The sequence below is a fragment of the Streptomyces sp. NPDC002588 genome (genome assembly GCF_040295925.1).
Taxonomy (GTDB): domain Bacteria; phylum Actinomycetota; class Actinomycetes; order Streptomycetales; family Streptomycetaceae; genus Streptomyces.
In genome coordinates, this window is the sequence record NZ_JBEOWF010000041.1 from 56804 (window position 1) to 106071 (window position 49268).

At 70.8% G+C, this 49268-nt stretch carries 43 protein-coding genes and 2 pseudogenes (1 of these 45 cut by a window edge); 32 read left to right on the forward strand and 13 right to left on the reverse strand.

Translation table 11 applies throughout. The annotated features are described in order from the left end of the window. Positions 1-627, forward strand: partial view of a 1-aminocyclopropane-1-carboxylate deaminase gene (locus ABT057_RS36625; RefSeq protein WP_352348200.1) — the 3' portion only. The gene continues 399 nt to the left of window position 1, outside the view; only the last 627 of its 1026 coding nucleotides appear in the window; its start codon lies off the left edge, out of view; it ends in the stop codon at positions 625-627. Between the two features lie 50 nt (positions 628-677). On the opposite strand, the gene ABT057_RS36630 is transcribed toward ABT057_RS36625, so the two are convergent. Beyond that, a complete protein-coding gene (locus ABT057_RS36630) occupies positions 678-2123 on the reverse strand; it encodes an MFS transporter (RefSeq protein WP_352348201.1) in 1446 nt (481 codons plus the stop codon). A gap of 153 nt (positions 2124-2276) precedes the next feature. Here ABT057_RS36630 and ABT057_RS36635 point away from each other — a divergent pair, with 153 nt between their 5' ends. Then, entirely contained in the window at positions 2277-2843 is a 567-nt protein-coding gene (locus ABT057_RS36635; protein WP_352348202.1) for a TetR/AcrR family transcriptional regulator, read from the forward strand. A 55-nt stretch (positions 2844-2898) separates the two neighbouring features. On the opposite strand, the gene ABT057_RS36640 is transcribed toward ABT057_RS36635, so the two are convergent. The 3 genes from ABT057_RS36640 to ABT057_RS36650 form a co-directional block, all read right to left on the reverse strand. Then, entirely contained in the window at positions 2899-4068 is a 1170-nt protein-coding gene (locus ABT057_RS36640) for a TerD family protein (RefSeq protein WP_352348246.1), read from the reverse strand. An 81-nt stretch (positions 4069-4149) separates the two neighbouring features. Continuing rightward, positions 4150-4920 (reverse strand): DeoR/GlpR family DNA-binding transcription regulator, encoded by a 771-nt coding sequence (locus tag ABT057_RS36645; RefSeq protein ID WP_352348203.1) that lies wholly within the window; start codon positions 4918-4920, stop codon positions 4150-4152. A gap of 269 nt (positions 4921-5189) precedes the next feature. Further along, on the reverse strand, positions 5190-5999 hold the full coding sequence (locus tag ABT057_RS36650) for an NAD-dependent epimerase/dehydratase family protein (RefSeq protein ID WP_352348204.1): 810 nt from the start codon (positions 5997-5999) through the stop codon (positions 5190-5192). A gap of 236 nt (positions 6000-6235) precedes the next feature. On the opposite strand from ABT057_RS36650, the gene ABT057_RS36655 reads away from it, so the two are divergent. Next, the gene (locus ABT057_RS36655; RefSeq protein WP_352348205.1) at positions 6236-7183 is read left to right on the forward strand and encodes a 5-dehydro-4-deoxyglucarate dehydratase; all 948 of its coding nucleotides are present in this window, start codon (positions 6236-6238) and stop codon (positions 7181-7183) included. Beyond that, positions 7180-8343: a hypothetical protein gene (locus ABT057_RS36660; protein ID WP_352348206.1), complete on the forward strand. Its 1164-nt coding sequence runs from the start codon at positions 7180-7182 to the stop codon at positions 8341-8343. Before ABT057_RS36655 ends, ABT057_RS36660 begins: the two co-directional genes overlap by 4 nt. Here the strand turns inward: ABT057_RS36660 and ABT057_RS36665 are convergent. Further along, positions 8280-9524: an MFS transporter gene (locus tag ABT057_RS36665; RefSeq protein ID WP_352348207.1), complete on the reverse strand. Its 1245-nt coding sequence runs from the start codon at positions 9522-9524 to the stop codon at positions 8280-8282. The two genes, ABT057_RS36660 and ABT057_RS36665, sit on opposite strands and share 64 nt — an antisense overlap. A gap of 113 nt (positions 9525-9637) precedes the next feature. On the opposite strand from ABT057_RS36665, the gene ABT057_RS36670 reads away from it, so the two are divergent. From ABT057_RS36670 to ABT057_RS36765, 20 genes and pseudogenes are all read left to right on the forward strand, one after another. Then, positions 9638-10231 carry a TIGR03086 family metal-binding protein gene (locus tag ABT057_RS36670; protein WP_352348208.1) on the forward strand — a complete coding sequence of 198 codons (594 nt, stop codon included), beginning with the start codon at positions 9638-9640 and terminating at the stop codon, positions 10229-10231. Positions 10232-10305: 74 nt separating this feature from the next. After that, the gene (locus ABT057_RS36675) at positions 10306-11058 is read left to right on the forward strand and encodes an MBL fold metallo-hydrolase (RefSeq protein ID WP_352348209.1); all 753 of its coding nucleotides are present in this window, start codon (positions 10306-10308) and stop codon (positions 11056-11058) included. A gap of 138 nt (positions 11059-11196) precedes the next feature. Continuing rightward, positions 11197-11865, forward strand: coding sequence for a GntR family transcriptional regulator (locus tag ABT057_RS36680; RefSeq protein ID WP_352348210.1), 669 nt, complete (start codon positions 11197-11199; stop codon positions 11863-11865). Continuing rightward, positions 11862-12773 carry a dihydrodipicolinate synthase family protein gene (locus ABT057_RS36685; protein ID WP_352348211.1) on the forward strand — a complete coding sequence of 304 codons (912 nt, stop codon included), beginning with the start codon at positions 11862-11864 and terminating at the stop codon, positions 12771-12773. The genes ABT057_RS36680 and ABT057_RS36685 overlap by 4 nt, the downstream gene beginning before the upstream one ends. Continuing rightward, positions 12770-14527 (forward strand): L-arabinonate dehydratase, encoded by a 1758-nt coding sequence (gene araD, locus ABT057_RS36690; protein ID WP_352348212.1) that lies wholly within the window; start codon positions 12770-12772, stop codon positions 14525-14527. The genes ABT057_RS36685 and araD overlap by 4 nt, the downstream gene beginning before the upstream one ends. Positions 14528-14643: 116 nt before the next feature. Further along, a complete protein-coding gene (locus ABT057_RS36695) occupies positions 14644-15579 on the forward strand; it encodes a carbohydrate ABC transporter permease (protein ID WP_352348213.1) in 936 nt (311 codons plus the stop codon). Continuing rightward, positions 15576-16475, forward strand: a complete 900-nt coding sequence (locus ABT057_RS36700) for a carbohydrate ABC transporter permease (protein WP_352348214.1) — start codon at positions 15576-15578, stop codon at positions 16473-16475. The genes ABT057_RS36695 and ABT057_RS36700 overlap by 4 nt, the downstream gene beginning before the upstream one ends. Continuing rightward, the gene (locus tag ABT057_RS36705) at positions 16472-17764 is read left to right on the forward strand and encodes a pectate lyase family protein (RefSeq protein ID WP_352348215.1); all 1293 of its coding nucleotides are present in this window, start codon (positions 16472-16474) and stop codon (positions 17762-17764) included. Before ABT057_RS36700 ends, ABT057_RS36705 begins: the two co-directional genes overlap by 4 nt. Next, entirely contained in the window at positions 17761-18924 is a 1164-nt protein-coding gene (locus ABT057_RS36710; protein WP_352348216.1) for a Gfo/Idh/MocA family protein, read from the forward strand. Before ABT057_RS36705 ends, ABT057_RS36710 begins: the two co-directional genes overlap by 4 nt. After that, a complete protein-coding gene (locus ABT057_RS36715) occupies positions 18924-19775 on the forward strand; it encodes a DUF6807 domain-containing protein (RefSeq protein ID WP_352348217.1) in 852 nt (283 codons plus the stop codon). Before ABT057_RS36710 ends, ABT057_RS36715 begins: the two co-directional genes overlap by 1 nt. Next, on the forward strand, positions 19772-21271 hold the full coding sequence (locus ABT057_RS36720; RefSeq protein ID WP_352348218.1) for a glycoside hydrolase family 43 protein: 1500 nt from the start codon (positions 19772-19774) through the stop codon (positions 21269-21271). Before ABT057_RS36715 ends, ABT057_RS36720 begins: the two co-directional genes overlap by 4 nt. A 33-nt stretch (positions 21272-21304) precedes the next feature. Next, positions 21305-22345: pseudogene (locus ABT057_RS36725) on the forward strand (pectate lyase family protein); the annotation flags it as partial. A gap of 56 nt (positions 22346-22401) precedes the next feature. Continuing rightward, positions 22402-23742, forward strand: a complete 1341-nt coding sequence (locus ABT057_RS36730) for an ABC transporter substrate-binding protein (RefSeq protein ID WP_352348219.1) — start codon at positions 22402-22404, stop codon at positions 23740-23742. 102 nt (positions 23743-23844) lie between these two features. Beyond that, positions 23845-24639 (forward strand): rhamnogalacturonan acetylesterase, encoded by a 795-nt coding sequence (locus ABT057_RS36735; protein ID WP_352348220.1) that lies wholly within the window; start codon positions 23845-23847, stop codon positions 24637-24639. Positions 24640-24657: 18 nt separating this feature from the next. Next, complete coding sequence (locus tag ABT057_RS36740) at positions 24658-25971, forward strand: pectate lyase family protein (RefSeq protein WP_352348221.1); 1314 nt, start codon at positions 24658-24660, stop codon at positions 25969-25971. 79 nt (positions 25972-26050) lie between these two features. Further along, complete coding sequence (locus tag ABT057_RS36745) at positions 26051-27166, forward strand: pectinesterase family protein (protein WP_352348222.1); 1116 nt, start codon at positions 26051-26053, stop codon at positions 27164-27166. A gap of 1 nt (position 27167) precedes the next feature. Further along, positions 27168-28205 (forward strand): pectinesterase family protein, encoded by a 1038-nt coding sequence (locus tag ABT057_RS36750; RefSeq protein WP_352348223.1) that lies wholly within the window; start codon positions 27168-27170, stop codon positions 28203-28205. Continuing rightward, complete coding sequence (locus tag ABT057_RS36755; RefSeq protein WP_352348224.1) at positions 28189-29349, forward strand: dienelactone hydrolase family protein; 1161 nt, start codon at positions 28189-28191, stop codon at positions 29347-29349. Before ABT057_RS36750 ends, ABT057_RS36755 begins: the two co-directional genes overlap by 17 nt. A gap of 35 nt (positions 29350-29384) precedes the next feature. Then, complete coding sequence (locus ABT057_RS36760; protein WP_352348225.1) at positions 29385-30500, forward strand: right-handed parallel beta-helix repeat-containing protein; 1116 nt, start codon at positions 29385-29387, stop codon at positions 30498-30500. 110 nt (positions 30501-30610) lie between these two features. Further along, positions 30611-31408: an HAD family acid phosphatase gene (locus ABT057_RS36765; RefSeq protein WP_352348226.1), complete on the forward strand. Its 798-nt coding sequence runs from the start codon at positions 30611-30613 to the stop codon at positions 31406-31408. Here the strand turns inward: ABT057_RS36765 and ABT057_RS36770 are convergent. Continuing rightward, a pseudogene (locus ABT057_RS36770) lies at positions 31401-32561 on the reverse strand (family 43 glycosylhydrolase); the annotation flags it as partial. The gene ABT057_RS36765 and the pseudogene ABT057_RS36770 sit on opposite strands and share 8 nt — an antisense overlap. Positions 32562-32734: 173 nt before the next feature. Between ABT057_RS36770 and ABT057_RS36775 the strand changes: the two are divergent. Next, entirely contained in the window at positions 32735-33889 is a 1155-nt protein-coding gene (locus ABT057_RS36775; protein ID WP_352348227.1) for a right-handed parallel beta-helix repeat-containing protein, read from the forward strand. A gap of 112 nt (positions 33890-34001) precedes the next feature. Here ABT057_RS36775 and ABT057_RS36780 read toward each other — a convergent pair whose 3' ends face one another. The 4 genes from ABT057_RS36780 to ABT057_RS36795 all read right to left on the reverse strand — a co-directional run bounded on the left by ABT057_RS36780 (position 34002) and on the right by ABT057_RS36795 (position 38091). After that, positions 34002-35687, reverse strand: a complete 1686-nt coding sequence (locus tag ABT057_RS36780) for a rhamnogalacturonan lyase B N-terminal domain-containing protein (protein ID WP_352348228.1) — start codon at positions 35685-35687, stop codon at positions 34002-34004. A 32-nt stretch (positions 35688-35719) separates the two neighbouring features. After that, positions 35720-36550: a pectate lyase gene (locus tag ABT057_RS36785; protein ID WP_352348229.1), complete on the reverse strand. Its 831-nt coding sequence runs from the start codon at positions 36548-36550 to the stop codon at positions 35720-35722. 96 nt (positions 36551-36646) lie between these two features. Then, on the reverse strand, positions 36647-37531 hold the full coding sequence (locus ABT057_RS36790) for a hypothetical protein (protein ID WP_352348230.1): 885 nt from the start codon (positions 37529-37531) through the stop codon (positions 36647-36649). Then, positions 37528-38091, reverse strand: coding sequence for a SigE family RNA polymerase sigma factor (locus tag ABT057_RS36795; RefSeq protein ID WP_352348231.1), 564 nt, complete (start codon positions 38089-38091; stop codon positions 37528-37530). The genes ABT057_RS36790 and ABT057_RS36795 overlap by 4 nt, the downstream gene beginning before the upstream one ends. Before the next feature lie 281 nt (positions 38092-38372). Between ABT057_RS36795 and ABT057_RS36800 the strand changes: the two genes are divergently transcribed. Next, positions 38373-39773, forward strand: coding sequence for an NCS2 family permease (locus ABT057_RS36800; protein ID WP_352348232.1), 1401 nt, complete (start codon positions 38373-38375; stop codon positions 39771-39773). 14 nt (positions 39774-39787) lie between these two features. Here ABT057_RS36800 and ABT057_RS36805 read toward each other — a convergent pair whose 3' ends face one another. The 3 genes from ABT057_RS36805 to ABT057_RS36815 form a co-directional block, all read right to left on the reverse strand. Continuing rightward, a complete protein-coding gene (locus ABT057_RS36805) occupies positions 39788-41245 on the reverse strand; it encodes a peptidoglycan D,D-transpeptidase FtsI family protein (protein WP_352348233.1) in 1458 nt (485 codons plus the stop codon). Between the two features lie 89 nt (positions 41246-41334). Continuing rightward, a complete protein-coding gene (locus ABT057_RS36810) occupies positions 41335-41805 on the reverse strand; it encodes a GNAT family N-acetyltransferase (protein ID WP_352348234.1) in 471 nt (156 codons plus the stop codon). Between the two features lie 24 nt (positions 41806-41829). Beyond that, positions 41830-42603: an IclR family transcriptional regulator gene (locus ABT057_RS36815; RefSeq protein WP_352348235.1), complete on the reverse strand. Its 774-nt coding sequence runs from the start codon at positions 42601-42603 to the stop codon at positions 41830-41832. 172 nt (positions 42604-42775) lie between these two features. On the opposite strand from ABT057_RS36815, the gene ABT057_RS36820 reads away from it, so the two are divergent. The 6 genes from ABT057_RS36820 (at position 42776) to ABT057_RS36845 (ending at position 49142) form a co-directional block, all read left to right on the forward strand. Beyond that, on the forward strand, positions 42776-44305 hold the full coding sequence (locus tag ABT057_RS36820; RefSeq protein ID WP_352348236.1) for an aldehyde dehydrogenase (NADP(+)): 1530 nt from the start codon (positions 42776-42778) through the stop codon (positions 44303-44305). 46 nt (positions 44306-44351) lie between these two features. Further along, on the forward strand, positions 44352-44960 hold the full coding sequence (locus ABT057_RS36825; protein WP_352348237.1) for a DUF1349 domain-containing protein: 609 nt from the start codon (positions 44352-44354) through the stop codon (positions 44958-44960). 165 nt (positions 44961-45125) lie between these two features. Next, positions 45126-46616 (forward strand): metallophosphoesterase family protein, encoded by a 1491-nt coding sequence (locus tag ABT057_RS36830; RefSeq protein WP_352348238.1) that lies wholly within the window; start codon positions 45126-45128, stop codon positions 46614-46616. 55 nt (positions 46617-46671) lie between these two features. Continuing rightward, positions 46672-47199 carry a GNAT family N-acetyltransferase gene (locus ABT057_RS36835; RefSeq protein ID WP_352348239.1) on the forward strand — a complete coding sequence of 176 codons (528 nt, stop codon included), beginning with the start codon at positions 46672-46674 and terminating at the stop codon, positions 47197-47199. A 74-nt stretch (positions 47200-47273) separates the two neighbouring features. Then, positions 47274-47990, forward strand: coding sequence for a DsbA family oxidoreductase (locus tag ABT057_RS36840; RefSeq protein ID WP_352348240.1), 717 nt, complete (start codon positions 47274-47276; stop codon positions 47988-47990). A gap of 96 nt (positions 47991-48086) precedes the next feature. Beyond that, positions 48087-49142 carry an aminotransferase class V-fold PLP-dependent enzyme gene (locus ABT057_RS36845; RefSeq protein WP_352348241.1) on the forward strand — a complete coding sequence of 352 codons (1056 nt, stop codon included), beginning with the start codon at positions 48087-48089 and terminating at the stop codon, positions 49140-49142. Positions 49143-49268: the final 126 nt, after the last annotated feature.

Sequence of the window (49268 nt, forward strand, 5' to 3'; positions counted from 1 at the left end):
GGGTTCGGGATCGGGTTCAAGGAGAGCTGGGAGCAGGCGCTGAGGGAGGTCGAGGAGTCGGGTGGCAAGCCGTACGCCATCCCTGCCGGTGCCTCCGACCACCCGCTCGGCGGGCTCGGGTTCGCGGGCTGGGCGTATGAAGTCGCCGAGCAGGAGCGGGAGTCGGGGGTCTTCTTCGACACGGTGATCGTGTGTTCCGTCACCGGCTCGACGCAGGCCGGCATGGTCGCCGGGTTCGCCGTGCTGGAGCAGGCCGGCGGCCCGGCCCGCCGGGTCATCGGGATCGACGCCTCGGCCAAGCCCGCCGAGACCCGTGAGCAGATCGCCCGCATCGCCCACCGCACCGGACAGCTCATCGGCCTGGAGAGGGAGCTGACCGTCGACGACGTCGAACTGGACGAGCGTTACCACGCGGGCGTCTACGGAGTGCCGGACGAGACGACTCTCGAGGCGATGCGGCTCGCCGCCCGCACCGAGGGAATGGTCACCGACCCCGTGTACGAGGGCAAGTCCATGGCGGGTCTGGTCGACCTGGTCGCGCGCGGCGAGATCGCCCCCGACTCGACCGTTCTGTACGCCCACCTCGGCGGCCAGCCCGCCCTGAACGCCTACAGCGCGCTGTTCTGAGCCGACCGGCGCGCGCGAACGCGGTGCGGCCAGTCCGCCGAAGATCAAGATCATACGGCGGCCCGGGGTTTCCTGCCCGTGAGCGCGAAGGCTGTTGTCAGGAGTGCCGCCAGGGCGATCAGCGCGCCGGCGCCGAAGGCGTGGGACGCGCCGAGGGTGAGGATCTCGGCCGGGGTTCCCGTGGTGTCCCTGGTCGCCGTGCCGTAGACGGTGACCAGGGCGGACAGGCCCAGTGTGCCGCCGAGCCACTGGAGAGTCTGCAGGAGACCGGAGGCGGCGCCCGCCTCACGCGGGCCGACCCTCGCGAGGATCGTGGCGTTGAGCGGCATCATGGCCAGGCCGACCCCGACGCCCAGCAGGAGCAGCGGGCCCAGCAGACCGGCCGCGTAGCCGTCGCCGGGGCGCAGCCGCCACAGCCAGGCACCGGCCGCGCCGATCAGGGCCATGCCGGTCAGGACCAGCGGCTTCGCGCCGAGGCGGGCCAGCAGACGTGGCACGAGCCGGACGGTCGTGAACATCACCACGGTGAGCGGGAGGAACGCCAGCCCCGTGTGCAACGGGCTGTAGCCCAGGGTCTGCTGGCAGACGAGGGTGAGGAAGTAGAACGCGCCGAACATGCCCGCCGGGAGGAGCAGTACCCCGGCGTACGCGCCCGCCCGGTCCCGGTCGGCGAACAGCCGCAGCGGCATGATCGGTTGCCGCGCGCGGGACTCGACGAGGGCGAACGCCAGGAGGAGCAGGGCCGCCGCGATGAAGCCGAGCAGCGCCTGACGGTCGCTCCAGCCCTGGTCGGAGACCCGGATGAACGCGTAGACCAGCGAGGTCGTCCCGGCGGTGCCGGTCAGGGTGCCTGCCGCGTCGAAGCGGCCCGCGTGGCGCGTGGTCTCGGCGACGCGGCGGGGCAGCGCGAGGGCGACCGCCAGGCCGATGGGCACGTTGATCAGCAGGGCCCAGCGCCAGGACGCCCACTGGGTGAGCATGCCTCCGAGAACCAGACCGACGGAGGCGCCGATGCCGGCCATGGAGGAGTAGACGCCCAGGGCGTGGTGGCGCCGGGGCCCCTCGGGGAAGTTGGTGGTGATCAGGGCGAGGGTGCTGGGCGCGATGAGGGCGGCGCCGGCTCCCTGGAGCGCGCGGGCCGCGAGCAGCGGGCCGTCGGCGCCGGCCAGCCCGCCGAGGAGGGACGAGGCGGCGAAGAGCAGCACGCCGAGGGTGAGCGTTCGGCGGCGGCCGAGGATGTCTCCGACGCGGCCGCCGAGCAGCAGCAGTCCGCCGAAGGCGAGGGTGTAGGCGTTGAGGACCCAGGACAGACCGGTGGAGGTGAAGCCGAGGTCCTGTTGGAGGTCGGGCAGGGCGACGTTCACGACGGTGGAGTCGACGCCGACCATCAGGTACGCCGTGACGATCACCAGGAGCGCCGCGCGCGGCGGGGACGCGGACTGCGGTCGCGGCCGGGCGGCCTCGGCGGTCGCGGGGGAGGGGGGCGGGCTGGACATGGGGTACTCCCTGTCTGGTGTCCCCGCCGGAAGTGGTGGAGCATGCGGGCAGCACGAAGTGGCCCGCAGAGACGAGCGCAGTAAGCGGGGACTGTCTCCGTTTAGTGCTGGATAAAATACGGAGAGAGCCCCCGGTTCGCAAGGAGTAACTGGATGACGCAGGTCAGGCCCATGCGCGCGGACGCTCGCCGCAACTACGAGCGCTTGCTGAAGGTGGCGGCGGAGGCTTTCGCCGAGCATGGGGAGGGCGCCTCGCTGGACGACATCGCCAAGCGGGCGGGCGTCGGTTCCGGCACGCTGTACCGGCACTTCCCGACCCGGCACGCGCTGCTGGAGGCGGCGTACGTCGACCGGATCGAGGCGCTCGCGGTGCGGGCCGACGCGTTGGCGGAGGAACTGCCGCCGGGGGAGGCGCTGGTGGAGTGGCTCAACGAACTGTGCGTCGGCATGATCGAGGTACGGGGGATGAAGTCACTGCTGGGGTCCGCCGTGACGGACGGGAGCGCGGCGGCCGTGACCGCGTGCGGCACGAGGATGAAGGGCGCGGCGAGCCGGTTGGTGGAGGCCGCGCAGCGCGAGGGAACGCTGCGGGCGGACGTCGAGGCGATCGACGTACTGCGGCTCGCGCACGGGGTGGCCACGGCATCGGAGTTGGCGAAGGGGGACGACGGCGCCATCCGCCGGTATGTGGGGCTGTTGACGGAGGGATTGCGGGCGTAGGCGGAGGCCCGCGAACCCTCCGCCCTACGACACGGATCCCTGCCCGGCCGGCCTGCTACAGGGCCTGGGCGGCCGGCTTGACCATGTTGCGTACCGTCCGCGCTTTGACGAACTCGCCCATCGCCGTCATGTCCCACTCGCCGGAGAACTGGCGGATCAGCTTGGCCATCATCACGCCCGTCTGGGGTTCGGCGTTGGTGAGGTCGAAGCGGACCAGTTCCTCGCCGGTGGTGGCGTCCAGCAGGCGGCAGTAGGCCTTCGCGACCTCGGTGAACTTCTGGCCGGAGAACGAGTTGACGGTGAAGACCAGGCCGGTGACCTCCTGGGGGATCCGGCCCAGATCGACGACGATCACCTCGTCGTCGCCCCCGCCCTCGCCCGTGAGGTTGTCGCCGGAGTGCTTGATCGCGCCGTTCACGATGGACAGCTTGCCGAAGTAGCAGCTGTCGACGTGGTTGCGCTGGGGGCCGTAGGCGATGACGGACGCGTCCAGGTCGATGTCCGCGCCGCGGAACGCGGGCTCCCAGCCCAGGCCCATCTTGACCTGCGAGAGCAGCGGGCGGCCGCCCTTGACCAGGGACACGGTCTGGTTCTTCTGGAGACTGACGCGGCCCTTGTCCAGGTTGATCTTTCCCGTGCCCGGGGCCGGCGGAGCGGGCGGGGGCGGGGTCTGGGGCATCGGCGGGGCGGCGGCGGGCGTCGGCTGTACGGGCGCGGGCGCGGCCGCCGCCGGTTCCTCCACCGTCACGCCGAAGTCCGTCGCGATGCCGGCCAGGCCGTCGGCGTAGCCCTGGCCGACCGCGCGGACCTTCCACGCCCCGCCTCGCAGATAGACCTCCACGACCACGAGTGCCGTCTCGGTGCCGAGCTGCGGGGGTGTGAAGGTGGCCAGAACGCTGTTGTCGTCCGCGCTTCGCACGGTGGCCGTCGGTTCGATGCCCTGGAAGGTCTGACCCGCGGCGTCCGGGCTCGCCGTGACGACGATCTTCTCGATGCCCGGGGGGACGGCGGTCGTGTCGACGGTGATCGAGTCGGGGGACGTACCACCGCCGGAGCGGTAGGTGACGCCCGGGCCGGACGGCTGGTTGTAGAAGATGAAGTCGTCGTCGGAGCGCACCTTGCCGTCGGCGGTGAGCAGCAGGCCCGAAACGTCGAGCCGCACCGGGGCGGCGACGTCCACCGTCACGCGCGCGGTGGAGAGAGGGATGTTCGAGCCGGGGGTCATAGCTGTCATGCCGCATGAACGAACGAGCCCGCTTTACCGTTCCCTTACCTGCGCCCGAAAGGCCTACGGCACCAGAGGACGTCAGACGCGGACGACCTGCGGCCCGAGCAGTGAATAGCGGTGGGCTTCCGCCGTCGGCAGCAGGGTGCTCGTCACGATCGTCTCCATCGCGCCGACCTCGGCGAACCGGCAGAAGCTGACCGCCCCGAACTTGGTGTGCACCCCCACGAAGACCACCCGTCGTGCCGCCCGCACGGCCTGCGCCTTGACCTCGCCGACGGCCGGGTCGGGGGTGGTGAGGCCGTGTTCGCGGGAGATGCCGTTGGCGCCGAGGTAGGCGAGATCGACGACGAAGCCGGCCAGCATCTTCGTCGTCCAGTGGTCGACGGTCGCCAGCGTGCCGGCCCGGACCCGGCCGCCGAGGAGCAGCATGGACACGTTGTCGTTCCCGGCGAGCGCGTTCGCCACCGGCAGGGACGCGGTGACCACGGTCAGCGGCCGGTCGACGGGCAGCGCCTCGGCGATGAGCTGCGGGGTGAAGCCCTCGTCGACGAAGACCGTCTCGGCGTCCCCGAGCAGCCCGGCCGCGGCGGCGGCGATCCGGCGCTTCTCGGGCACATGGCTGGTGGCCCGGAAGGCGAGCGTCGTCTCGAAGCCGGCGCTCTCCACGGGGTAGGCGCCGCCGTGCGTGCGGCGCACCAGACCGTGGTCCTCCAGGGCGCGCAGATCCCGTCGTACGGTCTCCTTCGCCACGCCCAGTTCGGTGGCGAGCGCGGCCACGTCGACCGAGCCGCTGGTGCGGGCGGCGCGTACGATCTCCCGCTGCCGCTCCTCCGCCGTCCTAGGGACCATGCCCGCGCCTCCCTTCCGCAGCCCCTTCGCTGCCCGTTCGGGCCCGGGTGCGGGCCGCACGGCGTCATGGGGGAAGTTCTACAGCGGGTGTGCGGCACTGACCAGGTCTGTTGTCGGCCCGATGATGCCCGGGTCCGCCCGTTTGCCCTCGGTCGTGCCCGCCTCGGACCTGCGGCGCGGCCGGTGGAGGGGTGGGTTCGGGCGGCGTGCGTGCCCGGTTGTGGCGGCGGGCGGGCCCGTTCGGTGCCCGCCCCGCCCTGTCCGGGGGGTCAGTACGGCCAGATCGGCGGGTCGCTCACGAAGTGGCCGCCCAGGTGGGCGTGCGCGATGTTCTCCGGGTCCAGCTCGCCCTGCTCGGCGATGAGTTTCCCGGCGTACGGCTCGGAGTCGTCCTGCGGCTCGTAGCCGAGCTCCCGCGCGGAGCTGAGGTCCCACCACAGGCGGGTGTTGGCGGAGGAGCCGTAGACGACGGTGTGGCCGACGCCCTCGGCGGTCAGGGCCGCGTGGAAGAGACGGGCGCCGTCGGCGGGGCTCATCCAGACCGACAGCATGCGCACACTGGTCGGCTCGGCGAAGCAGGAGCCGATGCGCACCGACACCGTCTCCAGACCGTGCTTGTCCCAGTAGAGCTGGGCGAGGTCCTCGCCGAAGGACTTGGACAGGCCGTAGAAGGTGTCGGGGCGGCGCGGGGTGTCGACCGGGATCAGCGGGTCGTCCCCCTGGGGGCGCGGGGTGAAGCCGACCGCGTGGTTGGAGGAGGCGAAGACGATCCGGCCGACGCCCTCCTCGCGGGCGGCCTCGTACAGGTTGTAGGTCCCCTCGATGTTGGCCTTGAGGATCTTCTCGAAGGGGGCTTCCAGTGAGATGCCCGCGAGGTGGATGATCGCGTCGACGCCCCGCACGGCCTCCCGCAGGGCCGCCCGGTCGGCGAGGTCCGCGACGATCGCGTCCGGCGCCCCGTCGACGGGGCGCAGGTCCAGCAGGCGCAGGTCGTAGCCGTAGGCGGGGAGCAGGTCCCGCATGAGGGTGCCGAGGCCGCCGGCGGCGCCGGTGAGCAGGACGGTGCGGGGAGCGGGCATCCTCGGGTCTCCTCGGGGTCGACGGCTGGAACGGCCGCATGCATGGACGTTATTCACATGCATGGACACGCTAAGGATCTCCCGCGTGCTGCGTCAAGTGTGCCGCGGACCAGGTGGTTCCGCCCTTCTGGTGCCGTGTGCGCGCTTGACCGGGTCCAAAAGGGCTACATAGGGTGAGCGTGTTCAGAAATGTGGACACCAATCAGAAGAACGCACGCGTCGTCCTAGGGAGAGCCGTGACGTCAGCCCCCCTCGCCGCCCGCCTTCGCATCCCGAGCGGACCGCTGTTCTTCCCCGTCACGGCCTACGGCCCCGACGGCTCCGTCGACCTCGACGCCTACCGCGCGCACGTCCGCCGCGGGGTGGAGGCCGGGGCCGCCGCCGTCTTCGCCTGCTGCGGCACGGGGGAGTTCCACGCGCTCACACCGGAGGAGTTCGAGACCACGGTGCGGGCGGCCGTGGCGGAGACGGACGGACGTGTGCCGGTCGTCGCGGGCGCCGGCTACGGCACCGCCCTCGCCGTGCGCTACGCGCGGCTCGCGCACGCCGCGGGTGCCGACGGACTGCTCGCCATGCCGCCCTACCTGGTCGTCGCCGCGCAGGAAGGCCTGCTGGAGCACTACCGCGCCGTGGCCGCCGCGACGGCGCTCCCCGTGATCGTCTACCAGCGCGACAACGCCGTGTTCACCGCCCGCACCGTGGTCGAACTCGCCCGGACCGAGGGGATCATCGGTCTCAAGGACGGCCTCGGCGACCTCGACCTCATGCAGCGGATCGTCAGCGCCGTGCGCACCGAGGCCCCCGGCGACTTCCTCTACTTCAACGGCCTGCCCACCGCCGAGCAGACCCAGCTCGCCTACCGCGCCCTGGGCGTCACCCTCTACTCCTCCGCCGTGTTCTGCTTCGCCCCCGAGATCGCCCTCGCCTTCCACCGGGCCCTCACCACCGGCGACGACGCCACCGTCCACCGCCTCCTCGACGGCTTCTACCGGCCCTTCGTCGAACTGCGCGCCCAGGGCCGCGGCTACGCCGTCTCCCTGGTCAAGGCGGCCGTCCGGCTGCGCGGCCTCGACGTCGGCGAAGTCCGCCCGCCGCTGCACGAACCGAGCGAGGATCACATCAAACAGCTCGCCCAGGTGATCGAGCGCGGATACGCGCTCCTCGAGGAGGAGAACGACCGGTGAAGGCGTCCACGTTCGTCTACCCCTGGGATGTCAACGGCGATCCCGCGGCCCCCGCCCGGATCGCCTCCCTCGGCGTGGAACAGGTGACCCTGGCAGCCGCCTACCACTCCACCCGCGCCCTCACCCCCCGCCACCCCCGCCACCGCATCGTCACCGCCGAGCACGCCGCCGTGCTGTACCCGACGGACGGCCGCTGGGAGGGCCGCGCGCTGCGCCCGTACGCGGCCGGCGACTGGGCGCCCGGCGACGCCTGCGGCGAGGCCGCCGAAGCCCTCGCGGCGGCCGGCCTGGAGGTGCACACCTGGGTGGTCCTCGCCCACAACTCCCGCCTGGGCGCGGAGCATCCGGACACCTCGGTCGTCAACGCCTACGGCGACCGCTATCCCTGGGCGCCCTGCATCGCCCAGCCCGCCACGCGCGCGTACCTCGTCGATCTCGCGGCCGAGGCCGCCGTACGGCCCGGCGCGTGCGGCACCGAGCTGGAGTCCCTCGGCTGGTACGGCCTCCAGCATCTGCACGCCCACGACAAGACCGCCGGCGTCGGCCTCGGGGACGCCGGCCAGTACCTGATGGCCCTGTGCTTCTGCCCCGCCTGCCGGGCCGGCTACGCGGCGCGGGGCCTCGACGCCGACGCGCTCGCCGCCGCCGTCCGGGAGGCGCTGGAGCCGCTGTGGCGGGGGGCTCCGGACGACGGAGGCTGGGCGGGCGTCGAGAAGCTGCTCGGCGGTGAGACCGCCGCGGCCACGCGCGCGTGGCGCGACGAGACCGCCCGCACCCTCCAGGAGACGGCCGTCGCCGCCGTCCGCGCGGCCGCCCCCGCCGGCTTCCAGGTACTGCTGCACGCCGACCCCGTCACCCACCACGTCGGCGCCAACCCCGGCGTCGACCCCGCGCACATCCTGTCCGTCGCGGACGGCGTCGTCGTACCCTGCGCGGGCGGCCCCGCCCTGCTGACCCCCTTCGCCGAACAGGGCGCGCGGGGCGCCGTCATCGCCGCCAACCTCGGCGTCGTCTCCGGCATGGGCGGCAGCCCCGCCACCCTCGCGGCCGACACGGCACGCGCGCGTGAGCTCGGCGCGACGGAGATCCGGCTGTATCACGCCGGGTTGGCGTCGGACGGCGACCTGACGATGGTGCGGGAGGCACTGGCGGCCCGCTGAAACAGAGGCAGCACCGTCACCAGCCGGACCAGGCCCAGGACCACCAGCAGCGGCCGGTACGGGAGGACTTCGACGAGGCCGGCGCCCAGGGCCAGGCCGAGGGCGTTCGGCGCGTAGATCAGGGTGGCGGCCGTGGCGGTGACCCGGCCCGTCAGCGCGTCCGGTGTCTCCCGCTGTACGGCGGTCAGCGCGGCGATCAGCACACAGGGCAGCCCCGCCCCGATCGCCGCGCTGCACACCAGTGCCACCGGATCCGAGGGCACCGCCCGCACGGCGACCGCGACGGCCGTGAGCGCGATCCCGCACGCGGCGAACCGGCGTTCGCCCAGCCGCCGCAGCGCGGCCCCCGAGACCAGCCCGACCGCGACCGACCCGGCGCCCTGGACCGCGTACAGCGCGCCCGCGTACCCCGGGAAGTGGCCGAGCCCCTCGACGACGGCGTAGATCACCGCCCCGTTGAGCCCCGCGAACAGCATGGTCGTGCCGCCCGCCACGACCAGCGGACGCAGTCCCGGATGCCCCCACAGGAAGCGGGCGCCCTCGGCGGTCCGGGCCCGCAGACCGCTCACGGCCGGCGCCGGCCGTGCCTCACGGACCCGCACGCACGCGTACAGCCCCGCCGCACACACGAACGTGGCCGCGTCCAGCAGGGCCACGCCCGGGCCGCCGTACGCCGCGTAGACCCCCGCGCCCGTCAGCGGGGCGAGAAGCTTCATGCCCTCCACGGCCGTCGTGCGCAGCCCGCCCATGTCGCCGAGCAGCTCCGGCGCGACGGCGGCGGCGACCAGCGCGGACTCGGCCGCGTGCGCCACCACGGAGGCCGCGCCGTACAGGAACAGCACCGCGAACAGCAGCCACAGACGGTCGGGCGAGTCGACGCCGAGGAGGGCGAGCAGCAGACCCGCCGGGGCCAGGTTGAGCGCGATCAGGAGCCGTTTGCGGCGGATGCGGTCGGCGAGGGTGCCCAGGACGGGGCCCAGCAGGGTGGGCGCCCACAGGGTGAGCACGCACAGCGCCGCGAGCCCGTTCGAACCGGTGAGGTCCTTCACCCACACCCCGGACGCCAGCCACAGTGCCGACGAGCCGAAACCCGAGACCACCAGCGCCGAAAGGAGGAGCGCCGCGTCACGGCTTCGCAGGACCCGCGCCAGGGCCCGGGTCTTCTTCGTGGTCTTCGTCATGTCCCGGCATCGTGGTCCTGAGGCGGGTGCTCCGGCATCGGGCAAGTGCCCTGTCCGCGGCCGACCGGGCCGCGCGTGCGATGAGTTTCCGGGGCCCGGGCGGTCCACCCTTCATGACCGATACGACGACCACACTCGACCTCGGACCGCAGACCCGGATCCTGGCCCGCCTCGCGGAGGGCGTCCGGGACGAACAGCTCGCCGGCGGGACACCCTGCCCGGGGTGCGCCGTGCGCAACATGCTCGGCCACCTGACCGGCCTCTCCGTCGCCTTCCGGGACGCCGCGCGCAAGGACCTCGGGACCACCACCGCCACCCCGCCGGACGCCGCCGCCACCGACCTCGCACCAGGCTGGCGCGCCGAACTGCGCACGGCACTCGACGAACTCGCCGACGCCTGGCGGGACCCCGGCGCCTGGACCGGCATGACCCGTGCGGGCGGCATCGACCTGCCCGGCCCGGTCGCCGGTGCCGTCGCCGCCGACGAACTGGTGATCCACGGCTGGGACCTGGCCCGGGCCACCGGCCAGGAGTACACCCCCGACCCGGCCGCGCTGCAGGTGTCGTACGCCTTCCTGAAGGCGGCCGCCGACGACCAGGACCGCGGTGGCGGGATCTTCGGCCCCGTCGTGCCCGTCCCCGACGACGCCCCGCTGCTCGACCGGGCCGTCGGGCTGAGCGGGCGTGATCCGGGCTGGACTCCGTAGTGGGCCCACCGAGCCCGGCGTAGACCGAAGCGATCGGGGCGCACGCGGCAGGCGCGGAACGTACGCTCCCCACCATGCCCCTCAGTCTCACCGTCCTCGGCACCGCCTCCCCCTACCCGCGGCCGGGCCGCCCCTGCTCCGGCTATCTGCTGCGCGGGGCGGGGGCCGAGATGTGGGTGGACGCGGGCCCCGGTACGTTCGCGGAGTTGCAGCGGCACACTGATCCCGACCGGCTCACCGCGATCTGGATCTCCCACCTCCACGCCGACCACACCGCCGATCTCCTCGCCGCCGCCTACGCGTTCACCTTCGGCGGGATAGCCCCGCCGGCCCCGATCCCGGTGTACGCGCCCATGAACTGCGCGCTGCGCCTGGCCGGTTTCTTCGGGCGGGCGGACATCCGGTTCCTGAGCGGCGCCTTCGACTTCCGTCCCCTGTACGACGGCCACACCGTCCGGCACTGGAACCTGCGCCTGACCTCACGCGCCGTCGCGCACGACACCGAGGCGTACGCGCTGCGCGTCGAGTGCCAGGGGAGCGTCCTCGTGTACTCCGGGGACACCGGCCCGTGCGACGCGCTCACCGAACTCGCCTCCGGGGCCGACCTGTTCCTGTGTGAGGCGGACCTCGACCAAAGTGGCGAAAGCGAACAGGTGCATCTGACGCCGGAGGACGCCGGCGAGGCCGCCCGCAAGGCCGGTGTGCGCGAGCTGTACATCACGCATGTCGGTCCGGCGCTCACCCGTGAGGCGGCCACCGCCCGGGCAGCCGTCGCCTTCGGCGGCCCGACCCGCACGGCCCGCGAGGGCGAGACCATCCCGCTCTGACACTTCTTTGACTTTCTTTCACTTCCTTTGCAGGAAGCATTGACGGAACACAGGGGCGCTCCTACCTTCAACGCGTCGTACTTCGTACGTCATATATGAGACGCGATATGTGAGATCCGAGCGATCCGAGAGGCGCGCATGACCTCTGTGCCCACGCCGATCCCCTCCCGCACGCAGTACGTGCTGGAGGAGATCAAACGCCGCATCCTCACCGGGCGGCTGACGCCGGGGCAGGCCCTGGTCGAGACCGAGCTCGCCGCACAGTTCGGGGTGTCCAAGACCCCGGTGCGCGAGGCGCTCAAGACCCTGGCCGGCACCGGACTGGTCGTCATGAGCCAGTACAAGGGCGTCACGGTGCGCATGGTGGACGCGGACATGGCACGCGAGGTCTACGACGTACGGCTGCTGCTGGAGCCGGAGGCGCTGAAGAGGGCCGTGCTCCGCGGAGCCTCCCTGGATGCCGCACGCGAGGCGCTGACCAGGGCCGACGACGCCACCGACACCGCCGAACGGTCCCTGGCCAACCGGGAGTTCCACCGCGCCCTGTATCTGCCCTGCGGCAATCCGCTGCTCGGCCGGATGCTCGACGAGGTCCGCGACCAGGCCGCCCTGGTCTCCGCTGTCGCCTGGGCCGCCTCGCCGTCCTGGGAGCGGGAGGCCGGCGAGCACCGCGAGATCCTGCGGCTCGCGCTGGAGGGGGACGCGGACGGCGCGGCCCTCGCCCTGTACGGCCACATCGCGTCCTTCGTCGAGCGGGCGTTCCCCCAGGTGCAGGACCGGGCGGGGAACCAGGAAGGTGAGGAATGAGCAGCGTGGCGTTCGAGACCCAGCGTGCGGCCCTGGCCGACGTGGTGGCCATCCCGGTGACCCCGTTCGCCGAGGACGGCTCCGTCGACCGGGCCGCCCACCGGGCGCTGCTGCGCCGGCTGCTCGACGGCGGGATCACCACCCTCACCCCCAACGGCAACACCGGCGAGTTCTACGCCCTCACCCCCGAGGAGCGGCGGCTCGTCACGGAACTGACGACCGACGAGGCGGGGGATCGTTCAACGATCCTCGTCGGGGTGGGTCATGACCTGCCGACAGCCGTCGCCTCCGCGCGGCACGCCCGCGAACTGGGCGCGCAGATGGTGATGGTCCACCAGCCCGTCCACCCGTACGTCTCACAGCGCGGCTGGGTCGACTACCACCGGGTCATCGCCGAGGCCGTGCCCGAACTGGGTGTCGTCCCGTACGTCCGCAACGCCCAGCTGCACGGCGAGCGGCTCTCCGAACTCGCCGACCTCTGTCCGAACGTGATCGGCGTGAAGTACGCCGTCCCGGACGCGGCCCGCTTCGCCGCCTTCGCCCGGGACGCCGGCCTGGAGCGCTTCGTCTGGGTCGCCGGCCTCGCCGAGCCCTATGCCCCCTCCTACTTCTCGGCGGGCGCCACCGGCTTCACCTCGGGGCTGGTGAACGTCGCGCCGGCCGTTTCGCTGAACATGATCGAAGCGCTTCGATCAGGGGACTATCCGGCGGCGATGAAGGTCTGGGAGCAGATTCGCCGCTTCGAGGAGCTGCGCGCCGCGAACGGCTCCGCGAACAATGTCACCGTCGTCAAGGAAGCCCTTGCATCCCTTGGGCTGTGCCGGCGGGACGTACGCCCGCCGAGCCGGGTGCTGTCCGCGGAGGAGCGGGCCGAGGTCGCCTCCATCGCCGCCGGGTGGTCCCTGTGAAGCGCTTCGACGAACGCTCTGAGGAGCACCCGGGAAAGCGCCCCGAGGAGCTCAGAAGCCACCAGTGGTACGGCGCCGAGGGCCTGCGCTCCTTCAGTCACCGCGCCCGCACCCGCCAGCTCGGCTACCTCCCCGAGGAGCACCTCGGCAAACCCGTCATCGCGATCCTCAACACCTGGTCGGACATCAATCCCTGTCATGTACACCTCCGTGACCGGGCGCAGGCCGTCAAGCGGGGCGTGTGGCAGGCGGGCGGCTTCCCGCTGGAGTTCCCGGTCTCCACGCTCAGCGAGACCTTCCAGAAGCCGACCCCGATGCTCTACCGCAACCTGCTCGCGATGGAGACCGAGGAGCTGCTGCGGTCGTATCCGGTGGACGGGGCGGTCCTGATGGGCGGCTGCGACAAGACGACCCCCGCGCTGCTCATGGGCGCGGCCAGCGTCGACCTGCCGACGGTGTTCGTGCCCGCCGGGCCGATGCTGCCGGGCCACTGGCGCGACGAGGTGCTCGGCTCGGGCACCGACATGTGGAAGTACTGGGACGACAAGCGCGCCGGCCTCATCGGCGACTGCGAGCTGGCCGAGCTGGAGAACGGCCTCGCGCGCTCGCCGGGCCACTGCATGACGATGGGGACGGCGTCCACGCTGACCGCGGCGGCGGAGGCGCTCGGGGTGACGGTTCCGGGCGCGTCGAGCATCCCGGCCGTGGACTCGGGGCACGACCGGATGGCGGCACAGTCCGGCATGAGGATCGTCGAACAGGTCCACAAGGGGCGTGTTCTCTCGTCGATCCTCACCCGCGACGCCTTCGAGGACGCCGTCACCACCGTCCTCGGCCTCGGCGGCTCCACCAACGCCGTCATCCACCTGATCGCCATGGCCGGACGGGCCGGCGTCCGCCTCACCCTCGACGACTTCGACCGCATCGCCCGCACGGTCCCGGTGCTGGCGAACGTACGGCCCGGCGGACGGACGTACCTCATGGAGGACTTCCACTTCGCCGGCGGTCTGCCCGGCTTCCTCTCCCGCATCCCGGACCTGCTCCACCTGGACCGGCCGACCGTCTCGCACGACACGATGCGCGAGCAGCTCGCCGGCGCCCGGGTGCACAACGACGACGTCATCCGGCCCCGGGACAACCCGGTCGCGAGCGAGGGCGGGGTCGCCGTGCTGCGCGGCAACCTCTGCCCGGACGGCGCCGTCATCAAGCACATCGCCGCCGAACCGCACCTGCTCAAGCACACCGGCCCGGCGGTCGTCTTCGACGACTACAGGACCATGCAGCGCACCGTCAACGATCCGGAGCTGGGCATCACCGCCGACAGCGTGCTGGTGCTGCGGGGCTCCGGTCCCAAGGGCGGCCCCGGCATGCCGGAGTACGGCATGCTCCCCATCCCCGACCACCTGCTCAAACAGGGCGTGCGCGACATGGTCCGCATCTCCGACGCCCGGATGAGCGGTACCAGTTACGGCGCGTGCGTCCTGCACGTGGCACCGGAGTCGTACGTCGGCGGACCGCTCGCGCTGGTCCGCACCGGCGACTCCATCACCCTCGACGTCGAGGCCCGCACCCTCCGGCTCCACGTGGACGACGCGGAGCTGGAGCGGCGCAGGGCGGCGTGGACCCCGCCGCCCACCCGGTACGAGCGCGGCTACGGAGCGCTCTACAACGAGCAGATCACCCAGGCCGACACCGGCTGCGACTTCGAGTTCCTCGCCCGTCCGGGCAAGGTCGCCGACCCGTACGCGGGCTGAGCACGGCACACGCACGGCACACGCACGGCACACGCACGACACCGGAACGAAAGCGCACACCCGCGCCCAGGGGGAAAGCGCTTCCTGCACGACGCAACTGAGAACGGAGACCAGTCATGGCCCAAGCCGCAGCCGTGGCGAAACCGCCCGCGCCACCCCGGCGGCGCCGTGCCTCCGCCACGCCCCGCAGGCTCCCGTACCTGCTGATCGCGCCGGCGGCCCTGCTGATGCTGGGCTTCATCGCCTACCCCGTCATCAGCGTCTTCTACTACAGCCTGCAGAACTACAACCCCACCAAACCGTGGCGCAACGGCTTCGCGGGCTTCGACAACTTCGTCCACGCCTTCACCGACGACCCGCAGTTCTGGGACACGCTGACCTTCAGCGCCAAGTGGGTCGTCGTCGAGGTGGGGCTGCAACTGCTGTTCGGTCTGGCGCTGGCGCTGATCGTCAACCAGACCTTCGTCGGCCGGTCCCTCGGCCGCGCCCTCGTCTTCTCCCCGTGGGCCGTCTCCGGCGTGCTGACCTCCGTGATCTGGGTGCTGCTCTACAACTCCCAGACGGGCATCACCCGTTACCTCGCCGACATGGGTATCGGCTCCTACGGCACCAGCTGGCTGTCGGACACCTCCACCGTCTTCCCGGCGGCGATCGTCGCCGACCTGTGGCGCGGTGTCCCCTTCTTCGCGATCCTCATCCTCGCCGACCTCCAGTCCGTCTCCAAGGACCTGTACGAGGCCGCCGAGGTCGACGGAGCCGGCCGCCTCAAGCAGTTCTGGCACATCACCCTGCCCCATCTGAAGGACGCCATCGTGCTGTCCACGCTGCTGCGCGCGGTGTGGGAGTTCAACAACGTCGACCTGCTCTACACGCTCACCGGCGGCGGCCCGGCGGGGGAGACCACCACCCTCCCGCTCTACATCGCCAACACCTCGGTCGACGCCCACAACTTCGGCTACGCGTCCGCCCTCACCACCGTCGCGTTCGTGATCCTGCTCTTCTGCTCGATGGTCTATCTGCGGCTCAGCAAGTTCGGAGGCGAAGGCAAGTGATCACCAAGGAGGCCACCGAGGTCGCCCCCGCCCCCGCGCCCGAGATCCCCGCAGCCGACCGGCGGCCGCGCAGGAAGCCGCGCGCCTGGGACGAGGCTCCCCGCTGGCAGATCTACGTCCCCCTGTCGATCTACCTGCTCTTCACCCTGATCCCCTTCTACTGGATCCTGCTCTTCGCGCTCCGCCCGGCCGGCTCGACCTCGCTGGTGCCCTGGCCGATGACCTTCGAGCACTTCGAGAAGGTCTGGAACGACCGGGACTTCGGGGTCTACTTCCAGAACAGCGTGCTCACGGGCGTAGCGACCCTGCTGCTGACCACCCTCGTCGCGCTGACCGGCGGCTACGCCCTCGCCCGCTTCGACTTCAAGATCAAGCGCGGCTTCATGCTGGCCCTGCTGTGCACCCAGTTCGTGCCGGGCGCGCTGCTCCTCGTCCCGCTCTTCCAGATCTTCGCCGAGCTGCGCATGATCAACTCGCTGGCCAGCGTCATCATCGCCGAGACGGTCTTCCAGCTGCCCCTGTCGATGATCCTGATCAGCGGCTTCATCCGGAACGTGCCCTACTCGCTGGAGGAGGCCGCCTGGGTGGACGGCTGCAACCGGCTGACCGCCTTCCGGATCGTCGTCCTGCCCCTGCTGCGCCCCGGGCTGATCGCCGTCGGCTCCTTCGCCTTCGTGCACGCCTGGAACCACTTCCTGTTCGCCCTGATGTTCCTCTCCGACCAGTCCAAGCAGACCATCCCGGTCGGCCTCAACACCCTGATGAGCGCGGACAGCGTCGACCTCGGCGCCCTGGCCGCCGGCGGCATCATCGCCGCCGTCCCCGTGGTGATCGTGTTCGCCTTCATCCAGAAGTGGCTGATCACCGGATTCAGCGCCGGGGCGGTGAAGGGATGAGAAGACTCCGTCAGATCGCCGTGACGACCGCCGTGGTGGGCGTCCTCTGCGTCCCCGCGCACGCCGAGACCCGGGACATCGGCCGCGACACCCTCGCCGCCGACGACGGCTGGGCGGCGTACGGCACCGGCACCACCGGAGGCGCGGCCGCCGACGACGCGCACGTCTTCACGGTCACCGACCGCGCGGGACTGGTCCGCGCGCTCGACGGCGGCAGCGACACCCCGAAGATCATCAGGATCGCCGGGACGGTCGACGCCGACACCGACGACGACGGCGACCACCTCGACTGCGCCGACTACGCCACCGACGGCTACCTCCTGCGGAAGTACCTCACCGCATACGACCCCCGCACCTGGGGCGCCGCCAGGCCGAGCGGTCCCCAGGAGGAGGCCCGCCAGGCGTCGGCGGCGAAACAGGCCGAGCGGGTCGTGCTGACCGTCGGCTCCAACACCACGATCGTCGGCCTGGGCAAGGGCGCCGTCCTCAAGGGCGCCAGTCTCCAGGTCAGGAACGCGGACAACGTGATCCTGCGCAACCTCGACCTGCGCGACGCCTACGACTGCTTCCCCGTCTGGCAGCCCAACACCGGCGGCCTCGGCGACTGGAAGACGGCATACGACAACATCTGGCTGAGCGGCGCCACGCATGTCTGGGTCGACCACATCACCGCGAGCGACCGGGGCCACCCCGACTCCGCCGAGCCCACCTACTTCGCCCGCAACTACCTCCGCCACGACGGGCTGCTCGACATCACCAACGCCTCCGACCTGGTCACCGTCTCCTGGAGCCGGTTCGCCGACCACGACAAGGCGATGCTGATCGGCAGCGGCGACACCGCGACGGGCGACCGGGGCAGGCTCCGGGTCACCCTGCACCACAACCAGTTCGAGTCCGTCGTGCAGCGCGCGCCGCGCGTCCGCTTCGGGCAGGTGCACGTCTACGACAACCGGTACGTCGTCCCCGACGGCGGCGAGTACCGGTACTCGCTCGGCGTGTCGACCGAGTCCGCCGTCTACGCCGAGAACAACTCCTTCCACACCCCCGGACACGTCGAGGCCGCCGACCTCGTCAAGAGCTGGAACGGCACCGCACTGCACCAGACCGGCACCCTCTTCAACGGCTGGCCGGTGGACCTGCTCGCCATCTACGACGCGTACAACAGCGGCAGCGAGCGGGATCTCACGGCGGACGTCGGCTGGACGCCTACCCTGCACGGAAAGATCGACAGCGCCGGGACGGCCGACCGAGAGGTGGCACGCGGCGCGGGCGCAGGGAGGATGCTGTGAGCTCCAGGAGTATCGACATCGTTCTGGCGGGAGCGCGCGGCCACGGCCGCTGGCACCTGGACAACATCCGCCGCCTCCAGGACAAGGGCATCGTGCGGCTGGCGGGCATCTGCGAGCTGACCCCGCTCACTGCGGACGAGATCCCCGAGGGCCTCGGGACACCCGAGCAGTCCGCCGACTTCGGCGCGCTCCTCGATGCCACCGGCGCCCGGGTCGCGGTGATCTGCACGCCGATTCCGACGCACACGGACCTGGCGCTCATGGCCGCGGAAAGGGGCGTGCACCTGCTCCTGGAGAAGCCCCCCGCCCCCTCCTACGCGGAGTTCCGCCGGATGGCCGACGGGGTCGCCGAGGCGGGCGTCGTCTGCCAGATCGGCTTCCAGTCGCTGGGCTCGCACGCCGTGCCCGCGATCCGCGAGCTGATCGCCGACGGCGTGATCGGCGAGGTCCACGGGGTCGGGGGTGCCGGGGCCTGGGCCCGCGCCGAGGCGTACTTCAGGCGGGCGCCCTGGGCGGGCAAGCGGCGGATGAACGGCGTGGACGTCATCGACGGCGCCCTCACCAACCCCCTCGCGCACGCCGTCGCCACCGCCCTCGCCCTGGCCGGCGCCACCCGCGCCGAGGACGTCGGCGGCATCGAGACCGAACTGGCGCACGCCAACGCCATCGAGTCCGACGACACGTCCTGTGTCCGGATCACCACCACCGACGGCCTCCCGATCGTCGTCGCCGCGACCCTGTGCGCCGAGGACCCCGACGACCCGTACGTCGTCGTGCACGGCGAGCGCGGCCGGATCACCTACTGGTACAAGCAGGACCGCGTCCTGCTCCAGCGCGCCGGTCACGGCCCCGAGGAGTACGAGCACGGCCGGACCGACCTGCTGGAGAACCTCGTCGAGCACCTCACCGACGGCACCGGACTGCTCGTGCCGCCCGCCGCGACGGAGGCCTTCATGCGGGTCGTCGAGGCGATCCGGACCGCCCCCGACCCGGTTCAACTGCCCGACGAGAACTGGCACTTGCTGCCCGACGAGGACCGCCGGGTGGTGCCTGGCATCGACGGCCTCGTCGCGGCCGCCGCCGACACCCTCGCCCTCTACTCCGAACTGGGCGCCGACTGGGCGCTCACGACCGTGCATCCGAAAGAGGTGAACACCTGATGGCACAGCCGCCCGACGCACCGGTCGTCCTGCGCGTCGCGGGCCGCCCGGTCGGCCGCTACGTCACCCGGCCCGAGCTGCCCGCCCGGCTCTCCCCGCGCCCCTATCTGCACCCCGTCACCACCCTGGCCGGCACGGCGGTCACCGAACTGACCCCCGCCGACCACACCCACCACCTCGGCGTCGGTGTGGCCGTACCCGACGTCGAGGGGCACAACTTCTGGGGCGGCCGCACCTATGTCCGAGACCAGGGCCCCACCGAACTCGACAACCACGGCACCCAGCGCCACGGCTCCTTCCAACTGCGCGACCCCGACGGCTTCGTGGAGGAGCTGCGCTGGGTGGCTGCCGGAGCCGAGCTGCTGCGCGAGCGCCGTACCGTCGCCACCACCGAACTCACCGACACCGCTTGGGCGTTGGACTTCACCTTCTCCCTCACCAATGTCACCCGGGATCCGCTGTCCATCGGCAGCCCGGCGACGAACGGACGCCCCGGCGCGGCCTACGGCGGTTTCTTCTGGCGTGCGAGGAAGGAGAGTTCGCCCCCCGAGGTCTTCACCGCCGACGCCGAGGGCGAAGCCCGCGTCCACGGCCGCCCCGCGGACTGGCTGGCCCTGGCCGGGGTCGGCTGGACCCTCGTCTTCGCGGGTGCCACCGTCAGCACCCGCCGCGACCCCTGGTTCGTGCGCACCGCCGAGTACCCGGGCGTCGGCTCCTCGCTCGCCTCCGCGGAGCGGCTGCCGATCCCGCCCGGCGAGACGGCGGTACGCCGGATCGTCACCGTCGTGGCCGACGGCCGCCCGGGCCCGGGCGAGGCGGCGGCACTGGTCAGGAAGGCGGTGAGCCAGTGAGGTACCGCAATCCGATCCTCAACGCCGACTGGTCCGACCCCGACGTCGTGTGCGTCGGCGACGACTTCTATCTCACCGCCTCCAGCTTCGGCCGCGCCCCCGGTCTGCCGCTGCTGCACTCACGGGACCTGGTCAACTGGACCCTGGTCGGCCACGCCCTCGAACGACTGGCGCCGGACGCCGAGTTCAGGACCCCGCGCCACGACCGCGGCGTCTGGGCCCCTTCCCTGCGTCATCACGACGACCGTTTCTGGATCTTCTGGGGCGACCCCGACCAGGGCATTTTCCAGGTCAACGCCCCCGAGATCAGGGGCCCCTGGACCCGCCCGCACCTGGTGAAGGAGGGCAAGGGACTCATCGACCCCTGCCCGCTGTGGGACGACGAGACCGGCGAGGCGTATCTCGTCCACGCCTGGGCGAAGTCCCGCGCGGGCATCAAGAACCGGCTCACCGGCCACCGGATGCACCCTGACGGCACGTCACTTCTCGACGAGGGCAAGGTGATCGTCGACGGGGACCGCATCCCCGGCTGGTTCACCCTCGAAGGGCCGAAGCTCTACCGGCACGACGGCTGGTTCTGGATCCTGGCGCCGGCCGGGGGAGTGGAGACCGGCTGGCAAGGCGCCTTACGCGCCCGGGAGTTCTTCGGGCCGTACGAGGAGAAGATCGTCCTGGAGCAGAAGGACACCGAGGTCAACGGCCCGCACCAGGGCGGCTGGGTGCGCACCCCGGCCGGCGAGGACTGGTTCCTGCACTTCCAGCAGCGCGGCGCCTACGGCCGGGTCGTGCACCTCCAGCCGATGCGCTGGGGCGCGGACGGCTGGCCGGTGCTCGGCGACGAGGGCGCCCCGGTCCTCGAGCACCCCCTTCCCGGTCTGCCCGCGCAGCCGCCCGCCGCGCCCGCCACCGACGACGACTTCCCCGGCGGACGCTTCGGCCGCCAGTGGCAGTGGACCGCCAACCCCCATGACGGCTGGGCCACCCATCACTCCGGCGACGGACTGCGGCTGAGCTGCGTACGGACGGCGGACGCGCACGACCTGCGCAGACTGCCGAACGTCCTCACCCAGCGGCTCCCCGGGGTCCCGTCCGCCGTCGAGGTGGAGCTGACCCTGCACGGCGAGGAGCCGGGCGCCCGCGCCGGACTCGCGGTCCTCGGCGACGCGTTCGGCTGGATCGGACTGGAACGCGCGGCCGACGGGACGGTCCGGCTCGTCCACCGGTTCGCCGAAGGGGTCGCCGAGAGGGAACGGGACGCCGGCCACCCACGGCCCGCCCCCGAAGGGCGGGCCCGGCTGCGGATCGAGATCGGCGCGGGCGCGCGATGCCGGTTCGCGTACGACGTCGGCGAGGGCCTGCGCTCCTCCGGTCCCGTCTTCGCCGCCACCCCCTGGCGCTGGGTCGGCGCCCTGCTCGGCCTCTTCGCGCTCGCCCCCGCGGGACCGGGGTACGCCGGGGCCGCCTCGTTCACGGAGTTCCGCATCAGACCGCTGTAACCCACTTTCGCTGTAAGCCAGTTGGGAGCCGCAATGACGCACTTCCATAGCAAGCGCTTGCCGGGGGCCGGTGTGGTGATGGCCGCCGTCGTCGGTCTCCTCGCCGCCCTGGGGCTCGGCGTCGCCGGCGAGGCGAAGGCCGCCGCCCCGGCGCCGGCCGCGGCGGACCGCTGGTCCGACCGGGCCCACGGTTTCGCCTCCCTCGCCGGGGGCACCACGGGAGGCGCCGGCGGTGAGACCGTCACCGTCACCGACCAGGCGGGCCTGGCGAAGTACGCGGCCGCCGAAGGGCCGTACGTCATCCGGGTCAAGGGCTCGGTGGACGTCGAACCCTTCGGCTCCGACATCCTCGTGACCTCGGACAAGACCATCATCGGCGTCGGCGGCAGCGGTGAGATCGTCCACGGGGAACTGCATCTGAACCCCGGCACGCACAACGTGATCATCCGCAATCTGACGATCCGGGACAGTTACGTCGAGGGCGACTGGGACGGCAAGACGCAGGACTTCGACGCCATCCAGATGGACACCGCCGACCACGTCTGGATCGACCACAACCGCTTCACGCACATGGGCGACGGACTGCTCGACATCCGCAAGGACAGCCAGTACGTCACCGTCTCCTACAACCAGTTCGCGAACCACAACAAGGCGCTCGGGATCGGCTGGACGACCAACGTCCTGACGCAGATCACCATCGATCACAACTGGTTCACGGGCACCAAACAGCGCAACCCGTCCGCCGACAACTGCGCCTACGCGCACCTCTACGACAACTACCTCTCCGCGCAGGTCGCGGACGGCGACCCGGTGTGGACGTACGGGAACTGGTCGCGCGGGCACACCCGGATGGTCATCGAGAACAGCTACTACGACGGCGTGCAGCACCCGTACCAGGCCGACGCGACGGCCGAGTTGGTGCAGCGCGGCTCGATCCTGACGAACACGAGCGGGCGGACCGACGAGTGGGGTGCCGCCTTCGATCCGCGGGACTTCTACGCCTACCGGCTGGACCCGGCCGCCGCCGTTCCCGCCCTGGTCAAGCGTTTCTCCGGTCCGCAGGCCCGGATCGGTCACTGACCCCCCGCACCTTCATATCTCCGCTGGATCCAGAAGAAGAGAGCCGACCAATGAAGAGCAGCATCCGCAGAAGCAGGCGCGCCGCCCTGGCCGTCGCCCTGGGCTCCGTGCTCGCGCTGACCGCCACCGCCTGCGGCGACGACGGCAGCGGCAGCGCGGGGGACAAGGGAGGCGAGGGCTCGGGCAAGGGCGAGATCACCTTCTGGGACAACAACGGCGGTGTCCGCACCGACATCTGGAAGGAGATCATCGCCGACTTCGAGAAGGCCAACCCGGACATCAAGGTCAAGTACGTCGGGATCCCCGCCGCGAGCGCCCAGTCCAAGTACGACACCGCGATCCAGGGCGGCGGTCTGCCCGACGTCGGCGGGGTGGGCACCGCGATGCTCGCCGAGGTCGCCGTGCAGGGCGCGCTGGAGCCGCTGGACAGCAGGCTCGAGAAGAGCGGCCTGAACGGCAAGCTGAGCCAGAACCTGCTGGACAGCAGCCGGGCGGCCGGTGGCGGCGAGGACCTGTACCAGATCCCGACCTCGTCCAACAACGGCACCCTGTGGTACCGCACCGACCTGTTCGAGAAGGCGGGCCTGGAAGCGCCGACCACCTGGACGAAGTTCTACGAGGCCGCCGACAAGCTCACGGACAAGGACAAGAACGAGTTCGGCTTCACCATCCGCGGCGGCGAGGGCTCCATCGCGCCGGCTCTGGACGCGGCGTACAGCCAGACCGGCATCGACACCTTCTGGAACGGTGACAAGACCACCGTCAACGACCCGAAGCTCGTCGCCGCGCTGGAGAAGTACGTCGCCCTGTACAAGAAGGACACCCCGTCCGCCGACGTCAACAACGACTTCACCAAGATGGTCGCCCAGTGGGACAGCGGCACCATCGGCATGCTCAGCCACAACCTCGGTTCCTACCAGGACCATCTGAAGGCGCTGGGCGCGGACAAGTTCCGGGGCATCCCGAGCCCGACCCTGGACGACGGCACCCGGGTGCAGGTGTCCAACCCCGTCGACGGGCTGAGCGTCTTCAAGTCGAGCAAGAACAAGACGGCCGCCTGGAAGTTCGTCGAGTTCGCCGTCTCGCACGCGGAGAACTCCAAGTACAACGAGTCGGCGGGGCAGATCCCGGCGAACACCGAGGCCGCGAAGGACGGGTGGATCCAGCAGGCCGAGCCGACCAAGCTCGCCGCCGAGGCGCTCAACGGGGCCGACACCAAGATCGTGCAGTTCCCGTACTACCTGCCCGACTGGAACACCATCTCCAAGGCCGACAACGAGCCGAACTTCCAGAAGGTGCTGCTCGGGAAGATGAGCGCGAAGGACTTCCTGGACACGTTGGCCGAGCAGCTGAACGCCGCTCAGGCCGACTGGAAGAAGAACAACGGATAGCTCGGGTGGCTGTGGTTGCGGGGCGACTGCGCGCCGGTTGTGGCTGGTCGCGCAGTTCCCCGCCTTCCTGAGAAGACACAAGACTTCGAGAGGTGCACGTTCGTGTCTCTTACTCGTAGGCAGGTCACCTCGGCGGCGTTGGCCGCCGTACCGCTCGCCCTGGCCGTGTCCGGCACCGCTGAAGCCCACGGCCGGCCCCGCACCCTTTACATCGCCGGCGACTCCACCGCCGCCCAGAAGTACTCCGACGCCGCCCCCGAGACCGGGTGGGGGATGGCGCTTCCCTTCTTCCTGAGGGCCGACCGGCCCGTCGCCAACCATGCGGTGAACGGGCGCAGTTCCAAGAGCTTCGTCGACGAGGGCCGGCTGGACGCTATCCTCGCGGCGATCCGGCCCGGGGACCTCCTCCTCGTCCAGTTCGCGCACAACGACGAGAAGGCCGAGGACCCCACCCGCTACACCGAGCCCTGGACGACGTACCAGGACTATCTGCGGCTGTATCTCGCCGGTGCCCGGGCGAAGGGGGCGCGGCCCGTGCTCGCCACCCCGGTCGAGCGGCGCAGGTTCGACGCCGCGGGGAACGCGCTGCCGACGCACGGTGAGTATCCGGCCGCCATGCGGGCGCTCGCCGAGGAGGAGCGGGTGGCGCTGCTCGACCTCCAGGCGCTGTCGCTCGCGCTGTGGCAGGAACTCGGGGTCGAGGCGACGAAGACGTACTTCAACTGGACCGACACCGAGCAGGACAACACGCACTTCAATCCGCCGGGCGCGATCGCCGTGGCGCGGCTCGTCGCCCGGGAGTCGCTGCGTACGCGCGTGCTCGGACCGCGTGACGTCGTCCGGTTGCGCGACGAGATCCCCACGTCCTGGATCACCTGGCCCGAGCCGCTGACGTAACAAGAGGAGACCCGCACAGTGCGTACACAGAAATGTCATGGACGCGTCATTGCTGCCCTGGTGGGGTGCACCGCGCTGGTGCTGTCCGTCACCGGCACCGCCGCCGCCCAGTCCGCCTCCCGCGACCTCGGCCGCCAGGTCCTGCCCGCGAACGACGGCTGGGCCTCGTACGGCACCGGGACCACGGGCGGCTCGGCGGCGGACGCCGAGCACGTCCACACCGTCACCACCTGGGCCGGGTTCAAGGCCGCCCTCGCCGAGGGCGGTACCGCGCCGAAGATCATCAAGGTGAAGGGCGTCATCGACGCCGTCGCGGAAGGGTGCGACGCCTTCGCCGCGCCCGGCTACGACTTCGACGCCTACCTCGCGAAGTACTCGCCGGAGGCCTGGGGACTCGACACCGACCTCAGCGCCGAACCCGACGACAGCCCGGAGGGGCTGCGGCGCGCGTCCCAGGCCAACCAGGACACGGCCATCAAGGCGAGCATCCCGTCCAACACCACCATCGTGGGCGTGGGGCGCAACGCCGGGTTCAAGGGCGTCAGCCTGCAGATCAAGGCCGTCGACAACGTCATCGTCCGCAACCTCGCCTTCGAGTCGCCCATCGACTGCTTCCCCCAGTGGGACCCGACCGACGGCGCCACCGGCAACTGGAACTCCGAGTACGACACCGCCGTGGTCTACGGCGCCACGCACGTGTGGCTCGACCACAACACGTTCACCGACGGCACCCACCCGGACAGCGCGGCGCCTGCCTACTTCGGCATGCTCTACCAGCAGCACGACGGCGAGCTGGACATCGTGCGCGGTGCCGATCACGTCACCGCCTCCTGGAACGTCTTCACCGAGCACGACAAGACGATCCTCATCGGCAACAGCGACAGCGAGTCGACGGCCGTGGGTGACCGCGGGCACCTGAAGGTGACCTTTCACCACAACCTGTTCTCGGGCCTCGTCGAGCGCGCGCCCCGTGTCCGCTTCGGCCAAGTGGACTCCTACAACAACCACTTCGTGGCGAACGACGACTACGCCTACAGCTTCGGCATCGGCAAGGAGTCCCAACTCGTCGCCGAACACAACGCGTTCACGCTGCCGACGGGGGTCGGCACGGGCAAGGTGCTCAAGCGGTGGAACGTCTCGCCGCTGACCGCCGACGACAACTACGTCAACGGCGTGCGGACCGACCTGATCGCCGTCCACAACGCCGAGATCCCCGGCGAGGTCCTGGAGTCCGGGGCCGGCTGGACGCCCACCCTGCGCACCGAGGTCGACCCGGCGAAGTCCGTGCCCCGGATCGTCGACTGCGGCGCGGGCGCGGGACGCCTGGGCTGATCGCCCCCCCCACGGCTGCCGGGGCGGCGCCCCGCTCCGCCCCGGCCTCCCCTCAGCACCGCCACCAAGGAGCACCCGCATGCATCCCGTTTCGAGAAGGCGGTTTCTCGCCACAACCGCGGGGGCGGCCGCCGCCCTCGCGCTCGCCTCACCGGCCGCGCGGGCCGGCGCCGGCAGCCGCGGTCCCTTCGGCCGCCACGGCTCCCCGGCCGCCCGCCGCACCCCACAGACCCTGTACGTCGACCCGCTCGGCCGGGGCGACTTCACCACCGTCAAGGACGCCGTCGCGGCCACCACGGGCAGCGGCTGGACCCTCGTCCTCGCACCCGGCGTGTACCGCGAGACGGTCGTCCTCGACGCCACGCGCACCGACGCCACCTGGATCGGCGCCGCCGAGGACCCGGCGGCCGTCGTGATCGTCTACGACAACGCGGCCGGCACCCCCAAGCCCGGCGGCGGCACCTACGGCACCACCGGATCCGCCACCACCACCGTGCAGGCCGACGGCTTCACCGCCCGCTGGATCACCTTCGCCAACGACTGGCTGCGCGCCGACCATCCCGACATCACCGGCACCCAGGCCGTCGCCGTCAAGGTCCAGGGCGACCGCTGCGCCTTCCACCACTGCCGCTTCCTCGGCCACCAGGACACCCTGTACGCCGACTCGATCGCCCTCACCGCGTTCGCCCGGCAGTACTACGCCCACTGCCATGTCGAGGGAGACGTCGACTTCGTCTTCGGCAGGGCCACCGCGGTCTACGAGCGGTGCCACTTCCGCACACTGGACCGCACCGACCTGGCCTCCGCGCCCTACGGCTTCGTCTTCGCCCCGTCCACGGCGGGTGCCAATCCGCTCGGTCATCTGGTCAGCCGGAGCAGGATCAGCAGCGAGGCCCCCGACGCCTACTACAAACTGGCCCGCCCCTGGGTGCCCAGCTCCGACCCCACCGCCCGCCCGAGCCTCACCGTCCGCGACACCCGCCTGGACGCCGGCATCGACGCGGTCGCGCCCTACACCGACATGTCGGCCTCCTTCCCCTGGCAGGACCAGCGGTTCGCCGAGTACCGCAACACCGGTCCGGGCGCGCGGATCACCGTCCCCGAGAACCGGCCCCAACTCACCGCAGAGCAGGCCGAGTCGGCGACCCGCGCCGCCTATCTGGGCGACTGGGAACCCTGGAAGGGGGAGTGCTGACATGGTCGCCCGACGCACACTTCTCGCGGGGGTCACCGGCGCCGCGCTGTTCGGGGCGGCGCCGACGGCCCACGCGCGCTCCCGCCGTGTCCTGCACGTCCGGCCGGGTGACTCGGTCCAGGCGGCCGTGGACGCGGTGGCGGGCTCCGGCTGGACGATCGTCGTGCACCCGGGAACGTACCGGGAGACCGTCAACGTCCCAGCAGAGAAGGTTGAGTTGACGATCCGGGGGGCGAGTCGCGAGCCGCGGGCCGCCGTGATCGTCCATGACAACGCCAACGGGACGCCCAGGCCCGACGGTTCGGGAACCTATGGCACGGCGGGCTCCGCCACCTTCACCTCCGCCGCCCCCGGCCTCACCGTCCGCGACCTCACCCTGGCCAACGACTGGCTGCGGGCCGACCACCCCGACATCACCGGCACCCAGGCCGTCGCCGCCTATGTCACCGGGGACCGCTCGTACTTCGAGAACGTCCGTCTCCTCGCCCACCAGGACACCCTGTTCGCGGACACCACCGCGCTCGACGCCTTCGACCGGCAGTACTACCGCCACTGCCATATCGAGGGGGACGTGGACTTCGTGTTCGGGCGGGCCCGGGCGGTCTTCGACGCCTGCCGCCTCCACACCCTCCAGCGGGACGTGACCTTCACCCCCAAGGGCATGGTCTTCGCCCCCTCCACCGCCCGTGCCAACCCCTACGGCTTCCTCGCCCTCCGTTCCCGGATCACCTCCGGCGCCGAGGACGCGGCATACAAGATCGCACGGCCCTGGGTGCCGACGTACGAGACGACCGCCTGGCCCGCCCTGGTCGTCCGGGACACCTGGATCGGTCCCGGCATCGACGCCGTGACCCCCTACGTCAACATGCGGGACGCCTACCCCTGGCAGACCATGCGCTTCCGGGAGCACGCCAACTCGGGTCCCGGCGCCGTGGTCTCCGTACCGGAGAACCGTCCGCAGCTGACACCCGAGGACGCAGCCACCCACACCCGTAGGACCTACCTCGGGGACTGGAGGCCGTATGAACGGCGTCCGTGACCCGGTGGGGCGGCGGGCGTTCGTCGCCGGGGCGGGGGCCGCGCTGCTCGCCGGGGGAGCCGCCGCCGACGCGGAGGCGGCCGTCGTGGACGGGCCGCTGCCCGACTTCCACCCCGCCCTCAAGGCCGCCCTGACCTTCCCGCTGGCCTGGGGCGAGTCCCCCGTCCGCGACTTCCGGTCCTGGCGCCGGGCGGCCCGCGCCAAGGTCGAGGAGCTGCTGATCGTCGGACCGCAGGACGGTACGCCGTACGCCCCCGAGTTCACCGACCGGCACCGACAGGGCGGGTACACGCGCGAGTCGGTGACTCTCTCCCTCACCCGTTACGAACGCGTCCGCGCCGCCCTCCTCACCCCCGACGGCCCCGGCCCCTTCCCCGCCGTGCTGCTCCTGCACGACCACGGGGCCAGGTTCGACATCGGCAAGGAGAAACTGGTCCGGCCCTGGTACGACGACACGCGGCAGGTCTCCGCGCAGGAGTGGGCGCAGCGGTACTTCAGCGGGCGGTTCGTCGGCGACGAACTGGCCCGGCGGGGGTACGTCGTGCTCTGCGCGGACGCCCTCGGCTGGGGCGACCGCGGCCCGCTGCGGTACGACGACCAGCAGGCCCTCGCCGCCAACCTCTACCAGCTCGGCTCCTCGCTCGCCGGACTCATGGCCCGCGAGGACGTCCGGGCCGCCGGGTTCCTGGCCGGCCTCGGCCGGGTGGACGCCCGCCGGGTCGCCGCCGTCGGCTTCTCCATGGGCGCCTTCCGTGCCTGGCAGGCGGCCGCGCTGAGCGACGACCTCGCCGCCGCGGCCTCCGTCTGCTGGATGACCGGTCTGAAGGAGGTACTGGCGCCCGGCAACAACATCCTGCGCGGCCAGTCCGCCTACCACATGCTCCACCCGGGGCTGCCCCGGTACCTCGACTTCCCCGACGTGGCGAGCATCGCCGCACCCCGGCCGATGCTGTTCTTCGCCGGCGGGCTCGATCCGCTCTTCCCCGCCGACGGCGTCCGCACCGCCCACGAGAAGCTGCGCGCCGTCTGGCGCTCCCGCCACGCCGAGGAGCGGTTGACCCTGAGGACCTGGCCCGACCTCGGCCATGTCTTCGTCGACCGCATGCAGGACGAGGTCTTCACATGGCTCGACCACGTCCTGTGAACATCCCCCACCCGCACGAGAAAGGACCGCACTCCATGTCTCGTCGTACCGCTCTCAGCGCCCTCGCCGCCCTCACCCTGGGCGCCGGGCTCGCCGTCGTCCTGCCCACCCAGGCGCAGGCCGCGACGGTGGTGGTCAGCAACTCCACCGACCTCTCCAACGCCCTCAAGAACGCCACCGCCGGCACGGTCATCCAGGTCCGCGGCGGCACCTACTACCCGACGGCCACCCTCCAGTCCACCGCCAACGGCACGTCCTCCGCGCCGGTCACGCTCACGGCGTACGGCTCGGAGACCGTGAAGATCGACGGCTCGTCCCTCCCCGACGGCGACTGGATCTTCAAGCTGACCGCGGACTACTGGAACGTCTCCAACATCACCTTCCAGAACTCCCCGGACAGCGCGGTCGTCTGCCAGTCCTGCACCGGCACGGTCTGGAACAACATCAAGACCATCGACGGCGGCGACTCCGGCTTCACCCTCACCGGGGACGGGACGGTCAACAACACCGTCAGGAACATCGACTCCTACGGCAACTACGACGCCGCGACCCACGGTGAGAACGCCGACGGGGTCGCCGTGAAGTTCGGCTCCGGCACCGGGAACCTCATCACCGGCGCCCGCCTCTACAACAACTCGGACGACGGGATCGACTTCTGGTCCTTCTCCTCGCCCGTCACCGTCGAACACACCTGGTCCTTCGGCAACGGCGTCAACCGCTGGTCCGACTCCGCCTTCGCGGGCGACGGCAACGGCTACAAGCTGGGCGGCGACGGCGAGGTCGTCGCCCACGTCGTCAACAACTCGGCCGCCTGGGGCAACGCCGGCAACGGCTTCACCGAGAACTCCAACACCGGGGCGATCGTCATCAACCGCACCACCGCCTACGCCAACAGCAAGTGGGGCTACTACTTCGCCACCAGCTCCGCGAAACTCGGCAAGAACCTGGCGGTGAGCAACGGCGGCGGTCTGGTCAGCAAGGGGTCCGCGGTCACCTCGGCCGGCAACAACTGGGACTCCGGGATCTCCACGCCCGCTTTCAAGTCCACCGACGCCACGACGGCGTACAACGCCCGCAGCTCCAGCGGCACCCTGCCCGCCACGACCTTCCTGACGACGGGCTCGACCACGATCGGGGCGACCATGGACTGACCCGCGGCCGAGCCGTCCGGGGCGCTTGACCTGTTTTTTGCCCGCCGAACCGGTATCGATCGGGCAACGGGTCTCGCGCCCACCCGGGTGACGCGCGTAGAAAGCGTGTCATGCATAAGTCACTGCGCATCGCGGCCGTCAGCGCCGCCTGTGCCGTCGCCGCCGGTGCCCTCTACGGCGCCGGCGCGGCCACGGCCGGCCAGTCCACGGCCAACTCCACCCACGAGCCGTACAACATCGGGCTCCTGGTGAAGGACATCGACACCTACTACGGCACCACGCTCGACGCGGGCGGCGTCTACCAGGCGTCGCCCACGAGCCCCTACGCCAAGGACCTCGCGACCCTCGACAAGGCCGCGAAGAAGTACATCGACCAGGCGGCGCGCAAGGCCCGCCACAAGGGCGAGAAGCCCGCGGTCGTCTTCGACATCGACGACACGCTGCTGCTCAGCCTCGACTACGAGAAGAAGACCAACTACACCTACAACTCGGCCACATGGGCCGAGTACGTGGCCAAGGCGGACCGTCCGGCCGTCTTCGGCAGCCCCGAGCTGGTGCAGTACGCCGAGTCCAAGGGCGTCGAGGTCTTCTACAACTCGGGCCTGAAGGAGTCGCAGCGCGTCTCGGCCGTCGACAACCTCAAGAAGATCGGCGCCGACATCAACCTCGACGCCGCCCACATGTTCCTCAAGGACGCGGCCAACCCGCCGGCCTATCTGAGCGCCTGCGCCACCCCGAACAACTGGACCTGCACCACCGTCCAGTACAAGGCGGGCACCCGCAAGCACATCGAGGACGACCTCGGCTACGAGATCATCGCCAACTTCGGCGACCAGTACTCCGACCTCGAGGGCGGCCACGCCGACCGCACCTACAAGATCCCCAACCCGACGTACTACGTCAGCTGACGTCCCGTACGGGTTCGATCGACCCGAGGGTCGGCACGACCGGCTCGATACGGCCGTCCGCGGCGAAGGTCATCCGGTCGATCGTCGTCTCGCGGTGCGTCCCGTCCCCGCGTGGCCTTCCGGGCCCGTTCAGCGCGAACCGGTGGTAGACGATGTACCAGTCGTCCGTGCCGGGCACGTTCACCACGGAGTGGTGGCCGGTGCCGAGGATGCCGTACTCGGGACGCTTGGACAGGATCGTCCCCCGCTTGGTCCACGGGCCGAGCGGGGACGGTCCCGTCGCGTAGGCCACGTGGTAGTCCTCGCTGCGGGTGTCGTCCTCGGACCACATGAAGTAGTACACGCCGGCCCGCTTCACCACGAACGACCCCTCGCGGAACCCCTCCGGGGTGATGTCCCGCACCAGCGCCGGGTCGAAGGACACCATGTCGTCGTCGAGCGGCACGACGTACCCGCGCCCGTTGCCCCAGTAGAGGTACGCCTGCCCGTCGTCGTCCGTGAAGACGGCCGGGTCGATCATCTGGCCCGGGTGAGCGTGCCTGCTCACCAGCGGTGCACCGAGCACGTCCGTGAAAGGGCCGCCGGGGGAGTCGGCGGCGGCCACCCCGATCTGCTGCTCGGCGCAGAACCAGAAGTAGTACCTGCCGTCGCGCTCGGCGATCGCCGGCGCCCACGCGCAGCGGTCCGCCCAGCTCACGTCCGTTCCCAGGTCCAGGACGACCCCGTGGTCCCGCCAGTGGACCAGGTCCTTCGAGGAGTAGGCCTTGAAACGCGTCCCGCTCCAGCCCTGGAAGCCGTCGGTCGTCGGGTAGATCCAGTACTCGCCGTCCAGACAGTGCACGTCCGGGTCGGCGTTGAGGCCGGGAAGGACCGGGCTGCGCATGTGAACGGCCTCGACGGTCCAGGTGCGGACCGTGCCGTCGGCCGCCCTGACCTCGTACGTCCGCGGCTCCCGGAAGTCACGGGGAGTGCCGGAGCAGGGGCTCACGATCGCGCCCTCAGCCACCCGCAACTCCGGTGCGAGCTCGCGCAGTTCCACGCCGGGATCCATCGGCAGCACCACTCTCGACGCCGACTCCGTGACGATCGCATACCTCTTCTGGCCCTGCGCCGTCACGTCGATCACCGAGGCGGGCGTGGCCGGAAGAGCCGAGGGCCGGCCGAAGGTCGAGAGGTGCTCGGAGTGCGTCACGCGGGAAAGTCTCGATCTTTACTGCCGCGTGCGGCAACCCTTTCCGGCCCTGGCGGCGACTGGTGTGCGGAAACGGGCCGGGGCGGCCCCTCCGGCCCGTTTCCGCTCCTCACCCTCACGTGAAAGGAACGCCCGTGCGTTTGAGCACCGGACGCCACCGCAGGACGCGCACCCTCTCGATCGCCGCCGCGGTGGCGGTCGCCGCGGGGGCGGGCGGTGTCTATCTCGGCCTGTCGAACGGCGGCGCCCAGGCCGCGTCCTCGACGGTCACCGTCTCCACCACCGCGCAGCTGGAGTCGGCCGTGAAGAACGCGGTCGCCGGCACGGTCATCCAGGTCCGCGGCGGCACGTACTATCCGACGGCCACCCTCAAGTCCACCGCCAGCGGCACCGGTTCGTCCCGTATCACCCTCCAGGCCTACGGCACCGAGAAGGTGAAGATCGACGGCTCCAAGCTGGCCGCCGGCTCCTGGCTCGCCGGGATCTACGGCAGCTACTGGACCGTCCAGAACCTCACCTTCCAGAACTCCCCGGCCCAGGGCTTCGTGGTCACCTCGTCCACCGGCGGCATCTTCAAGAACCTGGTCACCGCCGCCAACGGCGACTCCGGCTTCACGCTCCGCGGCGACAACACGGTCGGCAACCTGGTCCAGAACCTGGACAGTTACGGCAACTACGATGCCGCCGGACACGGTCAGAACGCGGACGGCATCGCCATCAAGTTCGGTTCGGGGACCGGCAACAGGATCACCGGGGCGCGTCTGTACAACAACTCGGACGACGGCCTCGACCTCTGGCAGTTCTCCACCTCCGTCACCATCGAGCACTCCTGGGCCTTCGGCAACGGCAAGAACCGCTGGAACGACTCGGCCTTCGAGGGCAACGGCAACGGGTTCAAGCTGGGCGGCGGGGGTGTCGCCGTCGCGCACGTCGTCAACAACAACGCGGCCTGGGACAACACGCTGAACGGCTTCACCGAGAACTCCAACACCGGGGCGATCGTGCTGAACCGGAACACGGCGTACTCCAACGCGGAGGCGGGGTTCTACTTCGCGACGGGCAAGGCCCGGCTGGCCCGGAACCTCGCGGTGAGCAACAAGGGCGGGCTGTCCAAGCTGGGGTCGTCGACGGTGTCGGCCGCGAACAACTGGGACAGCGGCGTGGGCGCGCCGGCCTTCAAGTCCACGGACGCGACGACGGCGTACGGGGCGCGGAAGTCGGACGGTTCGTTGCCGGCGACGACGTTCCTGACCACGGGCTCCACCACCATCGGCTCGACGATGAACTAAGGGCTGTCCCGTGATCCACGGGGGATCACGGGACAGCCCTTGGGCTTGCGACAAGGAAACGCCCCCGCCGGTCTCACCGCGGGGGCGTTCCTTCTGCTGACCGGAGAGGGGCTCAGGCCAGCAAGTCGATGCAGTCGAAGGACGTGCCCGGGCTCAGATACGCCGTGCCGCTCGAGCCGCTCACGATGGTGAGCTTCAGGACGTTGTACTGGGAGGCGTCGGTCTTCCAGGCGCTCGCCGGGACGTTGTACGTGAACGTGTGGTTGTTGCCCCGGTACGACCCCGTCGTGAGGGATCGGGTCGAGGGCTGGGTGACGGCCGCGGGGACCGCGGACACCCAGTCGTTCACCGTCACGCGCGGGCGGCCGTTCGCGAAGGCGTCCGTGACGCCGACCCGGAGGGTATGGGCGGCCGCCGCCTGCTCCTTCGTCAGCCTGAAGTAGATCAGGATGCCGTCGTTGACGTCCTTCCAGACGTACGCGGGGAAGGACTTGGCCGCGTCACCGCTGCCGATCGTGACATTGCCGGTCCACTTGGCGGCGCGGGCGTCGGACGGATGGGCGTACGTCATGAGCTCGGCGTTCTTGAACTCGCCGGGGGTGCCGTCCCAGTCGCCGAGCCGCCAGAGGGTCTTGGCGGTGGACGGGTCGCCGGTGATCGAGAGGGTGTGCAGGCTCGTCGTGGCGCCCGCGGTCACCTTCACCTCCTGGGTCAGTACGGCGAGTTCGCCCTTGTGGACCGTCAAGGTGTATGTCCCCGGCAGCATCCCCTTGCACGAGAACGCGCCGGTACCGGCCGCCGCCTTCGCCCAGTACTGGGCGTCCTTGTTGGCGAAGCCGACGGTGTAGGGGTACTTCGCGTCCATGCCCTTCAGGCCCACGCCGGCCACCTTGCCGCGGCCCGCCCCGCCGACCCAGCCGGTGATGCCGAGGCCGTCCACCCAGGAGGTGTCCAGCCTGTCGTGGAAGAGGGAGGAGGAGGGCGTACCGCCATCGGTGAAGGCCAGGACGTACGGGCCCTGCAAGCCGAAACGTTCCGCCTCTGTCTGGGCCTCGTTGTAGTGCAGGATCTCGTAGAGGCCCGCGCCCTTGTCGTTGGAGTGGCGCAGCAGGGAGCGGTAGAAGGGGCCACCGGAGGCCTTCTCGTGGTTGGAGCGGACCAGGTACAGGCCGACCGAACCCGTGGTGAAGCCGATGTGGTCGTAGTCGATCGTGCGCTTGCCCGAGTAGTGCTTGGAGTGGGTGGTGCCGTCGGCGCGCTTCCAGACGTCCCCGGCCTCGATGATCGTGTCGGAGGCCTCGATCCAGGAGTCGGAGCCGGTGTTGGGGAACATGCCGGGCGCGAGGCGGACGATGTAGCGGGTCGCGGTGAAGGAGGCGTCCGCCTTGTCGGTCCAGAGGTAGACGTTGTTCTGGCCGCTGCGGGCCGCGTACCACTGGGTGATCGCGCCGTGCACGACCTTGATCAGGACGGTCGGGCCGGACTGTTCGACGGTGACCGTGGAGGCGCCGAGGCCGGACTCGACGTGCGAGTGCTTGCCGCCGTAGCCCTCGTACTCCTTGCCCTTGTAGACGAGGGAGGTGAGGTCGCCGGTGGTCTTGGAGACCTTGAAGACCAGGGAGGCTCCGGTGTCGACGACGTAGTTCCTGCCGTCGTCCTTGTAGCCGAAGGCCGCCGCGGACGCGGACGACAGGAGGCCGGTACCGCCCGCGACGGCTGCGCCGGTGGCGGCGACTCCGATCGCGGAGGCCCCGAGCACACGTCGGCGCGTGAGGGGTCGTCTCTTGTGCGTGCTCAAGGGGCGTACTCCGTGGCTCTTTGAAAGTTCACTTACTTGTATGTGAGGGCAGATGACGAGAACTTGCAGGTGGTTCCGTCCGCACCCGTACCGATCTCGGTCGGCTCCTTGCCGGTGTCGTTGCCCTTGAAGCGCACGCAGATCCTGACCTTCTTCCCGGGGTCGCCCTGGATGCGGATCTTCGACAGCGTGGCCGTGTCGCCGTAGTTGGCGTTGACGCCGACGATCGCCTTCAGGGGCGCCACGACGTCGATGTCGCTCAGCACGATCGTGCGCTTGTACTGCGTCTTGCAGTTGCCGCAGGAGCGCACCAGCTTGCCGGATTTCTCCACCCGGAAGCCGGTCACGGTGAGCTTGCCGGCGCCGTTGAACTGCAGCACCTTGTCGGCGGCGTTCTTCGCGCCACCGCCGATGACCTTGTACACGGCCGAGGACGACTTGCCCTTGAAGCTGGCCGCGTCCTCACCGACGTCCAGCCACCACACGTTCTGCAGGGTGCAGGAGCCCTTGCAGTGGACGCCGTCCGCGGCCGGGGTACCGATGATCACGTTCTTCAGGACCGCGCCGTCGGCCAGCTCGAAGATCGCGCCCTGCGACTCGTCCTGGTCGGAGGTGCCGAGCGCGCCCTTGCCGTAGAACTTCTTCAGCTTGCCGTCGTAGGTGCCCGACACCTTGATCGTCGAGGAGACGGCCTTGCTGCCGGCGGCCGTCGGCCAGGCGGTCGCGGCGCCCGCCGAGGACAGCAGCGTCGTGGTGACGATCGCCGCGCCGGTGATGCCCAGGGCGGTGGAGCCCGCGATCAGCGCCCGCCGCTTGGTGACCTTGCGGCGGTGCCGGACACGCGGTTCTGCTGAAGCAGTCATGTACCGATTCCTCAGTGGCTGGTGACTCTTGCGCTGTGTCGTCGCCGCCGGCGAGGAAAGGGTTGCCGCTGTTTCGGAAGTTTTCTCCGCGAGCCGCTACGAGTCGCCGGCGTCCCCGTCGTGGGCGGCGAAGTCGCCGCCCAGGATGCGGGCCTTGCCGTCCGACTCGCCCGTGATGACGTAGCTGTCGCCCGAGGCGTCCCTGCCTCCGCGGTCATGGTCGTACTGTCCGGCGAACACCCACTCGCCCGCGGGGACCGTACGGCCCTCCTTGAGCACGAAGGTGTAGACCAGGAATCCGTCCTGCTCGGTGACCGTGAGCGTGAAGTCGTCCTCGGGCAGCGAGCGCCAGGCGCCGGCCGAGGACACCCCGCCGGTCTGAGCGATCCTCAGCTGCACGGTGAGCGCGGTGACCTCCTGCTTCGCCCGCAACGTGATGTTGCTCTGCGCCCAGAAGTCGTTGCTGTGCGGATCCACGGAGCCGTCCGACCAGAGCGGCCCGTCGTCATCGTCGTCGGTGCCCGGCAGCAGGGCGGCGGCCGGCGCGGAAGGCGTCGACGTGGTGGAGGGCGTCGGGGAGCCGCTGGGCTTCGCCGGTTCCCCGGTGCCGCCGCCGGAGCCGGAACTCGGTGTGGCCTTCGGCGAGGCCGGTGGCCGGCTCGTCGCGTCCGGCGACTCCACCGGCGGCGAGGAGGCGGCGACCGTCTGCGGCGACGGCGTGTCGTCCTTCACCGCCGACGCCACCGCGTAACCGCCGACCGCGAGCATGCCCGCGACCGCGGTCGTGGCGCCCACGATCCTGACCCAGCCCCAGACCGGCGGGCGCGTCGCCCGGTGGTCACGGCGGTCCGCGTCCTGGCCCTCGCCCGCCATGCCGCGTTCGATCCGGGCGAGCATGCGCGCCCGGTCCGGCTCGTGCGCCTCGGCCGCTTCGTGCAGCCGGGCGCGCAGTTCGTCGTGCACGTCCCGCTGCATCGTCATCGGTCCCTTCCCGAGGCCTCGACGGTGCGGGCCATCGCATGCACCTTAAACGGAGCTCCTTGCGCGCCGAGCAGCTTCTGCAGCTCGGCCATTCCCTTGGATGTCTGGCTCTTCACGGTACCGACCGAGACGCCCAGGGCGAGCGCGGTGTCCTTCTCCGAGAGGTCGAAGGCGTGCCGGAGCACCACACAGGCCCGCTTGCGGAAGGGGAGTCTACGCAGTGCGGACTGGACGTCCACGACGCCGGCGACGTCGGGGTTCTCCGTCTTCTCCTCGCGCTGCGACCAGAACAGGGCGATCCTGCGCCGCTCGCGGACGGCGCTGCGGATCCGGGTGCGGGCCAGGTTGGCCACGACGCCCCGGGCGTACGCCACCGGATGGTCGGCCGCGCGCACCCGGTCCCAGCGGTTCCACAGGGCGAGCAGCGCGTCCGCCGCGAGATCGTCGGCCGCGTCCGCCTCACCTGTCAGCAGGTGGGCCAGGCGGGACAGTTCGGCGTAGTGGCGGTCGAAGAAGGCATGGAACTCCACGGAGGCGTCGTCGTCCACGACTGTGCCCACGGGTGACCTCTTCTCGGTGCGGTTCTCTGCACCGGCGGGGGGTGCCGGCTGTGCGTGTCAGGTGAATGACCTGGGGATGTCCCTGGGTGCCCTGGGACGAGATCCGGAAGCGTAGCAGTGGTCCAACTCTTGGATTGGTACGGGGGTTCGAACATCATGTGGCGCGCGGGGGTCGCGCGGGAGCCCGATTCCGTAACACGGCGAAAACCTGAGCACGGTTCGACGAGGGGACAATCCAGCCTGCATCCGCACCCGATGATTCAGGCAGCAAGGAGTTGCACGTGAACAGCGTGGACAGATACTTCAGAATCTCCGAACGGGGGTCCACCTTCGGCCGGGAGATACGCGGCGGCTTCGCCACGTTCTTCACGATGGCATACATTCTTGTCCTGAATCCCATCATCCTCGGCAGCGGGAAGGACAAGTTCGGGCACACCCTCGACGGCGTCCAACTCGCCACCGCCACCGCCCTGGTGGCCGCGGTGATGACGATCATCATGGGCGTCGGCGGCAACCTGCCGCTCGCGCTCGCCGCGGGCCTCGGCCTCAACGCGGTCGTCGCCTTCCAGATCGCCCCGCTGATGAGCTGGGACGACGCGATGGGCCTGATCGTCCTCGAGGGCCTGCTGATCTGCGTCCTCGTGGTGACCGGTCTGCGCGAGGCCGTCATGCACGCCATCCCGCAGGGGTTGAAGCAGGCGATCAGCGTCGGCATCGGCATGTTCATCGCCTTCATCGGCTTCGTCGACGCCGGTTTCGTCAGCCGTATCCCCGACGTCGCGGGCACCACCGTCCCGGTCCAGCTCGGCGGCACCGGCACCCTCTCCGGCTGGCCGGTGCTGGTCTTCTGCCTCGGTGTGCTGCTGACCGTCGCGCTGCTCGCCCGCAAGGTCAAGGGCGCGATCCTGATCAGCATCGTGACCATGACCCTGCTCGCGATCGTGATCAACTCGATCGCCGACATCAGGTCCTGGGGCCTGACCACACCGTCCTGGCCCGACAAGCTCGTCGACACGCCCGACTTCGGACTGATCGGCCACTTCAGCCTGTTCGGCGGCTTCGGCGAGACCAGCGCCGTGACCGTCGTCCTGCTGGTCTTCACCCTCCTGCTGTCCGACTTCTTCGACACCATGGGCACGGTCGTCGGCATCAGCGCGGAGGCCGGACTCCTCGACGAGGAGGGCAAGGTGCCCCACCTGGGCCGCGTGCTGCTGATCGACGGCGCGGCGGCGGTGGCGGGCGGTGCGTCCTCCGCGTCCTCCGCGACCGCCTACATCGAGTCCGCGGCCGGTGTCGGCGAGGGCTCGCGCACCGGCTTCTCCAACCTCGTCACCGGCGGCCTCTTCGCGCTCGCCCTGTTCCTGACCCCGGTCCTGACGATCGTCCCCCTCCAGGCGGCGGCCCCGGCCCTGATCGCCGTCGGATTCCTGATGATGACGCAGGTCAAGAACATCGACTGGGAGAAGTACGAGATCGCCATTCCGGCGTTCCTCACCATCGCCGTGATGCCCTTCACCTACTCGATCACCAACGGCATCGGCGCGGGCTTCGTGGCCTACGTCCTGATCAAGACGGTCCTCGGCAAGGCCAAGGAGGTCAACTGGCTGCTGTGGGTGACGTCGGCACTCTTCCTGGTGTACTTCGCGATCGACCCGGTCGAGCAGCTTCTCGGAGTGAAGTGACCTGACCTGACGGTCTAGTTCTTCAGGGCCGCCTCCATCATCGCCTTGGCGACGGGGGCGGCCAGTCCGTTTCCGCTGACCTCGGAGCGGGCCGCGTCCGACTGCTCCACGACCACCGCCACGGCGACCTCCTTGCCGGAGGAGTCCGACTTCCCGTACGAGGTGAACCAGGCGTACGGCGCCTTGCTGTTGTTCTCGCCGTTCTGGGCCGTGCCCGTCTTGCCGCCGACCGTGACCCCGTCGATGAGCGCGTTCGTGCCGGTGCCCTTCTCGACGACCGTCTGCATCGCCGACTGCAACTGCTCGGCGGTGGAGGCGCTGAGGATCCGCTCGGTCGACGCGTCGTCGTCGTAGTCCTTCAGGACGTCGCCGCCGCTGTCGGTGACCTGCGCGACCATGTGCGGCGAGACCAGTTCCCCGCCATTGGCGATCGCCGCCGACACCATCGCCATCTGCAGCGGCGTCGCCGTCACGTCGAACTGGCCGATGCCGGTGAGGGCGGTGGACGACTCGTCCATGTCGGAGGGGTACACGCTGGCGTACGCCCGCACCGGCACATCCAGACTGTCGTCGTTGAAGCCGAACTTCTCGGCCATCGCCTTCAGCTTGTCCTGGCCGAGCTGCACCGCCATGTGCGCGAACACGTTGTTGCAGGAGTACTGCAGCGCCACCCGGATCGTGGCGTTCTCGCAGGGCGCCGACGTGTTCTCGTTCTTCAGGACCGTGCGCGTGCCCGGCAGGGTGTACGGGTCCTCGCTGTCCGTCTTCTCGTCGACCGACGAGTACAGCCCGTCCTCCAGCGCGGCCGCCGCCACCACCAGCTTGAAGGTCGAGCCCGGCGCCAGCGGCTGCCGCAGCGCGCGGTTGACGAGCGGCTTGTCGGAGTCGGCGTTCAGCTCCTTCCAGGCCGTACCCGCCGTGTTGGCGTCGGTAAGCTTCGAGGGGTCGTAGGACGGGGTCGAGACGACGGCCAGGATCTTGCCGGTCTTCGGGTCGATCGCGACGGCCGCGCCCTTCTTGTCGCCGAGCGCGTCGTACGCCGCCTTCTGCACGTCCGGATCGATCGTCGTGATCACATCACCCGGGTCGGCGCGCTGGTCGGTGACCGTGTCCATCACGGTCTTCAGCCGGGTGTCCGTGCCGTTGAGCAGGTCGGCGTAGATGCCCTCCAGCTGGGTGGGCGCGTAGGCCTGCGAGGCGTAGCCCGTCACCGCCGCGTACAGCCTGCCGTTCGTGTACGTGCGTTTGTACCTGAGGTCACCGCCCGAGGTGGCGGCCGAGCCGGTGATCGCCTTTCCGGCCACGATGATGTTCCCCAGCGGCTCCGAGTACGTCTCTATCGCGTTGCGCCGGTTGTCGCTGTCGTCCGCGAGCGCCCGGCCTTCGTAGAACTGCACCCAGTTCGCCCGGATCAGCAGGGCGAACACGAGCAGCAGCGAGAAGACCGATACCCGCCTGATCGTCTTGTTCATGGCGAACGGAAAGACGAACGGGCGGAGGCGGATCGTTCCCGTCCGCCCGCTTTCTCATCTTTCTCACCGTACGTTCATCCGGGACCCGTTCAGGTCTCCAGGCGCAGCACGACCTCGTCGATCTCCTCGCCGCGCGCGTGCGCGTACCCGACCGTCCGTGCGGTCACCTTGAAGCCGCACTTCTCCAGGACCCGGAGGGAACCGGCGTTGTCGGCCGCCGCCCGTGCGTAGAGGGGACGCTCCCGGACCTCGGCCAGCAGGGCACGCAGCGCCGCCGTGGCGATGCCCTTGCCCCAGTACGCCCGGTCGACCCAGTACGTCACCTCACGCTCGCCCGGCTCCCCGTACACCGCCGTGCTGCCGACGACGTCCCCGTCGGCAAGGATCGTGCGCAGCTCCGCGGACGAGGCGCGGATTCTGCTCCAGTGGGCGTCGAAGGCGTCCCGGTCGGCCGGATCCTTCGGGGTGAAGGCGGCCATCCGCAGGGCCTCGGGGTCGTTCAGCTGCCGGTAGAACACCGGCAGATCGCTGTCGTGGACGTGGCGCAGGTCGATCCGCATGGCCCGAGCCTACGTCCGCACGCCTCAGAGCCGGCGGGTCGCCAGCGTCAGCCGGTCCCGTGCGTCGAACAGGGCGTCCTTCACCAGCTGTTCGTGCGCCGGGGTCAGCCGGGCCACCGGCACCGAGCAGCTGATCGCGTCCCGGGCCGGCGTGCGGTACGGGATCGCCACCCCGAAGCAGCGCAGGCCGAGGGTGTTCTCCTCGCGGTCCACGGCGAAGCCCTGCTCGCGCACTTGGTGCAGTTCCCCGATGAGCTTCTCGCGGTCGGTGATGGTGTGCTCGGTGAGCGCCGGCAGGGTCTCCGGGAGCATCTTGCGGACCTGCTCGTCGGTGTAGGTGCTCAGCAGCGCCTTGCCCAGCGAGGTGGAGTGGGCGGGCAGCCGGCGGCCGACCCGGGTGAAGGGGCGCAGATAGTGCTGGGACTGGCGGGTGGCGAGGTACACCACGTTCGTGCCGTCGAGGCGGGCGAGGTGGATGGTCTCGGTGGTGTCGTCCGAGAGCCGGTCCAGGGTCGGGCGGGCCGCCGCGACCACCTCGTCGCCGTCGATGTAGGAGGTGCCGACGAGCAGCGCCCGCACCCCGATGCCGTACCGTGTGCCCGTCGCGTCCGTCTCCACCCAGCCCAGTTCCACCAGCGTGCGCAGCAGCATGTACAGGCTCGACTTGGGGTATCCGACGGCCTCCTGGACCGCTGCGAGGGAGTGCATACCGGGGCGGCCGGCGAAGTATTCGAGCAGCTCAACCGTCCGCACCGCGGACTTGACCTGCGCCCCGCCCCCCGTCTCGCCAGCCGACATCGCCTGTGACCCCTTCGTTCGACGAGAAGCTGAAGATATAGTCTCCAACAGCATATTCACCATGAGAGACGGTGTTCAGTATATCGAACACCCCTGGTGGATGAGCGAGTGCATGAGCCAGTGGATGAGCCAGTACCGAACGTGGCCAGTAGCAAGCGTGGAGGGACCCGCGGTGGCAGCAGCACCAGTCTGGAGTGTCGACCCCCGAACCGGGAAGCAGCGTGAACAGGTTGCGGTGGAGGCCACGGCCCAGGAGGTGGACACCGTCGTCCGTGCCGCGCACGCCGCCCGCGGCTCGCTCGCCGACCGGACCGTCCGCGCCGCCTTCCTGCGCACCGCCGCCGAGAAGCTGGAGGCGGCCAAGGAACACCTGGTCGAGGTCGCGGACGCCGAGACCGCGCTCGGCCCGGTCCGGCTGAACGGCGAGCTGGCCCGCACCTGCTACCAGCTGCGCTCGTTCGCCGGCATCGTCGAGGAGGGCGCCTTCCTCGACGTCGTCATCAACCACCCCGACAGCGACGCCACGCCGCCCGTCCCGGACCTGCGCCGCTACAAGGTGCCGCTGGGTGTGGTCGCCGTCTACTCGGCGTCCAACTTCCCCTTCGCCTTCTCCGTCGCCGGCGGCGACACCGCGAGCGCGCTGGCGGCCGGCAACCCGGTGGTCGTCAAGTCCCACCCCGACCACCCGGCGCTGTCCGAGCTGGTCGCCAAGGTGCTGCGGACGGCCGCCGTCGCGCACGGCATCCCCGTGGACGTCCTCGGTCTCGTGCACGGCTTCGAGGCGGGCGTCGAGCTGATCAAGCACCCGCTGGTCGCCGCGGCCGGCTTCACCGGCTCCATCCGGGGCGGGCGCGCGCTGTTCGACGCCGCGGCGGCCCGGCCGGTGCCGATCCCCTTCCACGGCGAGCTCGGCTCGCTGAACCCCGTCGTGGTCACCGAGGCGGCCGCCGCCGAACGCGCGGAGGCCATCGGCGCCGGGCTCGCCGGGTCCATGACGATGGGCGTCGGCCAGTTCTGCGTGAAGCCGGGCCTGGTGCTCGTCCCGTCCGGCGCGGCCGGTGACGGCCTGCTCAAGTCCCTGACGGACGCGGTCAGCGACACCGAGGCGGGCGTCCTGCTCGACCACCGGATGCGCGACAACTTCATCGCCGGGGTCGCCGAGCGGACCGCGCTGCCCGAGGTCGATTCCCCGGTGACGCCCGGCGCGGGCGGCGAGCACACCGTCAGCGCGGGCTTCCTGACCGTGCCGGCCGCCCGGCTGGCCGCCGAGGGCCCGCACGACCTGCTCCTCGAGGAGTGCTTCGGACCGGTCACCGTCGTCGCCCGCTACGAGGACGACGGCGAGGTCGGGGCGGTGCTGTCGAGGCTGCCCGGCAACCTCACGGCGACCGTGCAGCTCTCCGAGGAGGAGGCCGCCGGGCAGGGGCGCGGCGGGGAGATCCTCGCCGAGCTGACCCCGCTGGCGGGCCGGGTCCTGGTCAACGGCTGGCCGACCGGTGTCGCGGTCGCGCCCGCCCAGCACCACGGCGGCCCCTACCCGGCCACCACCTCCACCTCCACCTCGGTGGGCGGTACGGCCATCGAGCGCTGGCTGCGGCCCGTGGCCTACCAGGGCACCCCCGCGGCCCTGCTGCCGCCGGAGCTGCGCGACGACAACCCGCTCGGCCTGCCCCGCCGCTTCAACAACCACCTGGAGCGCTGACCCCCCGAGTGCGGACGCCGGAAGGGGAGCCTGGGAAACTCATGGCATGGACGTGAAGCTTCCCGGACTCCCCTTCCCGCTGCGCACCTACGGGCCCGACGGGCACTGGTCCTACGAGGACGGGGTGCTCACCGGATGGGCGGGGCCCCGGCAGGACCGGTTCGTGCCGCCCACCGGGGAGGGGCTGGAGCCCGCCGCCGACGCGCCCCGGCTGCTCGGGGCCCCCGAAGGGGACTTCCAGCTGATCGCGCGGGTCACCGTAGGCTTCAACAAGGCCTTCGACGCGGGTGTGTTGTACGTCCACGTCGGCGAACGCGCCTGGGCCAAGCTCTGCCTCGAGTACTCCCCGGACATCGCCACCGTCTGCACGGTCGTCACCCGCGGACACTCCGACGACGCCAACTCCTTCACCGTGGAGGGAAGTTCGGTCTGGCTCAGGGTGAGCCGCACCGGCCGCGCCTTCGCCTTCCACGCCTCCCGCGACGGCGAGCGCTGGACCTTCGTCCGGCTGTTCACCCTGGGCGGCGAGCAGGAGACCGGCGCCGCCCTGGTCGGCTTCATGACCCAGTCCCCGATGGGGGAGGGCTGTGTGGTGACGTACGACCACATCGAGTTCCGGGACTGCTGGCCGGACGACCTCAGGGACGGCAGCTGACGGGATACGTCACCCCGTCCGCACCCGAACACCGCCGGGCGCCCGTGTAGGCCGTTCGCCGGTGTCGTGGTGCGCGCTCCCGAAGCGGTGCCGACGATTCCAGGTGTGCCCGTCAGGCGATGACGTACGCCGGTGTCCGGGGCACGTGGACGGAGGTACATGAGCATGAGACATCGAATCGTCGCCCTCGCCGTGGCGGGTGTGCTGGCCGCGGCGGTCCCGGCCGGCGCGGCTTCCCCGGAGCCCGTGCCCGGGTACGGGTACGGGGACTCACCGCCGCCGGGGCCGACGGCTCCGCCGCCCGGTTCGGCGCTGGACGGCGAGGCCTGGGCCTGGACCCAGCTGACCAGCGACGGCACCCAGGTCCGATACGTCTCCACGGACTCCAGCCATTCCTGCCCCAGCGTGAAGTACACCTACCAGGCAAGCTCGCACACGGACCCCCTGACCCGGATGAGCACGCCTTCGACGACGTCACAGTTCCCGACCACCGTCTGCCAGGCCGAGGTGCCTCTCACGGCCTCCGCCGCGACGCTGGTGTCGGTACAGGCGGCCCGTCTGCACCCGTCGTCCGGTCAGCTGCCGCTGCCGAAGTGGACCTTGGGCACCCGTCCCGCCAGGATCGGCGTGATCGGCGACACCGGCTGCTCGCTCCCCACGGACATGAACCAGCCGGCCCAGGACTGTGTGAACCGCTGGCCGTTCAAGCAGATCGCGAAAAGTGTCGTCGACCGGACGAAGCCGGATCTCGTGATCCACGTCGGCGACTACCTCTACCGGGAGGACCCCGGCAGGGCGAACGACAAGGCGGCGAACCCGGGCTGTAGGGACTTCTCCGACAGGGCCAGCTGGGCCTGTGTGGTCGCGGACTTCTTCAGGCCCGCCGAACGGCTGCTGGCCACGGCCCCCGTCCTGTTGACCCGGGGCAATCACGAGGACTGCAACATGAGCCAGACGGGCGGCGCGGGCGGCGCGTGGTTCCGCTACCTCGCCGACCGGCTGCGCTCCAACGAGAGCTGCAGCCTGTTCAGCGGGCCCGCGATGATCCGGGCCGGCGCGCTGACCATCGCCAACGTGGACTCCTCGCTCGCCGACCCCGGCGACGACGGAGACACAGCGCACCAGGGCACCTGGACCACGCAGTTCAATACCGTGAACCGGGCCGCGGCGCAGGCCCCCGGCGACGTCTTCGTGGTCACGCACAAGCCGCTGTGGATGGTGAAGGCGGCCGGGCAGAACCCGGGCGCGGTCACCTGGGCGACGCAGGTCCTCGACGGGGCCGTCGCCGACACCCAGTTGCATCAGCTGCAGGGCAAGGTGCGCATGGTGCTCTCGGGCCACCTCCACCTCGCCCAGAAGATCGACTTCGACAGCACCCGCCCGCCCCAGCTGACCTTCGGCAACTCGGGCGGCCCTCTGGACAACGGCCCGATCGACAACAACGTCGAGCTGCAGTCCATCGGCACACCGCCGCAGCAGGTCAACGAGTCGGTGACCAAGCTGCTGGCTCCCGGAGGCCTGGGGATCTACGGCTACGGAGACCTCCGCTGGGGCGGCACCACCTGGAATCTCACCTTCCGTGACCGGTACGGTGATCCCCTGGGCAGCAGCTGCCGGCTGAGCAGGAGCACCGACCACCGGAACTTCGTCTGTTAGGGCCGTCCGGGCAAGGACGGGGAACCGTGTCGGCGGTCTCCCCGTCCTCCCTTGCATGATCGGAGAACGCCGCACCCCGAGCCGAGTGATCCGCACCGCCGTGCCCGCGGAGGCGGAGGCCGTCGTGGCGCTGCACGCGCGCGCCAGGGCGACCTACTACCCCGACGGGATCCCCCAGGACGGCACCGACTGGCTCGCCGTCTGGAGCGCGGCGATCGCCCGGCCCGAAGGCCATGTGCTGTGTGTCGTCGAGCAGGGGCGGATCGTGGGCCTCGCCTCCTTCCGCACCCCGGAGGGCGAGGCCGCGGAGACGGTCAAGCTGTTCCAGTTCCACGTCGACCCCGACCACTGGCGGGCCGGCATCGGCACGGCCCTGCACGACGCCTGCGTGGAGCAGTGGCGGGCGGACGGCCGCCGCCACGCCGTCCTCGACGTCCATGTCGACAACCAACGGGCCCAGGCCTTCTACGCGCGTCAGGGCTGGTACCCGGACCCGGAGAACCCGCCCGCCGCGGACGATCACCATCTCTGGCTCAGGTACTCGGTGAACGGGGAGGCGGGCGGAGCGGAGCGCGGGGAATGAACCCGACCGCTTGAACGTTCACGCACCAGCCGGAGGACGTCTCCGTACCCTTACGAGCTGGAGAGAGCCGAGACATGCGCGTCGAGATCTGGAGCGACATCGCCTGCCCCTGGTGCTACGTGGGCAAGGCCCGCTTCGAGAAGGCGCTCGAGACCTTCCCGCACCGCGACCAGGTCGAGGTCGTGCACCGCTCCTTCGAGCTGGACCCGGGTCGCGCCAAGGGCGATGTCCAGCCGGTGATCAGGATGCTCACCAGGAAGTACGGCATGAGCGAGGCGCAGGCCCAGGCCGGCGAGGAGAACCTGGGCGCGCAGGCCGCCGCCGAGGGCCTCGGCTACCGCACCCGGGACCGCGATCACGGCAACACCTTCGACATGCACCGCCTGCTGCACTTCGCGAAGGAGCACGGCCGGCAGGACGAGCTGATCCAGATCCTGTACCGGGCGAACTTCGCCGAGGAGCGGTCCCTCTTCACCGAGGGCGACGAGCGCCTCGTGGAGCTCGCCGTCGAGGCCGGTCTGGACGCCGGCGCCGCCCGCGAGGTGCTCGCCGACCCGGCCGCCTACGCCGACGAGGTCCGCGCCGACGAGCGCGAGGCCGCCGAGCTCGGCGCGAACGGCGTGCCCTTCTTCGTCCTCGACCGCGCCTACGGTGTCTCCGGAGCCCAGCCCGCCGAGGTCTTCGCACAGGCGCTCACCCGGGCCTGGGGCGACCGTTCCCCGCTGAAGCTGATCGACGACGGCGGCGCCGAGGCCTGCGGTCCGGACGGCTGCGCGGTGCCGCAGAACTGAGAAGCGCAGGTGGGGGCGGACCTATAAGCATCGCTTAGGGGATCCGCTCATCGATTCGCAATGGACTGCGACTTCTCCCGGCCGCACAGTGGAGCCATGGAGACGACCTTCGAGACCCTCGTCCGTGCCGAGTTCGCCCCGAAGAACACCTTCCTCAACACCGCGAGCAGCGGTCTGCTCCCGGCCCGTACCGTCGCCGCCCTGCGGGAGGCGGTGGCGATGCGGGCCGAGGGCCGTCCGCTGGACTCCCTCCACCAGGACGTGGAGACCGCCCGCGCCGCCTTCGCCCGGCTGGCCGGGGTGCCCGTGGAGCGGGTCGCGGTCGGCCCCTCGGCCGCCGCGCAGACCGGTCTGATCGCCGCATCGCTGCCCGCCGGGGCGGAGGTCCTCACCGCCGAGGACGACTTCGCGTCGGTCCTCAACCCGTTCCATGTCCGCGGCGACCTCAAGGTGCGCGCGGTGCCCCTGGAGCGGCTCGCCGAGTCCGTCCGCCCGGGCACCGCGCTCGTCGCGGTCAGTGCGGCCCAGTCCGCCGACGGCCGTATCGCCGACCTGCCCGCCCTGCGCGCGGCGGCCCGTGACCACGGCGCGCGGACGTACGTCGACTTCTCGCAGGCCGCGGGCTGGCTGCCGTTCGACGCCGGCGCCTACGACTTCACCGTCTCCATCACCTACAAGTGGCTGCTCGGCCCGCACGGTGCGGCCTTCCTCGTCGTCCCCGAGGACTTCGGCGGCCTGACCCCGACGCTGGCCGGCTGGGTCGCCGCCGAGAGGCCCTGGGACAGCTGTTACGGCCCCGTCGCCGAACTCGCCCACAGCGCACGCCGGTTCGACGTCAGCCCCGCCCTTTTCACCTACACCGGTCTGCGCACCTCGCTCGAACTCGTCGAGGAACTCGGCGTGGACGCCATTCACGCCCACGACCTCGCTCTCGCCGACCGCTTCCGCTCCGGTCTCGCCGGTATCGGCCACCAGCCTCTCCCGGCCCCCGGCTCGGCGATCGTCTCGGTGCCCGGACTCGGCTTCCGCCGAGCGGAGTTGGCCGCCGCCGGCATCCAGGTGTCCGATCGCGCGGGCAACCTGCGCGCGTCCTTCCACCTCTACAACACCCCCGCCGACGTCGACCGCCTGCTCGACGTGCTCTCCGGCTGAGGCGCCCCGGTCGCGGGGATTACGGGACAGCCCTTAGGGCCCTTCTGATGGATCTCCGCGGCGTCGCGACGCCCGGCACGCACTCTCGCCGCACCGGACAAAAGCCCTAGTAGCTCCGCTACGAGG

What these genes read in the sequence shown, in the direction of transcription:
- ABT057_RS36685 (WP_352348211.1), top strand. Translation starts at nt 11,862, where the DNA reads ATGAGCAGCGTGGCGTTCGAGACCCAGCGTGCGGCCCTGGCCGACGTG.
- ABT057_RS36705 (WP_352348215.1), top strand. Translation starts at nt 16,472, where the DNA reads ATGAGAAGACTCCGTCAGATCGCCGTGACGACCGCCGTGGTGGGCGTC.
- ABT057_RS36815 (WP_352348235.1), bottom strand. Translation starts at nt 42,603, where the DNA reads ATGTCGGCTGGCGAGACGGGGGGCGGGGCGCAGGTCAAGTCCGCGGTG.
- ABT057_RS36825 (WP_352348237.1), top strand. Translation starts at nt 44,352, where the DNA reads ATGGACGTGAAGCTTCCCGGACTCCCCTTCCCGCTGCGCACCTACGGG.
- ABT057_RS36785 (WP_352348229.1), bottom strand. Translation starts at nt 36,550, where the DNA reads ATGACTGCTTCAGCAGAACCGCGTGTCCGGCACCGCCGCAAGGTCACC.
- ABT057_RS36730 (WP_352348219.1), top strand. Translation starts at nt 22,402, where the DNA reads ATGAAGAGCAGCATCCGCAGAAGCAGGCGCGCCGCCCTGGCCGTCGCC.
- ABT057_RS36640 (WP_352348246.1), bottom strand. Translation starts at nt 4,068, where the DNA reads ATGACCCCCGGCTCGAACATCCCTCTCTCCACCGCGCGCGTGACGGTG.
- ABT057_RS36750 (WP_352348223.1), top strand. Translation starts at nt 27,168, where the DNA reads ATGGTCGCCCGACGCACACTTCTCGCGGGGGTCACCGGCGCCGCGCTG.
- ABT057_RS36830 (WP_352348238.1), top strand. Translation starts at nt 45,126, where the DNA reads ATGAGACATCGAATCGTCGCCCTCGCCGTGGCGGGTGTGCTGGCCGCG.
- ABT057_RS36670 (WP_352348208.1), top strand. Translation starts at nt 9,638, where the DNA reads ATGACCGATACGACGACCACACTCGACCTCGGACCGCAGACCCGGATC.
- ABT057_RS36695 (WP_352348213.1), top strand. Translation starts at nt 14,644, where the DNA reads ATGGCCCAAGCCGCAGCCGTGGCGAAACCGCCCGCGCCACCCCGGCGG.
- ABT057_RS36680 (WP_352348210.1), top strand. Translation starts at nt 11,197, where the DNA reads ATGACCTCTGTGCCCACGCCGATCCCCTCCCGCACGCAGTACGTGCTG.
- ABT057_RS36835 (WP_352348239.1), top strand. Translation starts at nt 46,672, where the DNA reads ATGATCGGAGAACGCCGCACCCCGAGCCGAGTGATCCGCACCGCCGTG.
- ABT057_RS36675 (WP_352348209.1), top strand. Translation starts at nt 10,306, where the DNA reads ATGCCCCTCAGTCTCACCGTCCTCGGCACCGCCTCCCCCTACCCGCGG.
- ABT057_RS36715 (WP_352348217.1), top strand. Translation starts at nt 18,924, where the DNA reads ATGGCACAGCCGCCCGACGCACCGGTCGTCCTGCGCGTCGCGGGCCGC.
- ABT057_RS36810 (WP_352348234.1), bottom strand. Translation starts at nt 41,805, where the DNA reads ATGCGGATCGACCTGCGCCACGTCCACGACAGCGATCTGCCGGTGTTC.
- ABT057_RS36745 (WP_352348222.1), top strand. Translation starts at nt 26,051, where the DNA reads ATGCATCCCGTTTCGAGAAGGCGGTTTCTCGCCACAACCGCGGGGGCG.
- ABT057_RS36755 (WP_352348224.1), top strand. Translation starts at nt 28,189, where the DNA reads ATGAACGGCGTCCGTGACCCGGTGGGGCGGCGGGCGTTCGTCGCCGGG.
- ABT057_RS36630 (WP_352348201.1), bottom strand. Translation starts at nt 2,123, where the DNA reads ATGTCCAGCCCGCCCCCCTCCCCCGCGACCGCCGAGGCCGCCCGGCCG.
- ABT057_RS36635 (WP_352348202.1), top strand. Translation starts at nt 2,277, where the DNA reads ATGACGCAGGTCAGGCCCATGCGCGCGGACGCTCGCCGCAACTACGAG.
- ABT057_RS36650 (WP_352348204.1), bottom strand. Translation starts at nt 5,999, where the DNA reads ATGCCCGCTCCCCGCACCGTCCTGCTCACCGGCGCCGCCGGCGGCCTC.
- ABT057_RS36790 (WP_352348230.1), bottom strand. Translation starts at nt 37,531, where the DNA reads ATGACGATGCAGCGGGACGTGCACGACGAACTGCGCGCCCGGCTGCAC.
- ABT057_RS36765 (WP_352348226.1), top strand. Translation starts at nt 30,611, where the DNA reads ATGCATAAGTCACTGCGCATCGCGGCCGTCAGCGCCGCCTGTGCCGTC.
- ABT057_RS36805 (WP_352348233.1), bottom strand. Translation starts at nt 41,245, where the DNA reads ATGAACAAGACGATCAGGCGGGTATCGGTCTTCTCGCTGCTGCTCGTG.
- ABT057_RS36665 (WP_352348207.1), bottom strand. Translation starts at nt 9,524, where the DNA reads ATGACGAAGACCACGAAGAAGACCCGGGCCCTGGCGCGGGTCCTGCGA.
- ABT057_RS36645 (WP_352348203.1), bottom strand. Translation starts at nt 4,920, where the DNA reads ATGGTCCCTAGGACGGCGGAGGAGCGGCAGCGGGAGATCGTACGCGCC.
- ABT057_RS36840 (WP_352348240.1), top strand. Translation starts at nt 47,274, where the DNA reads ATGCGCGTCGAGATCTGGAGCGACATCGCCTGCCCCTGGTGCTACGTG.
- ABT057_RS36845 (WP_352348241.1), top strand. Translation starts at nt 48,087, where the DNA reads ATGGAGACGACCTTCGAGACCCTCGTCCGTGCCGAGTTCGCCCCGAAG.
- ABT057_RS36760 (WP_352348225.1), top strand. Translation starts at nt 29,385, where the DNA reads ATGTCTCGTCGTACCGCTCTCAGCGCCCTCGCCGCCCTCACCCTGGGC.